The following is a 55,462-nucleotide window of genomic DNA, read 5'->3' as shown; positions in this document are numbered from 1 at the left end:
GGTGCTTTTGACTTCGCGCACCATCAGATTACCTTTCTCGATTACCAGAATCAGCTTTTGTTGCTTGTCCGGCAAGGCCCCGGAGGCGACCACCAGCAGTTGGCGGGAGCGCAGCAAAGGAATTTCGGGCAGGATGAGAACGCGCAAATGCTCGGTCCCCAGGGCGCCCGAAGGTTTCGCGAGAATGGCCGGCACAGCCGTCGGGGCAAGGATCTGGAGACCCAGTTCGAGATGCTCGGGGTTCTCCGACAGTGCCCAGCGGACCAGGCAGACTTGCCAGTTCTGCTCGCCGCCGGTTCGTACTGCCGCAATGTCGCCCACTGACAGTGTTCCTGTCTTGCCGGAAACGTGCATCACGGCGTAGCCGTCGGGACTTTCGTTGGTGATCATCCAGGTCGACAACTCGACGTTGGCCGCGTCCCCCTGCTGACACAGTTGCCAGAGGCCGTCAATGCCGGTACTCAGAACCGTTCGATGATTTTGTCGGCGGCGCTGAAAACGACGTTTACCCGAGTCGCTCCAACGACCAGCCAGTCGTCGCAGGACGCCAATTCCCGCCGGGGTGTCGGCAAAATCCGGCAGGTTGATGCTCCGTGCCGGAGTGCCGCCTTCGAGCTGGGCAATTTTTGTTTTGAGCAGCGAGGTCAGCAGGACGCAGGAAAAGCCCTCCTGCACGGTGGTCGGTGGCGCTAGCTTGCGTGAACAGGAAATGGCCGGCACGTCACGTTGCGGATCGATCCAGAAGGTACCGGGAGAGATTGCCGCCGCCGCGGCAATCGGCTCGATGCGGTCGGCGAAGCGTTCAAAGAGGGTGGCGAGGAAAATGACTTCGCGCGCCGTGAGCGACGCCGGTTGCGCGCAGCCGAGCAGAACCGCCGTGTGGTAGACGTGTTGCAGACTGCTTGCTACGCCATTCGGAATCACCGCCTCGAGTTTGCGGCTGCGCGCCAAGGCAAAGGTCTGGTGCAACTGCTGCCAAGCCCCGCTGCGGGCCGGTGCGGCGATCAGATGGCCGATCATCAGCTGTTGCGCCAAGGCATTCAGGCTGCGCCACAGTGCCACGTCGGGAGCCCGGCGCGGGTCGGCCGGGTCAGGTGTGTCAAGCAAGGCAAGTGTATCGTCAGCCAGCATTTGCAGCAGATCCAGAACGCTGCGCACAATGCGCCTGGTCTTGCTGGGAACCGGCAAGCTGAGGTCGTGAAGCAACGGCAACAGGCGGTCGACGACCGAGCAACTACGCAGATAGAGGCCTTCGAGCGCGCGCGCCCGTTGTGGCAACGTACCGCCAACGTCCTGCAAGGCTTTGAGGTTGGCGCGCAGCGACGGGAGTTCGTCGGCCGGCTGGGGGGCTGGCGGTTCAGCCAGCCACTGCAGTATGGTTCGTATGCCTGAGTGCCCGGTAGCGGTCCCGTCGGCGTCGTTGGCAGAGGAGGTGTACTTGGTCATCAGGCTACCTGGCAAGGAAGTCTCGCATCGTCAGGCGAAGAGGCCGCCGGCCGGAGCTTCCGGCGGCGCGATACGAATACGGCGCAGTTGAGGCAGAAGTCATAAAATCAACACCTTGGCCGGCGCTCACGGGTGGGCGGATTATACCGTTGAGGCGCCCCAGGGTGGGCGGCTTCCTGCCGCACAGATCACTTTTCCGCCGACGTCTTTTGGCAACCGACGGTTTCATACATCGGCTCGCGTGTTCGCCCATTCTTGTTATAATCCCACCCTTTTTCTGGATTCGGAAGAGATTATCATGGTTGTGATTCGCTTGGCCCGTGGCGGCGCGAAAAAGCGCCCCTTCTACAATATGGTCGTAGCCGATGCGCGCGCTCGGCGCGATGGTCGCTTCATCGAGCGCATCGGTTTCTACAACCCGCTGGCGGCTGGCCAAGAACAGGGCTTGTACGTCGCCGCCGATCGACTCAGCTACTGGCAACAACAGGGTGCGCAGCCGTCGTCGACCGTGGCGCGGCTGCTCAAGCAGTCGGCCAAGGCGGCCGCCTGAGCCTTGCCCGGCGGCTTCCGGCCTGAAAAGGCCGGGTCGGCAGTGACGGAAAACGAAGCGCCACCGGCCGACATTGTTGTTCTTGGCAAGATTGCCGCGCCCTATGGGCTACGTGGCGCGGTGCGCGTCTATCCGTTTGCCGACGATCCGGCAGCCTGGTCCAAGCTGTCCCACTGGTGGCTGGGTCGCGAGGCCGACGCGCCCGCGTTGTGGCATCGCACGCGTCTACTGAAGTGCAAGCAGCACAACGACCTGCTGATCGCCGACCTGGCTTGCCTGGCCGACCGGACGGCCGCGGAGGCACATACCGGAATGCTGGTGGGTACACCCCGCGCCGAGTTGCCGCCGACGGAACCCGACGAATACTACTGGGCCGACCTCGTTGGCTTGGCGGTGATCAATTCGCGCGACCTATCGCTGGGCCACATCCTCGGCCTGATCGAAACCCCGGCCAATACGGTGTTGCGGGTTGGCGATGGCCAGAGCGCGGAACGGTTGCTGCCCTTCGTCGCCGCGGTGGTACTCGACGTCGACCTGCCGCGCAGGCGTGTTCGCGTGGATTGGGAAATGGACTGGTGACGTCGGGACTGGTGATGTCGGCGGACGGCATGCGGTTGTCGGCACCGGCACTGATCGTCGATGTCGTCAGCCTGTTCCCCGAAATGTTCGCCGCACTGACCACGGCGGGAGTGACACGGCGGGCGCTGGAAGTCGGGCTGTGGCGCCTGAACCTGTGGAATCCACGCGATTTCACGCACGACAGGCATCGTACGGTAGATGACCGCCCCTACGGTGGCGGTCCGGGAATGGTGATGATGCCGCAACCGCTTGAAGCGGCAATCAAAGCGGCGCGCGAGCGGCAGTGCCTGACGAGCGGGAAGGCTGGTCGGGTGATCTGTCTTTCGCCCCAGGGCGTGTTGCTCACGCATGGTCGCGTAATGCAACTGGTGCGGGCAGGCGAGGCGCTGATTCTGGTCTGCGGTCGCTATGAAGGGATAGACGAGCGCGTGATCGAAGCCTGCGTGGACGAAGAGATTTCGATCGGCGATTATGTCCTTTCGGGCGGCGAGATTCCCGCGATGGTGTTGATCGATGCGCTCGTCAGGCAATTGCCGGGGGTGTTGAACGATACCGAATCGGCGCAACAGGATTCCTTTGTCGCGGGCTTGCTGGATTGCCCGCACTATACGCGGCCCGAGGAACACGGCGGGCGGCGGGTGCCGGATGTCTTGCTTTCCGGTCACCATGAGGAAATTCGGCGTTGGCGCTTGCAGCAGGCGCTGGGCCGGACGTGGCAACGGCGTCCCGAGTTGTTGGCGGGGCGCTCGCTTTCGAAATCGGAAACGCAACTCCTGGCGCAGTTTCAGGAGCAATGCGGTCAGGACAACAATACGTAATTCGCGTGCATGGAGTTTACAAAATGAATCTGATCGAGCAACTTGAACAAGAGGAGATCGCCCGCCTGGGCAAGGTCATCCCGGTATTCGGTCCTGGCGACACGGTCGTCGTCCAGGTCAAGGTGAAGGAAGGCGCTCGCGAGCGCCTGCAGGCCTACGAAGGCGTCGTAATTGCGAAGCGCAATCGGGGGCTCAACTCGAGCTTCATCGTGCGCAAGGTATCATCGGGCGAAGGGGTCGAGCGGACCTTCCAAACCTACTCGCCCCTGGTCGCTTCGATCGAAGTCAAGCGGCGTGGCGACGTTCGACGCGCCAAGCTGTACTACCTGCGCCAGCGCTCCGGCAAATCGGCCCGCATCAAGGAAAAGCTGACGCGCAAACAACGCTGAAACGCGCCGCTACCGTCTACGGGAAAAACCTGGCGGAGGTCGGCGGAACCGCCAGGTTTCCTGCGCCGGGAGTTCAGGCGGGAAGCGATTTATTGCGCTTGTCGTTCTCGATCAGCGCGTACGCCGAGTGGTTGTGGATCGATTCGTAGTTTTCCGACTCGACGACGTAGGAGTCGATTCGCGGCTCGAGATTGAGCCGCGCTGCTACGTCACGCACCATGTCCTCGACGAATTTTGGGTTGTCGTAGGCGCGCTCCGTCACGTACTTCTCGTCGGGCCGCTTGAGCAGACCATAAAGCTCGCACGACGCCTGGCTTTCGACCAGTTGAACCAGTTCTTCGATCCAAAGGTGTTCGTTGATGAGAACGGATACCGTCACCTGCGAACGCTGATTGTGCGCGCCACGCTCGGAGATTTCCTTCGAGCACGGACAAAGGCTGGTAACCGGGATAGCCACTTTGATCGTCGACTCGATGTGCCCTTGTGCGATCTCGCCAATCAGCGTGACGTCATAGTCCATTAGGCTCTGGACGCCGGATACCGGTGCCGCCTTGTTGATGAAGTAGGGAAAGCTCATTTCGATGTGACCCGTCTCGGCTTCCAACCGGGCCACCATCTCCCGCAGCATGGCGGGAAAGTTCTCGACCGAGATTTCACGCTCGTGGCCGTTGAGAATCTCCACGAAGCGTGACATGTGTGTTCCCTTGAAGTTGTGCGGCAGGCTCACGTACATGTTGAACATGGCGATCGTGTGCTGAATGCCGCCGGACTTGTCGAGAACCTTGACCGGATGACGGATCGCCTTGATCCCGACCTTGTTGATGGCCAGTTGCCGGGTATCGGCCGAGCCCTGGACATCGGCCATCACGGCTGAACTGCGTACGGTTTCGGGTGCGTTCATTGCTGCTCCTGAGAGGGTTATTATCCTGTAGGTGGATGCGTTCCCTGCGCCGCATCCACGGTCATATCTTGATGCGCACGGACGGCGCCGACGATGCCGTCCCGGTCGAGGCCGATTTCCGCCAGTAGCAAAGCTTGTTCACCGTGTTCGATGAAACGGTCCGGAATTCCGAGGCGCAACAAGCGGGCCGGGCTGACAGCTTCTTCGAGAACCCGCTCGACCTCCGAGCCGGCACCGCCGATCACGGCATTTTCTTCGACGCTGACCAGCAGCGAATGTTCCGCCGCCAAGGCAAGGATCAGTTCACGGTCTATCGGCTTCACGAAACGCATGTTGGCGACCGTAGCGTCGATCTCCTCAGCCGCGGCCAGTGCGGGGGCGAGCATGCTGCCGAAGGCGAGCAATGCCACCTCCTGCCCGCGGCGACGAATTTCACCTTTGCCCAGTGGGATACCGTCCAGCGCCTTGTCGACCGCGACGCCAGGGCCCGTGCCGCGTGGGTAGCGAACGGCGCTTGGACTGTCGAGATAGTAGGCCGTGGTCAGCATTTTGCGGCACTCGTTCTCATCGGTCGGCGCCATGACCACCATGTTCGGGATGCAGGTCAGAAATGAAATGTCGAAAGCTCCATGGTGCGTCGGCCCATCGGCACCGACCAGGCCACCGCGGTCGAGCGCGAAGACGACGGGCAGACTCTGCAGGGCGACGTCATGCACCAGCTGATCGTAAGCGCGTTGCAGGAAGGTCGAGTAAATGGCCAGCACCGGTCGCAGCCCTTCACAAGCGAGGCCGGCGGCAAAAGTCACGGCGTGTTGCTCGGCGATGCCGACATCGTAGTAGCGCTCCGGGTAGCGTTCGCTGAAACGCAGCAGGCCGGAGCCCTCGCGCATCGCCGGTGTAATACCGACCAGGCGCGAGTCGGCGGCCGCCATATCGCACAACCAATCGCCGAAAATCTGCGTGTAGGTCGGTTTGGCGCCACTCGGCCCGCCGGCGATGCCGACCTCGGGCTTGAACTTCGATACCCCGTGGTAAAGGATCGGATCGACTTCGGCCAGTTTGTATCCCTGGCCTTTCTTGGTAATCACGTGCAGGAACTGCGGTCCCTTGAGGTGCTTCAGGTTCTGCAGCGTCGGCACCAGCGATTCGAGGTCGTGGCCGTCGATCGGTCCGATATAGTTCAGCCCCAGTTCCTCGAACAGAGTGCCCGGCGTCAGCATCCCCTTGACGTGCTCTTCGGCGCGTTTGGCGAATTCGCGCAGTGAAGGCGAGAAATCGAGAATTTTCTCGCCCGCCTTGCGCGCTGCATTGAAGGTGCTGCCTGAGAAGAGGCGTGCCAGGTAGCGGTTGAGGGCGCCGACCGGCGGCGAGATTGACATGTCGTTGTCGTTGAGGATGACCAGCATGTCGGCGTCGGCCACACCGGCGTTGTTGAGCGCTTCGAAAGCTTGACCAGCAGACATCGCGCCATCGCCGATGATCGCCACCACCTTGCGCGATTCACCCTGGATCTTGGCGGCCAGCGCCATTCCCAGCGCGGCGGAGATCGAGGTCGAAGAATGGCCGACACCGAAAGTGTCGTAGCGACTCTCGCTGCGCTTCGGAAAACCGGAAACGCCGCCGTGCATGCGCAACTTGGCCATGCCGGCACGCCGCCCGGTGAGAACCTTGTGGGCGTAGGTCTGATGGCCCACGTCCCAGACCAGACGGTCGTGCGGCGTGTCGAAAACATGGTGCAGAGCAACCGTCAATTCGACCGTGCCGAGGTTGGACGACAGGTGCCCGCCGGTTCGGGAGACGGATTCGACCAAAAAGGCGCGCAATTCGTCGGCCAGTTGCGGCAACTGTCGACGATCGAGCTTGCGCACTTGCGACGGATCGCTGATGGTATCGAGCAGAGGGTAACGGGTCATGGTCTTTCTTGGGTCCAGCAGAAGGGCTCGGTGATGGCCAGGCGCAGGGGCCGGAGGCGGGAATCAGAACTTGCGCCGAGCGATGAATTCGGTCAGTTCGATCAGGCGCCGGCGACGCTCGCCAAACTGGGAAAGTGCTTCGAGGGCCTGGGTTTGCAGGTCGGCGGCCAGTTCACGGGCCCGTTCGAGCCCCAGCAGGCTGACGTAGGTCGGTTTTTCGGCGGCGGCGTCCTTGCCCGCCGTCTTGCCCAGCGTCGCGGTGCTCGCCGTGCAATCGAGGATGTCGTCCACCACCTGAAAAAGCAGGCCAGCGCGTTTGGCAAAGCGGTCGAGAGACGCGTTTTCCGGAATAGACAGCGCGTCGCCGCACAACGCGCCGAGCAACACCGCGGCGCGGATCAGAGCCCCGGTCTTGAGCGCGTGCATCAGTTCGAGTTCAGGCTGGTTGAGGCTCTTGCCGACCGACTCGAGGTCTATCGCCTGGCCACCGGCCATGCCGCAGGAGCCGCTGGCGCGAGCCAGCAGGCGCACCATTTCCAGTTGTCGGCCGTGATCGCCGATGTCGGCGCGCGCCAGGAGTTCGAAAGCGAGCGACTGCAAGCTGTCGCCGACCAGCAGGGCCGTGGCTTCGTCGTATTCGACATGACAGGTCGGCCGGCCACGTCGCAGGACGTCGTCATCCATGCACGGCAGGTCGTCATGCACCAGCGAGTAGCTATGAATAAGCTCGACCGCGCTGGCGACTACTTCCAAGCGTTCGCACGGTGCGTCGGTCAGCTCGCCGGCGGCAAAAACGAGCAGTGGACGCACACGCTTACCGCCGTCGAGACTGGCGTAGCGCATCGCCCGGTGCAGGCGGGCCGGAATGGCTTCGCCGGATGGAAGGCCGTGCGCTAGGGCCGCTTCGACCTGTGCCTGGACGCTGCGCATCCATTCCGGAAAGCTCGACTCCCGCGACACCGCGCGAAGAGGCCGCGTGCCGCTCATGGCGCCGCTTCGCCGTTCGGCTCGAAGTGGCGCAGCATTCCGTTGTCGAGGATCTGTATCCGTTGTTCGGCGTCGTTGAGCTGCTGCTGGCAATGCCTGAGCAACTGGCTGCCGCGCTGATAGGCGGCCAAGGCCTCGTCGAGCGGCAGACGGCCCTCCTCCATGTTCTGGACGATCCGCTCGAGTTCGCCAAGCGCTGCCTCGAACTTCAAATTGCCAATCGGGGTTCCTTCCTCCGCGGACGCGTCAACGTCCGCCCTACGCTCGGAGTCTGCTGGTGGCATTGAAAAGGCTCGAATCAAACTGGAGAAAATAGCCGATTAGTGGGCCTCCGGTCAAATGGAAAACATGCCGGGACGCGTGATCGGGCGCGCTTCGTCGACCCGTTGGCCGCCCGATTGACTCCCGGTCCGGACTCCAACAGCGGCACGGACGGTTGCGACTGGTGCTAAACTTGTGCAACATTAGGGGGTCCGCCATGATTGTCATCGAAGAACAGCCGAAACGAGTCGAAGTCACCGTTTACGCGGAATTTGCCCTGGCCGACTACCAGGAGTTCGAGAATGCGGTCAATTACGCGATCCAGTTCGAAGGGCCCGTGGACCTGTTTTTCGACCTGCGGGAGATGGCGGACTTCACGCTCGACGTGGCTTGGGAAGATATTGTCTTTGCCCGCGCACACGCCAACGATTTCCGGCGTATTGCCGTGCTGACACACAGCCAGTGGGTGGCCTGGAGCGCATGGCTGGCGCAGATTTTCGTACGCGCCGAAATGCAGATTTTCGACGACGAAGCCGAAGCACGTTCGTGGCTGGCAGCAGACGAGACAGGAACCGCCGAGTGAGCTTATCGACGCTCGTCAGTAGCAGCGTTCTGGCCGAGCACCTGAACGATTCCGGCTGGCGCGTATTCGACTGCCGCCATCAGTTGTCGGACGTGGACGCCGGTGCCCGCGCCTACGCCAGCGGGCACTTGCCGGGGGCGTTTTTCCTCCATCTCGAGCACGATCTATCAGGCCCTACGAACGGCCATAACGGTCGCCATCCCTTGCCTGCGCCACGCGTTCTGGCGGACAAGCTTGCCGCGGCTGGCGTCTGCGCCGCGACGCAGGTGGTCGCTTACGACGATGCGGGAGGAATGATCGCGGGGCGGCTGTGGTGGTTGTTGCGCTGGCTGGGTCATGACCGCGTTGCCGTGCTCGACGGCGGCATCGATCGCTGGCTGGCCGAAGGCCGACCCTTGTCCACCGACTCGCCAAAGTCCGCGGCGAGCATATTCGAGGTCGCGCCGCGCGACTGGGTGGTGAGCAGCGATCGCTTGTTGGCCGATCTGCACGACCATCGCGTCTGTCTGATCGATGCGCGCAGCCCGGACCGCTTTCGCGGTGAGAACGAGACCCTCGATCCGGTGGGAGGACATATCCCCGGCGCACGCAACCGTTTTTTCCGCGACAACCTGGACACCGATGGCTGCTTCCGGCCCGTCGCCGAACTCCGCCGGGATTTCCTCGCCCTGCTGGCCGACTGTTCGCCACAGCAAGTGGTGATGTCCTGTGGATCGGGCGTTACGGCGTGCCACAATCTGCTCGCCATGGAACTGGCCGGGCTGCCGGGTGCACGCCTCTATGCCGGCTCCTGGAGCGAATGGTGCAGCGATCCGGCACGCCCGGTCACACGTCAGGCCGATTGACGCCTCAGGCGAGCAGTAAGCTGGCCGCGGCGTCGGCGATCTCGTCGAGCGACAGTCCGCCGTCGGGCCGGTACCACTGAGTGGTCCAGTTCAACATTCCGAAAAGAAGGAGCCGCAGCGGTCCGGCCGAACTGCGCAAGCGGCCGGCGACGGCCAGTTCGTCCAGTGTGGTTTGCCACATCTGCTGGTAACGATCGCTTACGGCCGCAATCTCGGCCCGCGCTGGCGCGTCCAGCGAGCGCGTCTCGTAGAGTAGCATCGGTGCATGGCAACTGCCTTCGAGAAGGTTGCCGAGATGCGCCCGGATCATCGCGCGCAAGCGTTGCGCCGGATCGGCGAGTCCCGCGCTGGCCGCCTGGAGGCGGCGGTAGCCGGCTTCCAGCCCCTCGATCATGGCGGCCTTGAGTAGCTCCTGCTTGCTGCGGAAATGGTAGAAGGGGCTGCCCGAACGCATGCCGACCGCTTCGGCAATGTCACGCGTCGTCGTCGCACCAAACCCCTTTTCGACGAATAATCGTGCCGCTTCGCGCAGCAAGTCTTCGCGACGATTGGCGTCAGCCGCGAGGCCTTGGCGCGGTTTGCGATCGGCCGGCATGGCTTTCAGAGCGTCGCCGCGAGGCGCGTGCCCTGATCGATGGCGCGTTTGGCGTCGAGTTCGTTGGCCACATCGGCACCGCCGATCAGCGACAGCGGAACCTTGGCCACCAGTAACTCCGCCTCGAGTTCGCGGCGAGGTTCCTGTCCGGCACAAATGATCACGTGATCGACCGGCAGGCACTGCGGCTGGCCGTCGACGACGATGTGCAGGCCGCTATCGTCGATGCGTTCGTAAGTCACTCCGGATAGCATCTGCACGCCACGCGTCTTGAGCAGCGTGCGGCGTATCCAGCCGGTGGTCTTGGCCAGCCCATCGCCGACTTTGCTCGTCTTGCGCTGCAGCAGCCAGACCTGCCGTCGTGTCGGCTGGCGGATCGGCGCTCTTAGCCCGCCGCGCTCGGCGAATTCGGGGTCGATACCCCACTCGCTCTGAAAACGCTCGATCTCGTCGCGTTCGTCGTCGACATGCGTCAGAAATTCGGCGACATCGAAACCGATGCCGCCCGCACCGATGATCGCCACTCGTTTGCCGGCGACCCGATAGCCTTCGATCAGGTCAGCGTAGGAAATCACTTTCTCGTGCTCTATCCCCGGCAGGTCGGGCCGCCGAGGGACGATGCCGGTGGCCAGGACGACGTGATCGAAACCGGCTTCCACCAGTTCGGACGCTACGCAGCGTTTGCCGAGTTCGAGGTACACGCCCGCCTGCCGCAAGCGGCGATCGAAGTAGCGTAACGTTTCGCTGAACTCTTCCTTGCCGGGGATGCGGCGTGCCAGGTTGAACTGCCCGCCGATCTCGAGTGAGGCATCGAATAGCGTTACCTGGTGCCCGCGCTCGGCAGCGGTCAAGGCGCAGGCCATTCCCGCTGGTCCGGCGCCAACGACCGCGATCCTCGCCGATCGCGCGGCTTTTTCGATGACTAGTTCGGTTTCCCGGCAAGCGCGCGGATTGACCAAACAATAGGTCAGCCGACCTTCAAAGATCTCGTCGAGGCAGGCCTGATTGCAGGCGATGCAGGTATTGATCTCGTCCGCCCGACCGGCCGCCGCCTTGTTGACGAAAGCGGCGTCGGCGAGAAATGGACGGGCCATCGAAACCATGTCGGCGCAGCCGGATGCGATCACTTCTTCGGCGACTTCCGGAGCGTTGATGCGGTTGGTGGTGACCAACGGAATTCCAACCTGGCCCATCAGACGCTTCGTCACCCAGGTGAAAGCGGCGCGCGGCACCATTGTCGCGATCGTCGGGATGCGCGCTTCGTGCCAGCCGATGCCGGTGTTGATGATCGTCGCCCCGGCCGCCTCGATCGCCTTGGCAAGCGCAACGATTTCCTCCCAGCTACTGCCGCCTTCGACCAGATCAAGCATCGACAGCCGGAAAATGATGATGAAGTTCGGCCCGGTCGCCGCCCGTACACGACGCACGGTCTCCAAGGCAAATCGGCAGCGATTCTCGAAGCTGCCGCCCCAGCTATCGTCACGGGAATTGGTTCGCTGGGCAATGAACTGATTGATCAGGTAGCCTTCGGAGCCCATCACTTCGACGCCGTCGTAGCCGGCGAACTGCGCGAGGCTGGCACAACGGGTGTAGTCGTTGATCGTTCGTTCGATCTCTTCTTCGCTGAGTTCGCGCGGGCGTATAGGCGAGATCGGTGCCTGCAGCGCGGACGGAGCCACGGCGCCGCGATGGTAGGCATAACGGCCCGTATGCAGGATCTGCATGGCGATCTTGCCATCCGCCTGATGCACGGCATCGGTGATACGCCGGTGCTTTTCGGCCTGGGCCTCGTTTTCGAGTACCGCCGCGCCGGGCATGACCACGCCGTCCTGATTGGGAGCAATACCGCCAGTGACGATCAGGCCGACGCCACCTCGCGCGCGCTCGGCATAGAACACCGCGAGGCGGGCGAAACCCTGCGGCACTTCCTCGAGACCAGTATGCATCGAGCCCATCAGGACGCGGTTCTTCAGTTTCGTGAAGCCGAGGTCGATCGGAGCCAGCAGGTGAGGATAGGCAGTCTGAAGCATGATTCGTTTCTCCTGGGGCGAAAAGGCCATCAACGGATGTCTGATGAAAATATTAGCAAGCAAGCGCTTGTTGGATTATCGAGTATTGACGCTCGGCTGGCAACATCGTTCGGCTCCTGGTCTCGGCGCCAGGATCTGGCCAGCGAGCCGCGTCCGTCAGAGTCCGATGTCGGCACGCGATCAGCTCGGCCGGCGGTACTTGCTCCAGGCGCTGCCACTATAAAGCAGCAGGCCAAGCCAGATCAGACCGAAGCTGCCGAGGCGAGCGCTTGGCATCGCCTCACCAAACAACCAGACCGCGGTGACGAATTGGAGCGTCGGATTGATGTACATCAACATGCCGACGCTGGCCAGATCGAGCCGCTGGGTGGCGGCGGCAAAGGCCATCAATGGCAGCGCGGTGAGCGCACCGGCACAAACCAGCAGGCCGCTGGTTGCCAGATCATGGCCTGTGAACACCGAATGACCGTTCCGTGCCTGCCACCAGGCGTAGAGTGCACAAACGGGCAGCATCGCCAGCGTTTCCAGCCAAAGGCCGGAAACGGCGTCGACCGGAAGCTGCTTGCGCACCAAACCGTAGGTTCCGAAAGTGCCGGCGAGGACCATCGACACCCAGGGCAGACTGCCGCTGGCGACAATCTCGTTGAGCATGGCGGCCACGGCCAAGGCCACCGAGGCCCATTCGAGGCGGTTCAGGCGTTCCTTCAGTACCACCAGTCCGAGCAGAATATTGACCAGCGGGGTCAGAAAATAGCCGAGGCTGGACGCGACGACCTGTTGGCTGGCCACCGCCCACAGGAATACCAGCCAGTTGCTGCCGATCAGAAGTGCGGCGACGGCCAGCATCGCCAATTGGCGCAACCGCCCGAAAACAGCCGCGACATTGCGCCATTGACGGCGCAGCGTGAGCAGCAGTCCGACCAATAGGCAGGCCCAGACGGCGCGATTGCTCAGCACGTCCATCGGCGAAACGTGCGACAGCTGGCGGAAAAAAAGCGGGAAGAATCCCCAGACCCCGTAGGCGAACAGGCCGTAGCCAATGCCGCTCAATTGCCGTTTGGCGTTCATCGGACACCCACCTCCGGCCTGGGATACCGGGCGCTACCGAAAGCGGAGCGCGGCGCTGGTGAAAGGCTTGGGTGCATCGGACCATCTTGCCACAGAAACCCGGATGGCGGCTTCAGCATAGTGCGCCACTGTCGCGGCGGACGAGTCGCCCGAAGGTGCTACGTACTTGGGCGCCGAGATCAAACGTGCGGCCCGGCGGCAGCCCGTTCGACACCAATCATTGCTACACTAGCGCTCCCGCACTCGAGCGCGTGTGCGTGCTTCTCCTGATTCTTCCTGCCGATGCCGTTACCTCGCCATTTCCTTCCAAGCTGTCTGGCTTGCCTGCTTGCCCTTAGCGGTTGTGGTACGACAAACAATCCGCGGCCCGGAGATTCCGGTCAACTCGTGGCGACCAAGGAGCCGGTCTCGCGGCCGCCGGCGCTTGCCGTCCGTGCGGCCGCCGCCAAACCGACACCTTTTGTCGATGAAGAGGCGATGCGAGTCGTCTATTTCGCTTTCGGCGAAGCGATGATCGACAGCGAGAGCGCTGACATCCTGCGTCAAAATGCCCAGAAGCTGAAGGAAGATCCGCAACTGGTCGTCACCCTGGTCGGTCATACCGACAATCTCGGCAGCGCAGCCTACAATCTCGCCGTTGCCGACAAACGTATCGAAGCGGTAAGCGATCGCTTGCGCTCGCTCGGAGTACCGCGCAACCAGATTCGCCGCTTGCCGGTCGGCAGCGAGCAAAGCAGCAAACAGTCCTGTGACAGCGAGGCTTGCCGGCGCAAGATGCGGCGCGTCGAACTCGTCTACGAGCGGCGCTGAACGCCGCGTTTCAGGTGGCTGCCGGTTGCCAGATGTTTCGGCAACTGGTTTCCCGGATCCACCATGTCGCCAGTGCGCCGAGGCCGGCCGTGCCGGCCAGCAGGAGCAGGCCGGCATGAAAGTCGGCCGCCGTATACAGGCGCGCGCCATTTTCCGTCAGACCGCCCTGCCAGGTCCGGTCCATTACCCAGCCGACCAGAGGTTGCAGGATGGCCGCCGAGAGAAAGCCCCCCATGTTGGTGACGCTGGTAGACATTCCTGAGAGCAGGGGTGGATTGACCTCCTTGGCGCAGGCCCAGGTCAGGGTGAAACTAGCGGTGACCAGCCCCATGAGGGCGAACAGCAGATAGCTCAGCGTTAGCGGCAGCGCGGATCCGGATAGCCAGACCAGCCAGATCAGCGCGTACATATGACTGCCTGTGACCAGCACTGGCTTGCGCCGGCCCAGCCGGTCGGAGAGCGTGCCAATGAAGACGCAGCCCACGGCGAAACCGGCAAAGTAGAGGCTGACGTGGTTGGCCGCCAAGGCGCGAGTCATGCCATGTACACCAGTCAGAAAGGGGCTTGCCCAGAGGCCGGCGAAGGCAAAGAAACTACCGCAGATGCCGAAGTTGGCGCAAGCCACCGGCCAGGTGTCGCGGTTTCGGAGCACCGCCAGCAAGCCTGAAAGTACCATCGTCCGGTCGAAGCGCGGCTTGTGGCCGGCCGCCGACGAACGGTCGGCATCGTCCTGCGGCTCGCGCAGCAAGTACCAGCAGCCGATTCCCAAGAGCAGGGAAAGCAAGGCCAGGCCGACGAACACGCCTCGCCAGCCGGTAAGCTGCGCCAGCCACGAGAGGGGGGCACCGGCGAGTACGGATCCGAGGTTGCCAATCAGCATGCTGACTCCGACCAGGCTGGCAAAGCGGCGCTCATCGAAGGAAACGGCGATGATCTTGAGCATGGCGATGAAGGTCACCGACACGCCCAGACCGATCAAGGTACGTCCCAGCAAGGCGACGTCGAGACTGGGCGCGAGACCGAAGAGCAGACTGCCGACGCCGCCCACCAGACCACCGAGCAGGAGAATCAGGCGTGGCCCGAGCGTATCGACGAGGATGCCGGTCGGCACCTGCATGACCGTATAGACATAGAAATAGGTGGCCGCCAGAACTCCGAGTGAGGATGCCGTCGTGTTGAAGGCGCTGATCAGATCCTGGGCGATGCCGGCTGGCGCGAAACGCTGGAAGAACGACAGCACGTAGGCGGCGACGACAATCGACAGCGCCAGGCTGCGGTGACGACGCTGTTGACGCGAAAGATCAGTCATCGGCCTGGCGTCCGCCGCGCGTGACGCACAGCGACGGGACGCGCGCCGGACAGTGCCGCCCGATGCTTTCGCATGGCTCAGGAAACCCCGCGGCTGGCCAGGTCGCGGGCCAGCGCTCGGTCGACTTTGAGAATGTGGTTGACCAGCCAATCGCGCAGGAAACCCATCAACTCGATCGAAATCGAGCTGCCGCTGTCGTATTGACGCTTGAACTTCGAGACCTCTTCGATCAGCTTGCGATGCGCCGCAAGGTGCGCCTCACGATTGCCATAGCGGTGTTTTTCCATCAGTTTCTCTTCAAACGCGAAATGGTTGACCGTGTAGTTGACGAGTTCGTCGAGCAGCGAGCCGCAGGCCGGACGTCCGGCTCCGGAACGCATGGCTTGGTTGAGGCGGTTGGCGATGTCGATCAACACCTGGTGCTGACGGTCGATCTCGGCGTGGCCGACGGCCAACGCGGCCGTCCACTCGAGCAAGGGCTTGCCCGGCGAACGATCGCCCGCCGTCAGCGCTTCGTTGGCGCCAATCTCGCCGATCCGGAAGTGCTGGACCATCGAGAACATCTCGTTCGATGCCTGTTCGAGTGCGGCTGCCGATTTCAGCGACTGCGCGATGACATTCTCGGTTTGCCCGGAAGCGGTCATTACTTGGTCAACGTTGCGTACGATGTCTTCGATCCGTCGTGTTTGGTCGAGCGTTGCCTGCGACAGGGCCTGCATTTTATTGAGCGTGTCCTGGGCCTGTTGCTCAATCGCATGCAGGGTGTCGGCGGCCGAGCTGGCCTGCTCGACACCACTGGCGATGACCGGCGCTGCCGCGTCCATTCCTGCCACCGCGCTCTCGGTGTCGCTGCGGATGCCCTGCAGAATCGCGCCGATCTCACTCGTCGCCTTGCTGGTTCTTTCGGCCAGCTTGCGTACCTCGTCGGCCACCACGGCAAAGCCGCGCCCCTGCTCGCCGGCACGGGCGGCTTCGATCGCCGCGTTGAGGGCCAGCAGGTTGGTTTGATCGGCAATCTCCTTGATCACCTGGGCCATCTGGCCGATCTCGCCGGTGCTGGCGACCAGTCGTGAAACCTTGTCGGACGAGGCCGCCACGGTGTCGGCGATGGCGTGCATTTCCGCCGCTACCTTGGCCGCCACGTCGGCGCCATCGTGGGCTCGCCGCGCGACTTCGTGGGCTCGCTCTTCGGTCGCATGCACCAGTCCGTTGACGACGCCGACACTCGCCGAAACATCGTCGATCGCCGAGCGCGTCTGTCTGACCGCGCTGGCCTGTACCTGGGTGGCGAGGTTGATCTCGTTCGATTCGGCCGACAGGCGCTCGATGCTGGCCTGCACCTTGCTGGCGTTGCTGAAGATCGCCCGCAGCATGTCCTTGAGGTTGTTCTGCATTTTCGCCAGGACGAACAACACGCTATCCCTGTCGCCCGGTTGCAGTGGAACGACGTGCGTCAGATCACCTTGTGCGATGTGGCTGGTCACTCCCAGTGCAACGCGCGGCTCGCCGCCGAACTCGCTGACGATGCTCTTCCTGATCAACCAGCCGGCCAGCAATAGCAGCAGGGTGGCAAAAATGGCCAGCAGTACGCTGGGGACCGCTTGCTCCAGGAAAATCCTCTCCATATCGTCGATGTAGATGCCCGACCCGACGACCCAGCCCCAAGGTTCGAACTTCTTGACGTAGGAGAGCTTGGTGAAAAGTTCGTTGGTGACACCGCCACCGGCCAGCGGTTTCGGCCAGCGGTACTCGACGTAGCCCTCACCGGCCTGATCGACCACTTCGTTGAAGCTGACGAAGAGATTCTTTCCCTCGACGCGGACTCTTGGGCCATCGGCCCCGGCTTGCAGCGACGTCGCCTTGTCGAAGCGCGCCTCGTCGAGAACTTTGCCGTCGAGGGCCGGCACCGTCGGATGCATCACCATCCGTGGTACCGGCTTGCCGAGATCGTTGATCCAGAAGTACTCCGTTTTTTCGTAACGCAAGCGCTTGACGGCCGCCTTCGCCTGCTGCCTGGCCTCCTCCTCGGTCAGGGCGCCGGCCTTCTGCAAGCCGTGGTAATGCTCCAGAATGCCGGTCGCCACTTCGACCAGGTGGCGCGTCTTCACCTGCCGGTCACTGTACAGCAGGTCATGCTCCGACCACAGGCTTTCCCCGACGATGAGCAGCATGGCGAGCAGAGCCAGGACCGCCATCAGGGAAAGACGATTGATCAGACTGAGTCGACGCAGCGCCGCGATCATGCCAATTCCCTCCGTTCACCAACCACATGGGATGCTGTACCAATCGGGCCAAAGATGCAAGCGCGTACGCATAGGTCGCGCCAAGGCGGCACTGACGCTCGAGCGAAGGTCTGAGGTTCTGCCGGCGAAACACGGCCAAGAACACACAGCACGCTAACAGGGGAGTGAATGGCGGCCAGGCACGGTAACGCAGCAGCGCCCCAGATGGCTGGGAGTTCCCGAATTCTATTACGCCGGACCGTTAAAACAGGGAGATCGCTCAGAAACAAGGCCCCCATTCGCTGAAATCGCCGCGCGACTGGCTGCGTTCCCGGCTTCGCTCCGGCTGGAATTCTGGACTTGACTCCTCCCGTTTTGTGTATTGGGTAGACCTCTGCCAGCGATCAGAACAGTGTAGCCTATCCCCGATGACGCTTCTTCCAGGTTGAGAGGCCGCCTGAACTCATCTGGCCGACAAAGCCGGCTTCTGTCGCATGTAGGTCGGCGCTTCCGCCTGGCTAACCATGAACTCGGCAACCGACCGGCGGGGAATGCGGCCGACCTTCAATCCTTTATGGTACTTCACGTGAACCCTGAACGGCCCGGAGGGCCCGTTGGTCAGCAAGCCTGGGCGGATGAACATCCAGTTGAGGCGAGATTGTTCGATCATTTGTTCCAGCCGTGTCTTGTCTTCATAGACCTCCTTCAGGACAAAGCGGAACAGCAGCCCCATCAGCGGGCCATGGTAGATGCCACTTTCACTTGCTCCGAATCCGGTGAGAACCAACACCGGCGTATCCCCAATTTCCGGCTGGATTTCGAGCAGCGCGCGGCCAAAATCAGAGTAGAGGGTTGTCGGCTTGGTGCTCATCCCTGTACCCAGGCAAACCAATATCGCCTCGGCGCCGTCCACCGCGCGTTGCAAGTCGTCCGTTCGGGTGGCGCTACTGCGTATCCGGGTGATGGCTGCGCCCTTCGGCAGCGCGTCAGGGCCGCGCGACAGGGCGAGCACCTGGTGCCCCCCGCTCCAGTGCAACTTGAACACATTGCCGGCCCACACCAGCCGAAGCGCCGATAATGCTGAATCGCTTTCCCGTGATCCACGCCCCTAGCACACCCAGCATTGCGAAATTGCCGCAACGCGTGTTCCGAACTGTCGTTGCGCCATGCGCTGCGTGTGGCCGTCGCCGGAACGAGAACACACGAGGATTTTGCGCACGATGCGGTCGCCTGATCGTCAATGGGCAGCGCTTGCGTGGCTACCCAGGTCTACAGCATTCCGCGAGCGTTGGCGTGCGAAATGCCGAGCAACAGTTTTGCCCAGGCAAGTTCGGCACGGTCACGGGGGGCGAATACGAAGACGGCATCAAGCGCCTGCGGATTGACGATCGCGAAAGGGTGACGCAGAGCCCAAGCCTTGTCGATCGCTGCCGTGCGGAACGGCTCAGGAAGTGTCATGTGCATGCTGCCGATAGGCGGGTTGTGAACGTGAGCAAATTCCCGGTCAACCAGGAAGGCACGGCGATCCGCTGGCGATGGCATGGGTAGCGTAAGTGCGCGCGCACCTGCCGGAGCAATACGTGTTTCCTGCTCAATTACGCCCTCCAAAGAAAACGCAAACGCGATCAGTTCCTCGATCACGCTCCAATCGTCAGGGAATTGGTCCAATTGCTCCTGCGGGGTGGCTGGCGACATGCGCGGAGGCACTCCTCTGCGTGGCGGAAGCGTAAGCAGCTGATCCATGAAGTCCATCGATAGTTCTCGGCAGTTGTTGCGGTGTTTTCGCGGGTGTCGTTCCTGCAGTAGGCAACTTGGTCGGATAATAGGCCACCACGGCCAGCCTGGATATCGACCGTAGAACAACACAGAATTCCAATAGTGAAAGAGTCCGTACTCTCTCTGCCCGATATCCACCTGTTTGTCGAAGTGGCACGCACGGGCAGCTTCAGCCGCGCCGGCAGCCTTCTGGACGTCCCGCTGCCGACCGTGTCGCGCCGTATCGCCGCGATGGAACGTCGGCTGGAGGGGCAGCTTTTTCAGCGCACGACGCGTAAAGTTGCGCTTACTCCGAGCCCGACCGTTTTAGCGCTGTCTCGATGTGGTCGCAGCCACGGCGGCTGCGCAAGCGGCGATCGACAAGAGCCGTGCAATGCAGGAGCGCATTCGAATTGCCATGCCGGTCGATCTGGGAGTCGACATCGTCGGTCCCATCGTTGGCCGCTTCTTGGCCGAGCATCCTGGGCTGCACGTCGAGTTCAACCTGTGGTCCCATGTCGCGGACCCTTTTTGCGACCCGATCGATCTTGCCTTCCGTATCGGCAAGGTGGTCGATCAGCGCGTGGTGGCACGCCGAATTGCGACGATCACCAGCGGCTTATATGCCTCGCCAGTCTACTTGCAGCGCCATGGCACGATTGTCTCAACAGACCAGTTGGACAAGCGCTGTGCCGAACCTTCGCACATCAGCGGGCGACATGCCTTGGACAGTCGGCAACCGGCGTTGGGCAAGCGCTCCGGGTCGGTGCGCGATTTCCGCGAATAGTGTTTCGCTACTCAGATCTTTGGCCGAAGAAGGGCATGGCGTAGCCCTGCTCCCGCGTCATCTGGTACGCGAGAGTCTCCACGCCAACAAGCTGGCGGCCGTACTGGCGTCGGAAAAAACCCCCTAACTGCTCTCTCTTCGCGGTGACGGCATCGCGCCTTATCTCGAAAGGAATGCGTTTGATGATCGTGCATGTGGCAAACGAGCTGCATAGGTCTTACGCCAGGATTCTCTAGGAGACTGTCAGGCTTGAGCGATTTCCTGCGCCGGCGGAAAGGGTGGTCGCTATTTCCCGGCTCCTCGTGACATAAGCCCATCAGGTAGCCCGAAGCGCCCCCGTGCTCCTTAGCGCCGGGAGACGGCGAGACTGGCACTACGCTCGAACTGCACACCACCACCGAAGAAACTCACCTCAACCGAATAGATGCCGGCCGGAGCGCTGGGCGGGATGCCGATGAACGCGTCGACACGCCACCTGCCGGGCCGGAGTTCGAAGCGCCGCGAAACGTCCTCGAAAACGGTGTTGCCTTTGTAAGTGATGCGGCGCGAGAGGTCGCCGACTACTACCTCCCCGGTGCGTGCCGGGCACAAGGAATACGTCATGCGGTGATTGAACTCCTCCCCGGCGACAAGGCGCGGCGGCAGAATCTCGTTCAACTCGACCGCCACGTAGGGACGCGTCAGGCTGGCACAGCCACGCTCCTTCCAGACGGCATCGGGCAGGCTGACCAGAACTTCGCCGGGCTTGCGCATCCCTTTTTCCATCCGCCAGAGCCACGACTGAATGGTGTCGGCAGGCGCAAAGCCCTGCCCCCCGCCGGCACAGGCACTCAACAGCAGCACAGCGGTGGCGAGCAACAATACACGTGAAAACACTATTGTCTGGTATTTCTTCATTTTCGAATCGTCCATCCTCCTGTCGAACCGACTTCTTCGCGTCTAACGACTGGCGGAATCGGGTCACTGCGAACCGAAGCCTGTGGCGGCGGCTCGGCACGTGATCTCGCAACCACCTTCTGCTCGGCGGAACTACGCACAACCACCCGCTGGCCGGAGTCCGCTGCTCGGGCAGGGCTTGACGGTTTGGGCAACGCCGGGCCGGTGGCGGGAATGCCCGACTCTTGCGGTGCAAGTGCCTGCACCGGGCCGGAGGACGTAGGCAGAGTGGCCGGGCGTACGGAGTCGCTCGCCGGCAGCGCTGGTGCGCTGAATGAAGCCGTAGACGGTGAGTCGGCAGCCACTGGACCCGCCGGTGTGGACGAAACGGTTGCTGACCGGCTCGCCTCGGGTTTGTGCGCCAGCTCGCCAGAAGTCTGCGGTGCCGCTGTTTTGGCCCGGCCACTCCACCAAGCGAGTGCGCCTACTACCAGCAGGGCAAAAACCAGGGCAACAATTCCCGGGTAGCTTCGCCAGAACACTTGCTGCCTTGCCTCCCCTACCGCCCGTCCGACCCCGCTCGCCGCAACTCCTTCCTGCGCGGCCGTGCCGGTCGTCGCGGGAGGTGTCGCGGCCGGCGTGACGATCAAGCGTGTCGCCGGTGCCGCTTGCGGGACGCTGCTCAGTCCCTCGTTGCTCAGCAGCGCTTCGAGCGCGTTGCGAAAGGCAGCAGCGTCGGGGTAGCGCTGCGACGGATCCTTGGCCAGGGCGCGCGCCAGTACCTCCTCGAGCTTGGTCGGCAGGCCGGCCGCAAACCGGTGCAATGGTGGCGGCGGCTCTTCGATCTGCGCTTTCATGAGTTCGAAGTCGGTGCCTTTCGAGAAGGGCACACGGGCGGTCAGCAACTCGAAAAGTACGACAGCCAGCGAGTACAGATCGGAACGAGCGTCGACCTCTCGCCCCTGGACCTGCTCCGGCGACATGTACTCCAGCGTTCCGATCAAGTGACCGCTGCGCGTCAGACGCATCTTTTCGAGGATGCGCGCGATGCCGAAGTCCATCAGCTTGAGCGTTCCATCGGCCGCCACCATCATGTTGGCCGGTTTGATGTCGCGGTGTACCACGCCCGCGTGGTGCGCATGTTCCAGCCCGCACAGCGCTCCGGCGGCGTAACGCAGAGCTTCCTGCCAGGGCAGCGCGCCGCGCCGGGTGACCATTTGGTCGAGCGTTTCGCCGGCCACGAACTCCATAACCATGTAGTACTGGTCGGCGTGCCGAAAGAAGCGATAGACGCCGGCGATGTTCGGATGGTTGAGGCGAGCAAGCGCCACCGCCTCGGTCCGGAAACGTTCGAGGATGTCGGCGCGTGCGGCAAGTTCGGGACGCAGGGACTTGATCGCGACGTCGCGCTCGAGCATCGAGTCGCGGCCCTTGAAGACCTCGCCCATTCCGCCTTCGCCGATTTTGGCGACGAGCTCGAAATCACCGATCATCTGATTGCCCATCATTTGTTCTCCGTTTGGCCGACGACCATCTCACGCGTCACTGGCATCGACTTTTCTGCCGTATCGGGCGTGCGGACGGCAACGATGCCCACCGAAATGTTGTCGCTGCCGTCGCGCTCACGCGCCAGCTCGATGAGCTGTCGGCAGGCCGTCTCGGGATCGCCGGCCTCCACGATGCGGGCGATCTCCTCCGGCTTGATACTGTCGTACATGCCGTCGGAACACAGCACGAAACACTCACCGATCTTCGGCGGATCGCAGCGCCGAGTCGTGATGCGCACTTCCGGCCGCGTTCCCAACGAGCGTACCAGAACGTTGCGCTCCGGGTGATGGCGCGCTTCGGCGGCCGTGATCATGCCCTCCTTGACCATCTGTTCGACCAGCGTGTCGTCCTCGGTCAGTTGCCTGGCCTGGCCCTGGTGGCAGCGGTAGAGCCGGCTGTCGCCGACATGGGCGAACAGTACGTTGCCTCCGACGAGAACCAGGGCGGTGGCCGTCGTGCCCATGCCGGAAAGTGCTCGGTCGGCCTCGGCGGCGCGGTATACCGTCTCATTTGCCTCGGCCATGGCCAGTCCGATCGCCTGCAGCGGGTCGTCAACGGGCGCCGCAAAGTAGTCGCGGCAGACTGTCTGAACGGCCAGAGCGCTTGCCACCTCGCCTCCTTTGTGCCCCCCCATGCCGTCCGCCACGATGGCCAGTACGCCGCGGCGCCTGCGTTCCCCGGGATCGCCCGGGGAAACGAAGGCGATCGCATCCTGATTGGTTTCGCGTACGAGCCCAATGTCCTTGGCCATGCACGCCTGGACTACATAGTCGGGGAACGTTTCGTCAACCATTGGTCGCTCAGCGCTGGTCCTTGGGACGGAGTTGCCAATGAGATTCGTGACCGCTTTCGTGAACCTCGACTTCCAGTCGCAAGTCTTCATATCCCTCTCGCTTGAGCGTCAAGGCCACGTGGCTGCCCACCGGATATTCCCGCTCGAGCAGCTTGGCCGTGGTGCCAATCGGTCGGCCGTCTTCATAGACGTCTGCCGGCCCGTCGATCGTTCCGATGCGCACGAGTCCGAGCGGCACGTTCGGCGCGGCAGCGGGAGGCGTCTGAGCGACGCTGGGCGTGGCGGGCGGCGCCGGCAGTGGGGTTGGACTGCGATTCCAGAGAAAGCCGGCGCTCAGCACGGCGACCAGCAGCAATCCGGCGCCGAACAGCGGCCAATTGTTCCGTGCGGCCTGCCGCCAGTCGGCCGACAACGCGAATCTGGCGGTTTTCGCCGGCGTCAAAGAAGGCTGTTCGATGCGCCCGAGATCGCTCAGCAACTCGCCAGCGTCGCGATAGCGGTCCGTCGGTTCGCTACGCAGGCAACGCCCGATCACGCGCTTGAGTTCCGACGACAGGGGGGAGGTGAGGCTGGGAGTGCGGTAGTCGGCACGCGTGATACGTTCGCACAGCGCGCCGACCGAGTCGGCGGCAAACGGCAGGCTGGCGGTCAGCATCTCGTAAAACAGTACTCCCAGGGCCCACACGTCGCCCCGTGCATCGGCCGCCGTGCCCCGGATCTGTTCGGGCGCCAGGTAATCCATCGTTCCCACACAGCCGCCCGCCATCGTCAGTCGCTTGCTCGTCTGGTCCTTGGCAATCCCGAAATCGAGCAGCTTGACTTGCCCATTCGAAGCCAGTTTGATGTTGGAGGATTTGATGTCCCGGTGGACGATGCCGCGCTCGTGCAGGTAAGCAATTGCCCCGACCACGGAGCGAAAGATGCGTAGCGCGTCATCGACCGGCAAGCCGGCCGACGAGCCCTCTATCCGGTCACGCAGGGTAATACCGTCCACATACTCCATGATGATGCAGGGGCGGCCCTGGAGGTCAGCAAAGTCGTACAGCTCGGCAATGTGCGGATGGTGCAGGCCAGCCTGAATCCGCGCTTCGTTGACGAAGCGCTCGGTCAGCGCCTGCCCCTGCTCGCCACGCCGCAGAACCTTGACGGCAACGACGCGTCCGATCTTCGAGTGTACGGCACGGTACACCTCTCCCATGCCGCCCGACCCGATCAATTCGAGCAAGCGATAGTCGCCGACCGCCGCGTTGGCGAGAGAAGTCATGGGCCGTTTTCGAGGCCGTCAACTACTGGAGCATGGCCTTGACCTCCATCAGTTCGGTGGCGAACTTGATGGGAACGGCAAAGGTGATAGCCTGATTGCCGGCGTAAAAAATGCCTATGACTCGTCCGCGATCGTCGAACACCGGCCCACCGCTGTTGCCCGCTCCTGTCGCGTTGGCGGTTAGTTGATAGGAGTTCCTTTCGCTGTAGAACGCGTTACCGCCTTCTCCGGCCGAGGTCGGGGTGCTGCGGATCACCTTGCCGACGGCGCCGGGCGTAACGGTCGGAATCGGAATGTCGACGATCGTCATGCCGCCCGGGTCGAGCATGTCCTTCGATCGGGCAGCAAAGAGTGTCTTCGGCGAGATACCGGGGTAGCCGAGAACGGTAATCGCATTGCCGGGCTTGACTTCGTCGTAGCTCGAGGCCGGCAGCAGCGGCGTTGGTTTGACCGCCGCCGGCGTGTCCACCTTGATCAACGCGACGTCGTGCTCTTCCGAGACGCGGACGAGCTTGGCGGGGATGCGCAGCTTGTTGTTGGCGAAAGTGACGTCGAGACGGTCATGCCGTCCAGCGACGGGTTTCTGCTCGCCGCGCAGCGCCTGCGGCCACCAGACGCTCTTTTCGGCCGACCAGCGTTGTGCCGGAACATCTTCCACCTTGACCAGTTCTCCCTTCTGATTCAGTTCGATGCGGATTCCCGGGGGCAACTCGAAGGTTTCCTTCCACGGCGCCGCCACATGCCGATTGGTCAAAATGAAGCCGTTTGCGGTGACCGCGAAGCCCGAGCCCGACAGACTGCCGCCTATCGGCTTGCTGTTTTCCGCCTGCACCGTCAGCCATGGTTCCATCCCTCCGGCCGGTGACTTCAAGTAAGCCGCCTTGCCATTCACGTAGCGGTGATAGAGCTGCTGCCCGGAAGCGACGTCGATCAGCTTCCAGCTCACTTCGATGTAGACGGTAGACTCCGAATAGGCGGCGGCAATCTCCTGTGGTGTCTTGATATCCTGCATCGCCTTGACGGTTGACGCCGTCGCTTCGGATTGTGTTTTTGCGGCCTGAATCTGCGTTGTCGTGGCCTCGAGCTTCTTCTCCGTCTCGCGGCCCATGAAGACGAACACGCCGGCCACCACCGCGACGACGGCAACCAGAGCGGCGACGATGTTGACCATCGACTTGCGTGACTCGACCTTGGTTTCGGTGATCAGGCGCTCGACCGTCTCCTTGCCCACGCCACGCGGCGCGGCCGCCAGTGTGGGCGCCGCGCTCGCCGAGGTGCCGGCCGCCGTGGCGGCAACGGCAGGCGCTTCGCGGGTCATCGCCGGTGGCGCCTCCCGTCCTTCGAACTGGCGCGTTGCTCGAAGTGCGTTGGCGGGCGCCGGATCGAGCTGAAACGAGATCTCGGGGCCACCCGCCCCGAACTGGATAACGTCGCCGTGATGCAGGACCACGTTACCGTTAATGCGGGCACCATTGACATTGACGCCGTTCCGACTGTTGAGGTCGATGAGCGTGAAACTGTTTTGCTGTGGATCGCGCTTGATTGTTGCATGGTTGCGGCTCACCGTATCGTCGCGTTCGGCGTCGTAGGAGACGCTCGACGCCGGATCACGTCCGAAGCTGATCTCGCTCGTCTGCGCCACGGGGAAGGTGACTTCCTGGTTCGCTTTCGAGCCGCTGAGGTGCTTGAGCACGACGCGTTGCGGCCGGCTGTCGGCGCCAACGGAGATCTCCCGTGTCGGCGCCGCCTGCCGAAGATCGATCTGACGCGTCGCTTTGGGCGCCAGCGCAGGAGGTGGATCGATCTGGAAGCTGAACTCCGGGCCCCCGGTACCCAACTGGACGACATCTCCGTGGTGCAGCGCCGTGCTGCCGGCGATCTTCGCCTGGTTGACGAAGACGCCATTGCGGCTGCCCAGGTCGGTGAGTACGAACAGCGTGTCCTGCGCCGGATCGCGGGCGATCTTGGCATGATTGCGGCTGACCGCATCGTCCCGTTCGGCATCGTAGGCGACGTTTGACGCCGCGTCGCGGCCGAAGGAGATTTCCTTGATCTGATCGAGAGGAAAACTGGCCTCCTGGTTTGCCTTGGAACCGGAAAGGTGCTTGATGACGATGCGTCCCATCTTGTTCTCCCCCGTAGTTTGCGATTTGCCGATCCTTGCTAAGCCGCAGGAAAGTCTAACCCAAGGCTGCTTGACGTTCAAGGCGCGCGGCGGCGGCGCTCGCGTCTTCCCTGCCCGGGTTTGCGCCGGCCTGTGCGAGAGTCAGAAGGCGGCAATTCCGGTCTGCGCCCGGCCAAGGATCAGCGCATGCACGTCGTGCGTCCCCTCGTAGGTATTGACCACCTCGAGGTTGACCAGGTGACGAATGACGCCGAACTCGTCCGAAATTCCGTTGCCACCGAGCATGTCGCGCGCCGCGCGGGCGATGTCGAGCGCCTTGCCACAGGAATTGCGCTTCAGCATCGAAGTGATCTCCGGGCTCGCGCTGCCATCGTCCTTCATCCGCCCCAGGCGCAGGCAGGCCTGCAGGCCGAGAGTGATCTCGGTCTGCATGTCGGCCAGTTTTTTTTGCACCAGTTGGTTGGCTCCCAGCGCTCGTCCGAACTGTTGGCGGTCGAGAGTGTACTGGCGGGCAGTGTGCCAGCAGAACTCGGCCGCGCCGAGCGCGCCCCAGGCGATGCCGTAGCGCGCCGAATCGAGGCAGGTGAACGGCCCCTTGAGGCCGCGAACGTTGGGGAAGACGTTCTCTTCCGGAACGAATACGTCGTCCATCACGATCTCGCCGGTGATCGAGGTGCGCAATCCGACTTTGCCATGGATGGTCGGCGTGGATAGGCCAGGCATTCCCTTCTCGAGCACGAAGCCGCGAATCGCGGCGGCGTCGTCCTTCGCCCAGACGATGAAGACGTCGGCGATCGGTGAGTTGGTGATCCACATTTTGCGGCCGGATACGCTGTAGCCGCCGGACACCTGGCGCGCCCGGCTCTCCAATCCGCCGGGATCCGATCCATGGTTGGGTTCCGTCAGGCCGAAACAGCCGATGCATTCGCCGCTCGCCAAGCGTGGCAGGTATTTTCTGCGCTGCTGCTCGGTTCCGAAACGAAAAATTGGCCACATCACGAGTGACGATTGAACGCTCATCATCGACCGGTAGCCGGAATCCACACGTTCGATCTCGCGCGCCACGAGGCCGTAGCTCACGTAATTGAGGCCCGCCCCGCCATACTCGGCCGGAATTGTCGCGCCGAGCAGGCCCATTTCACCTAGTTCGGCGTAGATCGCCGGATCAGTCCGTTCGTGGCGAAACGACTCCAGGACGCGAGGCAGCAACTTGCCCTGACAATAATTGCGCGCTGCGTCGCGCAGCATGCGCTCGTCGTCACTGAGCTGCGCCTCGATGAGTAGCGGATCCTGCCAGCAGAATACGGCTTGCGATGCCTTTGCCATGCGCTTCTCCTTGCGTTTTGGTGGTCGATGATCGAGCACTGTACGCGACCCGCAGCCGGAATCGCCAACCCGGCACTACCGCCCCTGACGCCGCACTCCGCGGAGCGCGGCGTCAGGGGCGACGTCTGCGACGCTGCCAAGCCCTGATGAGGTAGACGCGCCAGGCAATCTGCGTTGCCAGGTAGCCGAGCAGGGCAAGGCCGCAGGCGAGGGCCAGCAGACCCACCCCGAGAGGCCGCGAGACGTCGAGCATCCAGCCTTCCAGCGCGGTGGTCCAGGTGGCAAAGCTGCCGAGGTCGACTTCCGGCGGCGCGACGAGACCGCTGCTGTCGTCGATCAGGCGGCGACCGATCTGGTAGGCCAAAAGGTACAGCGGAACAATAGTGAAGGGATTGGAGTAAAGCGTAACCAACAGCGCGAGAGGCAGGTTGACGCGCAACACAAGTGCGCAGAGCGCCGCGCCGAGCATTTGCAGCGGTCCCGGAATCAAGCCGCAGAACAGCCCGGTGGCCACGGCGCCGGCCGCCGAGTGGCGGTTCAGATGCCATAGTCGAGGATGCAGCAAGGAGGACTGAAACGGCCGCAACCACGGGTTGGAGCGAACGGCTTCGGGGTCGGGCAGGAACTTTTTCAGGTAGCGGCGCATGAGCTTGGCAGTGGGCGATTCAGGATTCCCGCTCGCTGGCGGACGAGCTGTCGGTCGCTCGACGATCGACCAAAGGAATAGCCGGACTCGCCGGTTTACGGCAAGGGCACAGCCCAGGCCGGCTGTGGTCTTCGCTATTTGCCCTTTTTCTTGGCCGCGGCCTTGTCGGGAGGCGAGGCCGTTTGTCCGGCCATCTTGTCCACGATCGCCTGGCTCGAGTGCATTCGGCCATTGTCGGTTTGTTTGCCGTCGCGAAACTCGCCTTCCCAGTAGTCCCCGGTCGTCCAGGTCAGGCGGCCCAAGCCATGTCGGTTCCCATTGACCCAGGCGCCGGTATAGAAATCGCCGTTACGCATCGTATAGGTTCCGGTGCCGTGCGGTTCTCCGTCCTTGAACGTTCCTTCGTAGCGGTCGCCGTTGGTGTAGTTGAGGATACCGCTGCCGTTGATCGAATCGTCCCTCCACTCGCCATCGTAGCGCTGCCCGTTACCCCAAGTGAAGATTCCTTTGCCGTGCTTCCGGCCGGCCACCATCGTCCCCTCATAGCGGTCGCCGTTTACCCACTGGATGACTCCTTCGCCGGTCATCGCCCCAGAGCCGTCAAGCGACAGTTTGCCGGTCGCCGTGAAGGCTTCGGTCTTGATCACTCGTTCCTTGGTTTCGAGCGCTGGTTCGGGTCGGGCAATGGCGGCCGCCGGCTCGGCAGGGGGTGGAGCGGTGGGGACGGACACCGCCGCCAGTGTGGCTGGTCTGGCGGAGGACGGCAACGGCGGCTCGGGCGCCGCCGTCGCGGCTTGCGACGGCATACCGACGGCAAGCGTCGGAGCACCGCCGTTCGGCGTCTGGCCGGCGTCGTTCTGCCTCGCGAGACCGATAGACGGGGCGACTTCCTGGACCTGTGCCGGTTTCGGCGCGGCAGCGACGGGCGCTTTGGTGGCCGGAACGACGGCTACCGGCTGGCTCAGCACCGGCGCCGGGCGGGAACCGGGCATGAAGTAGAAATCGCCGGTCATCGATGAGGACTCCCAGGGAATCTGTCCGTCACGTGTGGCCTTGGCGACCTCCCGACGTACGTTTTTGAACACCTGCTCTATGGTCAGACCCGGCTCCTGAACATACTTCAGGAGTGCCTGGGTGTATAGCCCGTTACGTCCTTCACCATCGGCCGCCGTCCTGCCCGGTGCCGTCGCGTAGGCGATCAAGCTGCCTTTCGGGGCTTCCATTTGGGCCAGACCGGCGGCACCGACACTGCGGTTGGCGCGGCGCTCGAAAGGGTTGTTGCGACAGGCGTCGAGGATGACGACGTTCAGGTCGCTGGTACTGAGCTGGTCGAGAACGCCGTCGACATCGACCGATTCGACGCGCACCGACGACTCGCTCTTGATCTCGGCATCAATGGGAATCAGGTAGTTCTTGCCGCGCACCTGCATGCCGTGCCCGGCGTAGTAAAAGAGAGCAACACTATCGGCCGTCAGGCGGTCGCCAAACCTGGCGATCGCCCGGTTCATTTCCTTCTGCGTCGCGTCGAGGGCAACGATGACTTCGAAACCCGTGCGCTGCAGGGCGGCCGCCATGTCGCGCGCGTCGTTGACCGGGTTGGTCAGTGGCGCCTCCTTGTACTTGGCGTTGCCAATGACCAGTGCGACTCGGCGCTCGGCAGCCGACGCCGGCGTCAGCCCGCCAAACGAGAACGCCGCCAGCATCATCACTAAACAGACAATTCGCCAGACCATTACCAGAGACCATCCATCAGCGGCGAGCCGGAGCTGGCTTCAAGGCCACCTGGACTCGCCGAATCAATCAGGAGACAAACTCGCCGCCCGAAACTAAGCCGCAGGCTTCGCGTGGCAACACAACAGCGCGCTCGCGTCCGTCTGTCGTCGATGACAGGGACAGCCGTACACTAGCAAGTGGACAAGGAAACATACGTGAGATTTCGCATCGTCGCCTGACTCGGTGCCCTGGAAACCGGTCGGTCGCCACGAACATGGGAACTCAAGGGCGAACAACAAGTATCGTCGGATGCGGCATTGCAAGTCAATCGCTATGCGGGCCTTCGCCCATCGCAAGGACCGCTCCGGGCCCGCCCAAGGCCGATCTGCTGTCGCAGCCAGCGCGTAGGGCGCGGCGGGCCTGGTCGCTGGTCGACTAGGGCTTGTTCACCCTGTCCTCGCGTATCGGCGGATAGCCACTCAGTTCCATGAAACCGACGCCGGCGTGTGAGCCACTGAGCTTCACCGCGCCTTCCCAATAGACGTTCAGCGTCGTCGTCCGGGCGTCGAACTGGCTCCAGCGAATTACTGGATCGACCGTGAGTCTGAGCCCCTGAGAAGGTACCGAGAGAGTCCACAAGACGGGATAGACAACCCCTGACGAGGGGCTCCTCCAGTTACCGTGCGCCGTCGCCTCGAAGTCCGCCGCGCCGAGGGCGCGGGTCACTCCGCCCTTGACGTAGGTGCCCATGCGCAACACTGGCCCACCCTGGCGATCGAAGAGTTCGAACAGCATCAGGTCGGCACCGTCGGACAACTGCAGGGCAAACCAGTTCCAGCGCAATTGGGCCGCTTCGAAGTCGCCCCATTGATGGTCGAACCACACTTCGCCGCGTACCGCCTTGACGTTCCCAGCGACGGTCAACGTGCCCTGCGCGCTCATCCGCGGACGCGAGGTGTAGTAGCTCTTGCCGGCCGCACCGAAATCGAGCAACCCGGCGACCGGCGTCCCCGGCGCCTGATGCAGGACTGGCGGCGCGCTGTCGCTCATCTGCAGCTCGAGCGCGAAGTCCTTGCCCGCCATCGCCGCCGTGTGCTGGCTGCCACTTCCCTGCAGCCGCCAGTTGCCGAACCGGAAGTCGAAGCCATCCCGCTGACCCTCCGACGGATTGCCGGCGGTACGGGCCTGTTCGGTGTAGAGTTTTTCTTTCTGATGATCGAGCAGCGAACCGTGGAAGACGGTGTGCGTAAGCGTTCCCTTGCGCAGAAATGACGCCATATGGAAGGAAAAGCGTTCGCCGGAATCGGTCTGCAGGTGCCCGCTGTAGTACCACCATTCGGTGAGCCTGTCGTGCGCCGCGTCGTCCGCCGGCAAGCTGACCGCTGGCAGCTTGTCGGCCGCTTTCGGCGCGGCCGCCGAACGCTCGGCGGAGGCGCCGACCGGTGTGGCAAGCGGCGCTCGGTCCGAACCGAAGAACAGCAGCCAGCCGACGATCAGCAACACCAGCAGCCAGCCGCCGCCGATCAGCCAGCGATAGCGCGCGAACCAGCGCGACGAGCCGGGACGTGCCGGCCCATGGCCGGTGCTCCGGCGCCGCTGTGCACCGTTTGTCGACGGAGTCATACGACTATTCCTTTCCTCACCGCCGCCGTAGTCGTGGCGACGCGCCTTCGGCCGCCCACGTCAGACCGCCGTCAGCCTGTCGAGCCACTCCAGGGTGGCGTCCTCGACCTGCGTGCGCCAGGCGGCACAGGAAAACGTATGGTCGGCGTCGGCCACGTCGACCCGGCGCACATTGGCCGCCTCGGTAAGGCCGGCCCAGTCAGGGTGACGGCTGACGAACTCGAGAAATTCCTTCGCCGTGTAATCCTGGCCGCTCAGGATGAGCAGCACGGGCCCGGTGAACTGCCGCCAGCCGGCGGCCATGCGGTCCTGGAAGGACAGCGACGGCGCATCGTTCGACGCACCGCGGCGTGCCGTGAGCGCCGTTCGCAGCAGCTCACGCAGCGATTTCAGGACGGTCAGGCGGCCGCTCAGCAGTTTCCGCCAGAACTGAGCTTCCAACAGGCGCTGTCCATAGTAGTGTTTGATATGTGTCTGCGCCAGGCTGGCTTCCGAACGTACCCAGGGGTTGAGCACCACCAATCCGGCAAGCCTCACGTCTGCCCTCGCGTGAACGTATAGCAAGGCCGCCGAAGCCGCATCGCAGAGTCCCCACAATACGATACGGCGTACCGATGGGCAGTGCTGCCGGAACGTGTCGATGGCCGCAGCAATGTCCTCGGACACCTCTTCGAAGCTACGCATCGCGCCGCCGGCGTCGCCCATGCCTCGGTAGTCGAAGCGCATCACCGGGTAGCCTTCGGCCGCCAAGCGACGAGCGAGCAACAGGAACTGCCGATGGCTGCCGACCCGATACTGCGGGCCGCCGACAACGAGCAGCACGCCGCAGGCGGCGCGGCAATCGGCCGCACCGTCGTGCGTGGCAGTCCACAATTCCTGCTTCCCTATTGCCGCGACCGTCGCCGCCGCCTGTTGAGGCGGATCATCCTCCCGGAGCAAATGGCGCGGCCAGGCCACGATGGCCGGTAGCAGTTCGCCGGCGCAGGGAATGAGTAGGGCTTGTTCGACGATGCTCATGTCGGAAGGCTTTCCCCCATGAGCCGGAGGCTGGCTTCGAGCAAGGCTGGACACTCGTTGATCTCAGCCGTTTGCCAGAATGCCGGACCGTTTACCGATCTGCCCCGGGCTCGATGGCCAGCGGCTTGCCACTGTCCTAGCCGCGCCAGCGCGACCGGTGACAGGCTGCCATCCGTCTTGCTGGAGATCTCCAGCCACTCGACGCGGCCAGAACGGTGTGGCAGCAGCAGTTCCGCCTTCTCCAAGCCCCCGGCCAGCGCCGCGGACAGCCGATAGCCCGCGATTTCGACCGACTCACCCCGCTGCAACTGCTGGCGCAGCCCTTCCATCGCGCCCTTGTTGTCGCCACCGAGCATTTGCGCAGCGACCTTCAGGCGCAGAAACTGGTGTAAAAACTGCTTGCCGGAAACGACAGGCTGCCAAAACAGCAGGTTAACCGGACGAGTCATCCGGTTCGCCACCTCGTTGGCCAGCAGGCAGCCGGTGCGCTGACCCCATAACCAGAGGGGTGCGCTGTTTCGCTCGAGCAGCCAGGCGCACGCCAGTTCGACGTCGGCCAGCCAGGCTTCCCAGGTGGCATCGCCGAAATCGCCCGAGCTGTCGCCACAGCCCAGCAGGTCGATCTGCAGAACCAGGTAGCCGGCAGCCGCCATCGCCCTCGCCTGCAAAGCAGCCATGCGGCGGGATTTGTTGAGTTCTTCGGCGAACGGGTGGACGTATACCACCGCCCCACGGACTTGTGCGGCGCCATCCGGAGCATGTAACAGGGCAAAACGCTGGCCTGGCGATGCCGGCAGAAAAAAGGCTTGCAGAACCATGTCGCCGTGGCGCTCAGGCGACCAGCTTGCCGTGTACGAAGTCGAGCAGGGAGCCCAGGGTCGCGAACACCGTGCCGTCGATTTCGTCGTCCTCGACGACGAAGCCGAAGCGTTCCTCCAGCGTGGTGATGAGGGCGACCACCGCCATCGAATCGAGCTCCGGGATCGCGCCCAGCAAAGGCGTGTCGAGCCTGAACTCGCTGGCGCGGCCCTTGAGACTCAAGACTTCGTCGAGAATCTCCACCACCTCGTCTCCAATTTCCATACAGCCTCCTGTTGCCGGAACCTCTCCGGAATGTCGCCTGGCGGCCAGGCGGGGTCGATCGAGCGGCGATTATACCGAGTCGCCGCGCGCGCCTCCGTGCGATCGGTCACAGCGCCGCCGCATGGATGGTCGCCTGGCGTGCTTGGCGGGAGCTTGCCGGCCGCTTCGCGGGATGAGAAACTCGAGCGCTTCGCCTGCCGATCAGCCTTTGTGATTTCACCGGCCTGGACGGAGGAGAACGCACGGAGTCCAAACGATGTCTGATCCAATCCGCCTGCCGCCGACCCCATCCATTGCTTTCGAGGACAAGATCGTCACCCCGCAGCGACTCGCCGAATGCTGTGCCGGCCTGCGGCGTCCGCTGGTATTCACCAACGGCTGCTTCGACATCGTTCACCGCGGTCACGTGACCCTTCTTGCCCAGGCCAGGGCGCTTGGCGCTGCGCTGGTCGTCGCCGTCAATTCGGACGACTCGGTGAAACGGCTCGGCAAGGGCGATGACCGTCCGGTCAACACCCTGGCCGACCGCCTGGCAGTGATCGCCGCTCAGGAATCGGTATCGCTCGTCACCTGGTTCGACGAGGACACGCCGCTGCAACGGATTCTTGACTGCCGGCCGGATATTCTGGTCAAGGGAGGCGACTGGCCAGTCGACAAGATCGTCGGCCACCGGGAAGTGGGCGACTGGGGTGGCCGCGTCGTCTCGCTGCCGTTCGTCCATCAGACGTCGACCACGGCGTTGCTCGAGAAGATTCGGCGGCTGTAGCACGGCGACCCGACCGCCCGGGCTGTGGGCGGGCACGGCCTAGTCGGGCGGCTTTGTGCGAAGCTCAGGTGCCGAGCGCGCTCTTCAGGGACGCGACGTCCTCAGCCGACTCGGAAAGCAGCGCGCCGAGCACTTCGGGGTCATACAAGTGGGCGAGAACCGTGGTGTCGACAGCGGCGCAATACTGGGGGTCCCGCCAGCCCTGCTGTACATTGGCCAGTTTGTTGGCGACGAAAAGAACGTCGCCTACACCGTCGAGTGTCGTGAGACGGCGATCCTGTTCGTGCTCGCGAACGACGATCAGCAAATCCTCTGGCAGCCCCATGGCGGCCAGCAGCGCGTGACCAATGTCCGCATGCCAATGGGCCAACAACTGATGCAGCTCGGCGGGGTCGGCGACCAGTTCCGGGAAGCTCGCCGCGCGCGACAGCAGGTAAAATACGCCGATGTCGTGGATCAGGCCGGCGAACATGGCTTCGTCCGGATTGATCGGCGTGCAGCGGCGGGCCAGTACTCGGCACAGCGCCGTAACATGCATCGTATGTTCCCACAGGCGTCGAGACAGCGCCTGGAACGGAGCCATCTTCTTCGAATTGAGCAGTTGCTCCATGGCTACGGCAAACGAAACGCTGCGCACGGCTTCCAGGCCGACGCGGGCAATCGCGCCACTGACGTCGACGATGCTTCGACCGGAACGGTTCATCGCCGCCGAATTGGCCAAACGAATGACCTTGGTGCTCATCAAGGGTTCGGCGCCGACCAGCTTGGCGAGCTGCTTGATCGTCAGATCGGGGTTTTTGAGCGCGCTGCGGACTTGAAAGGTAATGTCGAGGAAGGTCGGAAAGCACACCACCTCGCCGGAAAGGTCGCGCGCGATGTCTTCCAGGAGCTGGAAGCTGCACTGATTGGCCATTCTGTCTATCTTTTCTTGCACAGCGACGTGCCGCCTCAGTCGTTCTGGCGCGTCAGCAGATCCTTCAGATGGGCAAAGGGATTCGCCGTTGCCCGTTGGCTGCCCGGCGAAGCTGGCGCGCCCATCCCAGCCCGGCGCGCGGCTTCGGCGTCGAGTTGCCGGGCGTGTTCGTTGTCGTGGCAGTAGAGGCACAGCAGTTCCCAGTTGCTGCCGTCAGGAGGATTGTTCTCGTGATTGTGGTCGCGGTGATGGACCGTCAGCTCGCGCAAGTTCTGCTGAGTGAACTCCCGGGCGCAGCGACCACAGATCCAGGGATAGATTTTAAGCGCCCGCTCGCGATAGCCGGCCTCCCTGTTCTGACGATTGCGTATCGCCTCGGCGATCAGGAGATCGGTGCGGGCGGATTTCGCGCTGTCCTTGACCATCTTTCGACTCCTGCGAGATTGCTATCCGGCGCGGCGCCGCTAGACGTGCAGCGCGACCAGCGGAACGCGCATTTCGTTGGTGCTGATGCCGCCGTGTACGCCGAGCATCGTATAGCGCTTTTCACCGGGCAGCCAGTCCTTGATCGTCCAGTTGTCTTTCATCACCAGCGTGTAGTCGCCGACTCGCGAAGCGAGGCGCGGGTGGAAGGGTGGCGGGCCAAACCAGCCGGCGGCGATCAGACGCTCGCTGACGTAGAGGTGGGCGGCACGTGCCAGATGGCGGCGCACGTAGGCCTCGAAGGCCGCCCGATGTTCGGCGGCGACGTAGCAGTAAGCGGCGCGCCGCTCGCCGCACAACGGGCGCTGGAGCAGTGCGGCGAGTTGCGGATGGTCGTCGAGTTGGATGACTCGCCGGCCGGGTGAGTCGATGAAACCATGGTCGGCGGTCGCCAGCAGCCAGCAATTGCTGCCTCGCAGGCGACGCAGGAAGTCACCGAACAGGGTGTCGAAGTCGCTCAGGGCCTGTCGGGCTTGCCGGCTGTCGGTGCCGTAATGGTGCGACAGGCTATCGACCTCCGGATAGTAGGCGTAGATGTAGCGCGGCCTGGAGGTTTCGCGCAGCAGATCGGTCAGGCCGGCGAACATTTCGCCTAGCGTCGAATAGGCCAGGCGCTGCGCGCCGCGCGAGTGCCAGATGTTGAAGGCACTGCCGGCAATGCTCGTCGGCGCAACCACCCAGCACTCGCGATCCAGCGTCTGGCTGAGCGCCTGATGCTCGAAAAGGCGCGGCGGGAGTTCTGCGGGCAACAGCTTGGCCGTTCCGAGGCGGGGCGTCAGCGGCAGGATCGACAGGGTCTGGTCGACCTCGTCCAGGTGCATGTGCCAGCCGGTCAGACCGTGTTGCGCTGGCGCCAGACCAGTCATCAAGGCGGTGACGGCGCTGGCGGTGGTCGACGGGAAAACGGATGTCATGCTGCCGAGCAAGTGGCGGTGCAGGGTCGGGCTGGCCGAGTGCCGGGCCAGCGTGCGCAGGCCGAGGCCATCGATGACCAGCAGCACGACGTGACGCGCGCGGGCAAGCTGTGCGGCCGACAGCGCGGCCAGTTGGGGGTAAACAACGCGCGTGCTGCCGCAAGCCGTCGCGATGCTCTGCATCAGATTGACGATGCCGCCGCCAGTATAGTCGGGAAGCACGGTGGAACTCATGGTTGGGCCATTCTACGCCAAGCGGCGAAGGGCGGTGAGCGGCGGCCGGATGGCCCGCTCATGCCCGATTGCCCGGCGATCGGGCAGCGCCATCCTCTGCCGCCGGCGTTCTGACAAAGCGGAGCACGCCGCTCCCGTCGTCGACCCGACGCAAGCGGCCGGCGTGTTCGAGCCGGTTGAGATGCGCGATCGCCTCGCCCATCGCGAACATCGTCTGATGCGTGTCGAGGTCGCGGGGAAAGAGCGTCATCAGCAGTTCGGCCGCGCTGCGCGGCTTCCCGCAGTGCTCTTCGAGAGCCAGCAGGCGTTCGTCGTGGTGCGCTTGCAAGGCTTTCACCCGGCTCCCGATGCCGTAGAACGGCAAGCCGTGCGAAGGCAGCACCAGCGTCTCGGGCGGCAGTTCGCGGTAGCCGTCGATCGATCGCAGAAAGTCGGCCAGCGAATCGGCCGTCGGCGTCACGGCCAAGACGCTGATATTGGTCGAGATCTTCGGCAACAGCATGTCGCCCGAAATCAGCACGCCGAGATCGGGACTGTACAGCGCGGCGTGCTCTGGCGAATGGCCAAAACCGACACGGACTTGCCAGCAATGCGCGCCGATCGTCAACCAGTCGCCGGCCCGCAGGCGATGGTAATGCGTCGGAAGGCAGGGGACGCCGCGCTTGTAACCGCCGCTGCGGCCCTCGAGCGCGGTACAGCGTTCGGCGTCCAGCCCGTGCTCGCGGAACTGCCGCAGCATCGCCTGCGTGCCGTGGCCTCCGACCTCGTGCCAGACGGCGTGCGCGGTCAGGTATTCGCCGAGCGTCATCAACAAAGGGGCGCCGGTCAGTTCCTGCAGCCAGGCCGCGAGACCCAGGTGGTCAGGGTGGAAATGGGTAACGATGAGGCGCGAGATCCTTGCGCTGCCGGTCGAAAATGACCCGCTCGGTCCATCGGGTGCCGCCAGCCGGCCCAGGATCTGCCGCCAGCAATCCTTGACCGTATCGAGCGCGAAGCCGGTGTCGACGATCACCCAGTCGTCACCGTCTGCCAACAACCAGAGATTGATGTGGTTCAGGGCAAAAGGGAGCGGCATGCGCAACCAGTAAACGCCGGGAGAGACCTGCAAAGTTTCGCCGGCGGCAGGTGGCACGCCAAATGGGTAATCGGGAAGCATCGGGTGGCAAATGGTCGAAGAGCGGTTGCCGCGTTGGATTGTAAAAAAGCCAGGAAGCGATAAACTTGCCGGCCCGGAGGGATGGGTTTGCCCGCTGCCTCCGGAGCGCGCCATTGTACATGCGATCCAACCCGGAACCGTTCTGCGGTGGAACAGCCCAATACGACCTTCAGCATTTCCGATCTGGCGAAAGAGTTCAACATCACGCCGCGCACGATTCGCTTCTACGAGGATCGCGGACTGCTGTCGCCGCGCCGCGAAGGACGGACGCGAGTTTTCACACGTCGCGACCGAACGCGTTTGAAACTCGCCTTGCGCGGCAAGCGGCTGGGCTTCAGTCTGGCCGAAATCGCCTACCTGATCGGCATGTACGATACGGCACACGACAAGAACACGCAGTTGGCCGGTTTTCTCAGCGGCCTGCAGCAGCGCAAGGCGGCACTGCTGCAGCAGCGCGAGGACATCGAGGCCTTGTTGCAAGAAGTCTGTGCGTTCGAGGAGCAATGTCGGCAACTGCTGCTGGCACGCGCGGCAAACGGTGCCGCCGAGGCGGAAAGTGGACTGCGGGCGGGAAAAAACAGTTGACGTTTACGTCAACGTCAATTTAAATGTCGCCCATGCACAAAGCGCAAGACCCTCATTTCGCCGAACGCGTCCGCGCCAGCTTCTCTCGGCAGCAGGCGATGACGCTGATCGGCGCCCGCATGCCGGTGATCGAGGCTGGCTATACCGAAATCCATCTGCCGCACAAGGCCGAGATCACGCAGCAGCATGGTTTCATTCACGGTGGAGTGGTCGGCATGATCGCCGATTCGGCGGCCGGCTACGCCGCCAGTACGCTGACGGGGCACGAAACCGGGGTGCTGACCGTCGAATACAAGCTCAACCTGGTGGCACCCGCCGAAGGCCAGTTGCTGATTGCCGAAGGATCGGTGGTCCGTTACGGGCGAACGCTGATCGTCACGCGGGCCGAAGTGTTCGCCATCAATCATGGCAAGAAGAACCTGTGCGCGCTGATGCAGCAAACGATTATGGCGGTGCACGGCAAGAAGGAAAAAGCCCTGTAACTAGCCCAAGGAGCGACCGAGATGGAGTACCCGAGCCTCAACTTTGCCCATGGCGAGACGATCGACATGCTGCGCGCCAGCGTGCGCGCTTTTGCCGCCGACGAAATCGCGCCGCGCGCCGAAGCCATCGATCGCGACAACCTGTTTCCCGCCGATTTGTGGCGCAAGCTTGGTGCCATGGGCCTGCTCGGCATTACGATCGAGGAGGAGTATGGCGGCAGCGGACTGGGCTATCTGGCACACATTGTCGCCATGGAGGAAATTTCGCGTGCCTCGGCGAGCGTTGCGCTGTCGTATGGTGCCCACTCCAACCTCTGCGTCAATCAGATTCGTCGCAACGGTACGCCGGCGCAGAAGGCGAGATACCTGCCGAAGCTGATTTCCGGCGAGCACGTCGGCGCGCTTGCCATGTCGGAAGCGAATGCCGGTTCCGACGTCGTCGGCATGAAGCTCGCCGCCGAGCGCAAGGGAGATCGCTTCGTCCTCAACGGCGGAAAGATGTGGATCACCAACGGCGGCGACGCCGATACCCTGGTGGTCTATGCGAAGACCAACCTCGACGCCGGTCCCCAGGGAATCACCGCTTTCCTCATCGAAAAGGGAATGACGGGATTTTCCTGTGGTTCCAAGCTCGACAAGCTCGGCATGCGCGGTTCGAACACCTATCCGCTGTTCTTCGACGACTGCGAAGTGCCGGCCGACAACGTCCTCGGCCGGATCGACGGCGGCGTGCGCGTCCTGATGAGCGGCCTCGACTATGAGCGCGCGGTGCTGGCCGGTGGCCCGCTCGGCATCATGGCGGCGGCGATGGATCTGGTGCTGCCCTACGTCCATGACCGCCGGCAATTCGGACAGGCGATCGGCGAGTTCCAGTTGATGCAGGGCAAGCTGGCCGACATGTATACCACTTTCAACGTCTGTCGTGCCTATGTCTACGCCGTCGGCCAGGCGTGCGACCGCGGCGAGACGACGCGCAAGGACGCCGCCGGAGCGATCCTGTACGCGGCCGAGAAGGCGACCTGGATGGCGGGAGAAGCGATTCAGGCGCTTGGTGGCAACGGCTACGTCAACGAATACCCGGCGGGTCGCCTGTGGCGCGACGCCAAACTCTACGAGATCGGTGCCGGAACGTCCGAAATCCGCCGCATGCTGATCGGACGCGAACTGTTTGCCGAAACGCTGTAACCGGCCAGGAAGCGTCTGACCCAGCCATTTTCCGTGCCCTACGATCGTTCTTCCCAAGCTGCGATAGAGAATCATGACCACCATCACGCTACGAACGCTGACCGCCGACGATACTGAGCAGATCGCCAACGTCCGCCAGTTTTTCCGCAACTACGCCGCCTGGCTCGGCGTCGACCTGTGCTTTCAGGGTTTCGACGAAGAAATGGCGACCTTGCCGGGCGCCTATTCGCCACCGGGTGGCCGCCTCTTTTATGCCGAAATCAATGGCCGGCCGGCCGGTTGCGTCGGCATTCGTGCCTTCTCCACCGGCCTTTGCGAAATGAAACGGCTCTACGTCGAACCCGGTCAGCGCGGCTTCGGGATTGGCCGGGATCTCGTGCTGGCGGCGATTCGGGCGGCCAAGGCGATCGGCTACCGCAAGCTGCTGCTCGACACGCTGCCGGTGATGCGCTTTGCGGTGCGCCTGTACCGCGAAATGGGTTTCGTCGAAGCACCGGCCTATTACCAGACGCCACTCGAGGGAACGATGTTCCTCGCTCTCGATCTCGAAAACTGGTCGGAAGAGGAGGTCGCCAAAGAAAACCTCTTCCACCTGTTCGACTTCAACCGTGCCTGGTCGAGCCGCATGCAGGAGATCAATCCGGACTACTTTCTCAAGCTGTCGCGCCTGCAGGCACCACAGTACCTGTGGATTGGCTGCTCGGACTCGCGGGTGCCGGCCAACGAGATCGTCGGCCTGCTGCCGGGAGAGCTTTTCGTGCATCGCAATGTCGCCAACGTCGTGGTACACACCGACCTCAACTGCCTGTCGGTCATCCAGTTCGCGATCGACGCCCTCAAGGTCAGGCATGTCATGGTGGTCGGTCACTATGGCTGCGGAGGCGTCAAGGCGGCGCTCGATCGCGACCGCATCGGCCTGGTCGACATCTGGCTGCGCCACGTGCGCGACGTGCACGACAAGCACGTGGCACTGGTCGGCGCCTTGCCGCCGGAGAAGCGGCACGATCGTCTGTGCGAACTCAATGTCCTCGAACAGGTGGCCAATGTCTGCCAGACCTTCGTCGTTCAGGACGCCTGGGAGCGTGGCCAGGAAGTCACGGTGCATGGCTGGATCTACGGCCTGAAGGATGGCCTGATGCGCGACCTCGGGTTCACCGTGCATCGCCGGGAAGATCTGCTGCCACGCTATGTCGCGGCGCTCGAGGCGTTGCAGGGTTGAGCGCGCCCTATCCGCCAGGATCCGGACTGCCGGTGCTGCCGAAAGCCATGACCCATTCCGGCGGCATCAACGCGGCCGTTTTCCTATGAACGAAGGACCGGTGGCAGCCGCCTCTCCGGCAACCTACGGCAGGCTGTTGGCCACCGCGCTGGTCTGGGGCGCGACGTGGATCGCCGGCCGCGTCGCGGTCAGCCAGGCGTCGCCTCTGGCGGTCGCCAGTTGGCGCTTCCTGTTGGCGGCGCTGGTGCTCGGCGCGCTCGTCGTCATCCGTGAGGGCTGGCCGCGCTGGTCGCTCGACGAGTGGCTGACACTCGCCGCGATGGGGGCGAGCGGGATCTTTCTTTACAACCTGTGTTTCCTGTATGGCTTGACGATGATCGAAGCCGGGCGCGGCGCGCTGGTCGTCGCGCTGACGCCGGCCATCATCGCGGCCGGCGACTGGCTGTTCTTTGGCGCCCCGATGTCGTCGGCCAAAGCGACCGGTATCGGGCTGGCGATGGTCGGCTGCCTGCTGGTGGTGACCAACGGCGATCCACGTCAGTTGCTCGGTGGCCAGATCGGTCTCGGCGAATGGCTGGTCATCGGCTGCAGCCTGTTGTGGGCGGTCTACACCTTCGTCGGACGGCGCGGAACCCGCTCGCTGTCGCCGCTGGCAATGACTTTCGGCGCCAGTTTCACCGGCTGCTTGATGCTGACGCTGGCCGCCTGGCTGCAGGGATCGCTGTTCTCGATGGCGGAAACGACCTGGTACGGCTGGAGTGCGATCGTCTTCCTCGGGCTCTTCGGCACGGCGCTCGCGTTTACCTGGTACGCTGAAGCCGTGCAGCGAATCGGCGCCACACGTTCGGCGGCGTTCATCAACCTCGTTCCGCTGAGTGCCGTCGGACTCGGTGCGCTGCTGCTCGGCGAGCGCCTCGGCGCGGTGGTGCTCGCCGGCGGGGCACTGGTCATCGTCGGTGTCGTCATCACCAATCAAGCCGGTGCGCGACTTGTGGCCGGCCGGGAAAACAAGGAGAAAACCGCATGATTCTGACACAGGAACAGGAAATGATCCGCGACTCGCTGCGTGTTTTTGCGCAGGAACGCCTGGCACCTTTTGCGGCGGAATGGGATCGTCATCATACTTTTCCAGCCGAAGCGCTGCGCGAACTCGGCGAACTCGGTGCGCTCGGCATGGTCGTCCCCGAGCAGTGGGGCGGCGCCGGCATGGACTACCTGTCGCTCGTCCTGGTAATCGAAGAAATCGCGGCTGGCGACGGTGCGACGTCGACCATCGTCAGCGTACAGAATTCGCTCGCTTGCGGCATCACGATGAAGTACGGCAGCGACGAGCAGAAGGAAAAGTGGCTCAAGCCTCTGGCGCGCGGCGAAATGCTCGGCTGCTTCTGCCTGACCGAGCCGCATACCGGCTCCGATGCGGCGGCCATCAGCACGCGCGCCGAGCGCGACGGCGACGACTTCGTCCTCAATGGCGTCAAGCAGTTCATCACTACCGGCAAGTACGCGCAGGTGGCGATCGTCTTCGCCGTGACCGACAAGGCGGCGGGCAAGAAAGGCATTTCCTGTTTCCTGGTGCCAACCGATACTCCCGGCTACGTCGTCGCCCGCATCGAGGAGAAGATGGGCCAGCGCGCTTCGGATACCGCACAGATCCTGTTCGAGAACTGCCGTATTCCGGCTTCCTGCCTGCTCGGCCGCGAAGGCGACGGCTACCGCATCGCACTCTCGAACCTCGAAGCGGGCCGCATCGGTATCGCGGCCCAGTCGGTCGGCATGGCGCGCGCCGCTTTCGATGCGGCAGTGCAGTACGCCAAAGAGCGCGTTACTTTCGGCAAGCCGATCATCGAACATCAGGCGGTGAGCTTCCGCCTGGCCGATATGGCGACGCAGATCGACGCCGCTCGTCTCCTGGTCTGGCGCGCGGCGACCTTCAAGGATGCCGGCAAACCCTGCCTGAAGGAAGCGTCAATGGCCAAGATGTTCGCTTCGGAAATGGCGGAGAAGGTCTGTTCGGACGCGATTCAGATTCTCGGTGGCTATGGCTACGTGAGCGACTTTCCGGTCGAGCGGATTTATCGCGATGTGCGCGTCTGCCAGATCTACGAGGGAGCCAACGATATCCAGCGGCTGGTGATCGGCCGTGCTGTGGCCGGCGACTAGCATGAGTCGCCACCGTCTGCGTCCCGAAGTCAGCGTCGCCTCGCTGAACTCCCGAGCCCCCGGTTTCCTGCCCGGCTGGTTCGGGATAGAAATCACCGGCATGGCGCCCGGCCGGCTGTCGGCGCGCCTGCCGATCCGGCCCGAGATGCTGGCCCCGAACGGCTTCCTGCATGCGGCGTCGATCGTCGCCCTGGCCGACACGTCTGCCGGCTATGCGACGATCGCCCACTTGCCGGACGGTGCGGATAGCTTTACGACCATCGAGTTGAAAAGCAATTTCCTCGGTACCGTGACCGAAGGGCTGCTGCTGTGCACCGCGAGTGCGGTGCACAGCGGGCGGACGACGCAGGTTTGGGATGCCGAAGTCAGCAGCGAGGATGGCCGGCGACTGGCGCTCTTCCGGTGTACGCAGATGGTGCTGTGGCGCCAGGCGCCAGCCGCCTCCGAGGTCTGATCCAGCCTTGTTGCCGCCCGACAGACCAACGGCTACGGCGGACGCTTCGTCGCCCGCCGTGGCCGTAAGGAAACTCCGATGAAACCGGGACATCCATCGGCCTGGCGATTCGTCCCCCAACCCTCGATTGGAACTCCGCGACCATGCGTCTTCTAAATGACTTCACTCAGGCAGCTGCGGCGTCCGGCCGGTCGCTGGCCAGTCTCCTGCGCGAGGCGCTGACGCTTCGCCTGTCGCCGACGCGCCTCGGCCTTTCGGAGTACCTCGACTTCCAGCTGTATCGCGACGATCTCGACGCCGCCGCCAAGGCGCGCTTCGGCGGGCAACGGACGCAAGGCGTTCTCGAAGAGATTCTGATCGACGACTATTCGAAGTTCCTGAGTCTCGACAAGATCACGATGTATGCGGTGCTCAAGGGTCACGGCATCCCGATCCCCGAAGTGCGCGCGACCTATCGTGCGGCGCGACCGGATTCCGCGCCGTCGATCGCCAACGCCGACGAACTGGAAGCCTATCTGCGGCGCCCCGAGGCACTGCCGGTTTATATCAAGCGTGCGTTTGGCGCCTACGGGCGGGGCAACATGCTCGTTCAGCGATGCGACGGCAGCCATGTCGTCCTGGGCAATGCTTCGTCGGAACCGATCGCCGACTTCTGCCGGACGCTCGATGACGGACGGACGCTGGGCTGGATTCTGCAGCAGCCGCTCGTCCCGCACCCGGCGATTCGCACGCTGACGCAGTCGGAGAAAGTCTCGGGCCTGCGCATTCACTCCTTTCTGTCAGACCGCGACACCCGGGTCATCAAGGCCATTTTCAAGATCAACGTCGGCGTCAAGGATTCGGACAACTTCGAGCACGGAGCGAGTGGCAACATGCTCGCCGCGGTCGACATCGCGACGGGCCAAGTGGTGCGTGCCATTGCCGGCACCGGGCTCCGTCAGGTGGAGAATCCGCGACACCCGCGGACGGGCAGCGAGATCGTCGGCTTCCAGCTCCCGTACTGGGACGAAGTGCTGAAGCTCGTCCAGAATGCGCACAAGGCGTTTCCCGGATTCATCTGCCCAGGATGGGATATCGCACTCTGCGAGGATGGTCCGAAGATACTCGAGGTCAACGCTTTCGGCGATATCGACCTCTCGCAGCACGCCTATCGCGTCGGTTTTCTCGATGAGGAGTTCCTGTCCCTGATGCGACGGCGTCAACTGGACCACCTGCTCCGCGCCGCGCCTCGGCCGTCAGACAGATCGCCGATCAATCATCGCCTCGGCGTCAGGAAGCATCATTGGTCGTGGTAGTGCGCACAAAGACGGGACGCGATTGACGAGTGCGGACGATCCCTGGCCGGGAGGCGCCGAAGAAACATCGGGAGAATGACAGCATGTCACAGCCAATCGACTTCTATTTCGACTTCTCGTCGCCTTACGGCTATCTGGCCTCCGAGACGATAGACGACCTCGCGGCGCGCCATGGACGTCAGGTCAGCTGGCGACCGATCCTGCTCGGCGCCGTTTTTCGGCAGACCGGCGGTGTGCCATTGACCATGGTGCCGCTCAAGGGCGAGTATTCGCTGCGGGATTTCTCGCGTTCGGCGCGCTTCCTGAACCTCCCCTATATCCATCCGCCGACTTTCCCGCTCAACACCATCCAGGCGGCACGCAGCTTCTACTGCTTGCACGACCAGAGTGACGAAATGGCAAGAGCCTTCGCCCACAGCATCTACCGCGCCTTCTTCCGCGACGGGCGCGACGTTTCCGACATCGATATCGTGCTCGAACTCGCCGTCCGCCACGGTGCCGACCGCGCCGCGCTTGCCGCAGCGCTCGACGGGCCGGCGCTCAAGGAACGACTGAAGGCGGAGTGTGACGAGGCGATCGGCAAGGGCGTCTTCGGCTCACCTTACGTCATCGTCGACGGCGAGCCTTTCTTCGGTGTCGATCGCCTGCCACAGATCGAGCGTTGGCTGGCTTCCGGAGGTTTCTGATGCCCATCCTGCAGACCCAGCTCAACGCGCGCAGCGCCGAATTCCAGGCCAACGCCGCGGCCATGGCGAAGGTCGTCGCCGACTTGCGCGCGACGGTGGCGACGATCGCTCTCGGCGGTCCCGAGGGAGCACGGCAAAAACACCTCGCGCGCGGCAAGCTTCTGCCCCGCGAGCGAGTCGATGCGCTGATCGATCCGGGTTCGTCCTTCCTCGAGCTGTCGCAGCTTGCTGCCTACGGGATGTACGGTGAGGCGACGCCGTTCGAGGTGCCCGCCGCTTCGCTGATCACCGGCATCGGCCGCGGCGGTGGCGTCGAGTGCATGATCGTCGCCAACGACGCGACGGTGAAAGGCGGCACCTATTACCCGCTGACGGTCAAGAAACACTTGCGGGCACAGGAGATCGCCGGCGAAAACCGCTTGCCGTGCCTCTACCTGGTCGACTCGGGCGGTGCTTTTCTGCCGATGCAGGACGAGGTGTTTCCCGACAAGGAGCATTTCGGCCGCATTTTCTACAACCAGGCCAACCTTTCGGCCGCCGGCATCCCGCAGATCGCCGCCGTGATGGGCTCCTGCACCGCCGGCGGCGCCTACGTGCCGGCCATGTCCGACGAATCGATCATCGTCAAGGAGCAGGGGACGATCTTTCTCGGTGGGCCGCCGCTGGTCAAAGCGGCAACCGGCGAGGTGGTGAGCGCGGAAGACCTCGGCGGCGCCGACGTCCATACACGCATTTCGGGAGTCGCCGATCACTACGCCGAAAACGATGCGCATGCCCTGGCGATCGCGCGGCGCATCGTCGCCAACCTCAACTGGCGCAAGCGGCCACCGTTGAGCCTCGGCGAACCGCAGCCGCCGCTCTATCCGGCCGACGAGCTGTATGGCGTGATTCCGACCGATACGAAAAAACCTTTCGACGTACGCGAGATCATCGCACGCCTGGTCGACGGTTCTGAATTCGACGAGTTCAAGGCGCGCTACGGGACGACTATCGTCTGCGGCTTCGCCCGCCTCTGGGGTTATCCGCTCGGCATCGTCGCCAACAATGGCATACTCTTCTCGGAATCGTCGCTCAAGGCGGCGCATTTCGTCGAGCTGTGCGCACAACGCGGCATACCGCTGCTCTTTCTGCAGAACATCACCGGTTTCATGGTCGGCCGCAAATACGAGAACGGCGGCATCGCCCGCGACGGTGCGAAAATGGTCACCGCCGTCGCCTGCGCCAGGGTGCCCAAGTTCACAGTCGTCATCGGAGGCTCCTTCGGGGCTGGCAACTACGGCATGTGCGGCCGCGCCTATGCGCCGCGCTTCCTGTGGATGTGGCCGAACGCGCGAATCTCGGTGATGGGTGGCGAACAGGCCGCGAACGTGCTGGCGACGGTACGCCGCGACGGACTCGAAGCGGCCGGTAGGACGTGGAGCAGCGACGACGAAGAGGCGTTCAAGGCGCCGATACGCGAGCAGTACGAGAGGCAGGGCCACCCCTACTACGCCAGCGCCCGTCTCTGGGACGACGGGGTGATCGACCCCGCCGATACGCGCCGGGTGGTTGGCCTCGGCCTGTCAGCGGCGTTCAATGCCGATGCCGAGCCGACGAAGTTCGGCATCTTCCGGATGTAAGGGACAACGATGCGCGAATATCAATCGATCGTCACCGAAATCGACGGCAACGTCGGCATACTGACGCTCAACAAGGCCAAGCGCCACAACGCCTTCGACGAGCAGCTGATCGCCGAGATCACCGCCGGCCTGCGCGAGTTCGAAGCGGACCCGCGTGTCCGCGCGGTCGTTCTCTCGTCGACCGGTAAGAGCTTCTGCGCCGGTGCCGATGTCCACTGGATGCAACGTGCCGCCGACTACGGCGCGGAAGAGAACCTGCGTGACGCCCACCGCCTGGCGACGCTGCTGTCGACGCTCAACGACCTCGCCAAGCCGACGATTGCCCGCGTCCAGGGTGCCGCCTACGGCGGTGGCGTCGGGCTGGTCGCCGCCTGCGACATTGCGGTCGGAACCTACGACGCCGTGTTCACGCTCAGCGAAGTCAAACTCGGTATCGTGCCGGCGGTGATCAGCCCTTACGTGCTGGCCGCCATCGGCGAGCGCTACTGCCGGCGCTACATGCTCACCGCCGAGCGCTTCTCGGCAGCCGAGGCGTACCGGATCGGGCTGCTGCACGAACTCGTTCCCGGCGAGGAGCAACTCGACGAAGCCATCGCCGAAATTCTCGAGAGTCTGCTGGCCAACGGCCCGCAGGCACAAGCGGAGTGCAAGGAGCTGATTCGCGTCGTCACCGGTCAGCCGATCGACGCGCAGACGATCGAAGAAACGGTGCAACGCATCACTCGCGTCCGGGCCAGCCCCGAGGGCCGAGAAGGGCTGGCCGCTTTTCTCGAAAAGCGGTCGCCGAACTGGCTTCGCGAATGAGGGAAGATTTCGGCGCTTGGCCGATTGAAAGGTGGCGGAATGTTTAGCAAGATTCTGATTGCCAACCGCGGCGAGATCGCTTGCCGGGTCATTCGCACGGCGCGCCGCCTGGGGGTGCGCACCGTCGCCGTCTATTCGGAAGCCGACGACAATGCCCGCCACGTCCGATTGGCCGACGAAGCCGTGTGCATCGGCCCGGCCGCGGCCCGCGAATCCTATCTGCTTGGTGAGCGGATTCTCGATGCCGCGCGGCGGACCGGAGCGCAGGCCATCCATCCGGGCTATGGCTTTCTTTCCGAGAACGACCAGTTCGCCGACGCCTGCGCCATCTCTGGAATCGTCTTCATCGGTCCGCCGGCGGCGGCGATCCGTGCCATGGGTTCGAAGTCGGCGGCGAAAAGGCTGATGGCCGCGGCCGGCGTTCCCCTGACGCCGGGTTACCACGGCGACGACCAGGAGCCCGGCTTTCTGCACCGCCAGGCCGACGCGATCGGCTATCCCGTACTGATCAAGGCGGCCGCCGGCGGCGGCGGCAAAGGAATGCGCCTGGTCGAGCGGAGCGACGATTTCGCTGCCGCGCTCGCCTCGTGCCAGCGTGAAGCGGCGGCGTCCTTCGCTTCCGAGCAGGTACTGATCGAGAAGTATCTGCGCCGCTCGCGGCATATCGAGATACAGGTTTTTGCCGACACACTGGGCCATTGTGTCTACCTCTTCGAACGCGATTGCTCGGTACAGCGCCGGCACCAGAAAGTGCTCGAAGAGGCGCCGGCTCCCGGCATGACGCCGGCCCGGCGCGCGGCGATGGGTCAGGCGGCGGTCGATGCGGCGAGAGCGGTCGGTTACGTCGGCGCCGGCACGGTCGAATTTATTGCCGGCGACAGTTTTGCCGAGGACGGCAGCTTCTACTTCATGGAGATGAACACCCGTCTGCAGGTCGAGCATCCGGTGACCGAAATGATCACCGGCCAGGATCTCGTCGAATGGCAGTTGCGCGTCGCCGGTGGGGAGCCGCTGCCCTTGCGCCAGGAGCAACTCGACATTCGCGGCCATGCGCTCGAGGCGCGCATCTACGCCGAGAATCCCGACCAGGATTTCCTGCCGTCCACCGGCCGCCTGCTGCATCTCGCGCGACCGGCCGAAAGCCTCAACGTCCGGGTCGACACGGGGATCGAGCAGGGCGATGAGATCACTCCTTACTACGACCCGATGATCGCCAAGCTGATCGTCTGGGACGTGGACCGTAACGCGGCGCTGGCGCGCATGCGGCAGGCGCTGGCCGACTATCGAATCGTCGGTGTGACGACCAACATCGAATTTCTGTCGCGTCTCGTCGCCTGCCCGGCGTTCGTCAATGCCGAGCTCGACACCGGCCTGATCGAGCGCAGCCGCGGCTTCCTGTTTCCGGCGCGCAGCGCACCGCCAAACAGTGTCTTCTTCGTCGCGGCCGTTGCCGGCCTGCTGCGCGAGCAGGCCGCCGCCGTCGCGCGGGCCGGCCGTTCGGGCGACCCGTGGTCGCCTTGGAGCCTGCACGACGGCTGGCGCCTGAACATCCAGCCGCGGCGCACGCTCACTTATTGCAGCGGCGAAACGCGACACGAGGTCACCGTGGCCTACGAAGCCGACGGTTGGCGGCTGACGCTGGGCGGCGAATCGGTGCTGGCGCGTGGCCGGATTCTCGACAGTGGCCCGTTTTCCGGGCAGGTCGCGGTCGAGCTCGACGATCGCCGCCTGGTTGCCAGCGTCGTCGCGGTAACCGAAAAGCAGGAGCAGAAGCGGCACGTCTTCCTCAACGGCACCAACTACGTCATCCTGCGCGACGATCCGCTGCATCTGGTCGAAGCCGGTGGAGCGCAGGGCGGCGGTTTGACGGCGCCGATGCCGGGCAAGGTGGTCGCCTTGCTGGCGGCCGTCGGCCAGCAGGTCGACAAGGGGGCCCCACTCCTGATTCTCGAAGCGATGAAGATGGAACATACGATCACCGCGCCGAAGAACGGGCGCGTCAGAGCCTTTTGCTATGCGGCCGGCGATCAGGTCGCCGACGGAGCGCAACTCGTCGACTTCGAGATCGAGGGCGGGCGATGAGGCTGCCGAAACGGGTGAAGCTGGTCGAAGTCGGTCCGCGCGACGGCTTGCAGAACGAAAAGCAGATCGTGCCGGCAGCCGTCAAGATCGAACTCGTCGAGCGTCTGAGCGAAACCGGCCTGTCAGCCATCGAGACGACGTCCTTCGTCTCGCCGCACTGGGTACCGCAGATGAGCGACCACAGCGAAGTGCTGCGCGCCGTCCTGGCCAGCCCGAGACGGCGGCCGGGAGTTTCCTACCCGGTGTTGACGCCCAACCTCAAGGGTTTCGACGCGGCCGTCGAGGCCGGCGCGCAGGAGGTGGCGATTTTCGCCGCCGCTTCGGAGACGTTTTCGCAAAAAAACATCAACTGCCGTATCGACGAGAGCTTGAAGCGCTTCGCCGCCGTGCTCGATGCCGCCAGCGCGCTCGATCTGAAAGTGCGTGCTTATGTCTCCTGCGTCGTTGCCTGCCCGTACGAAGGTGCTGTCGACCCGGCGGCGGTCGCCCGGGTAGCGCGGCAACTGCACGACATGGGGTGCTACGAAGTCTCGCTCGGCGACACCATCGGCGCCGGCACGCCAGCCTCGGTGCAGAGGATGATCGAGGCTTGTGCCGCGGTGGTGCCGATCGAACGGCTGGCCGGTCACTACCATGACACCTATGGCATGGCGATTGCCAACATCTACGCCTCGCTCGAACTGGGCATGACGGTCTTCGACAGCTCGATCGCCGGGCTCGGCGGCTGTCCCTATGCGATTGGCGCCACCGGGAACGTGGCGAGCGAAGACGTTGTCTTTCTGCTGCAGGGCCTCGGCATCGAAACCGGCGTCGAGATGGACAAGCTGCTCGCCGCCGGAGAGTTCATCTCGCGCCACCTGGCCCGCGAACCGGCTTCGAAAGCGGCACGCGCGCTGCTCGCCGCGAAAATGATCCGTTAGGAAAACGATGACCGCCAGTGCAGGGAGTTCCTCATGATGCCAGCCGTCGCCTCACCGTGCATCAACATCTGCCGGATGGACGACGACACGGGTTTCTGCCGCGGCTGCTTTCGCACGATCGAAGAAATTGCCGCCTGGAGCGGCTCGTCGAACGATCGCCGGTGGCAGATCCTGCTTGCCGTCGAGCGCCGTCGCCGCGACCACGACCCGCTCGGCTGCGCCTCGGGCGGAGAGTTCCGGGGACAGTGCGGGCGTTGAACATGGCGACCAGCGACGACGACTATCTTTGCGTTGGCATCTGCATGGCCGACCCCGATTCCGGCTACTGCCTCGGCTGTGGCCGGCCGCCGCCGCCGGTAGCCGCGACGACGCCGGAGATGGTCGCCGAGAACGTCCGCCCGCGGCGCCTGCCCGACGCGGAAGACAACGACAATGCGCCGGGCCCGGGCTGATGCTGCCCGCCAATCTGCTGGTTCTAGAACGCGGCTGGCTGTCGTCCAACAACATCGTTTTCTTCGAAGCAGATCAAGCCGCGCTGATCGATAGTGGTTACGTGACGCACGCCGGCCAGACGGTCGCCCTGCTCGAACACGCGCTCGACGGCCGCCGGCTGACGAGACTCCTCAACACGCATTCGCATTCCGACCACATCGGCGGCAACGCCGCCGTGGCGGCGGCTTTCGGCTGCCGGGTGATCGTTCCCGTGGGTATCGACGCGACGATCGCCGAGTGGAACGAAGAAGCCCTCCTCCTCTCGCCGCTCGGTCAGTCGGCAACGCGCTTCCGGCATGATGCGACGATCGCCGCCGGCGACGAAATCGAGCTCGGCGGACTCCACTGGCGGACCATCGCCGTGCCGGGTCACGACATGGACGCGCTGGCCTTCTACAACTCCGAACGACGCCTGCTGATCTCGGGCGACGCGCTTTGGCGCAACGGTTTCGGTGTCATTTTCTCGGAACTGCTGGGCCATCCCGAGGATGCCGGCGGCCTGAAAGCGGCGCACGAAACGCTCGACCAGCTGGCCCGTCTGCCGGTCGACCTGGTGATCCCCGGCCACGGTGCGCCCTTCGTCGAGGTCGACGACGCCTTCGAACGCGCCTATCGGAAGCTTGCCGCTTTCGAGCAGGACGTCGAACTGCTCGCCCGCCACGCGCTGAAGGTCATCCTGGTCTTTGCCCTGCTGGAAAGGCGCCAGCTAGCGCGCGCCGAGCTGCCGGAATTCCTCGCCGGCCTCAGCTTCTGCCAGAGTGTCAACGCGCGCTACCTCCAGCACAGCAACGACTTCCTCGCCCACTGGCTGGTCAGAGACCTGATCCGCGGCGGTGCGCTCAAGGACCAGGGCGGCGTGTTGATTCCGGTATGAGGGAAAAGCTCTAATCCGGTTTGGTTTGGCAACTGAGACTCCCCGAATGCCGTCCGCCAGCGGCGGTTGAGCACCCCTCGGAAAATCGCGTTCCGTGCACCGTCAACTCCTCCTTAGAGACGGGTTGCGAGGCGCTCGGGCGGCGCGAGTGTGTAAACCGACGCGCCGGTTTCCGAAACCGGAGGCGGGGTGAAAACAAAGGTGGCGAAGGTGAGGAAGGGGAGGTCGGGCGGCCAGTTCGTTGGCAATGGCATTGGAAAGAGCGTTGTTTTCGGTTCCTGGCCGCAGGCAAGAGCCCGCACCTGACGCCGACGTTGCCCAAAACCAATTCGACCTGAAAATCCTCTGGCCGGCACCCCGCTACCGAGGAGGTGGTGGGGCTAAAATAAGGTTTGCAAACTTGCTTAAACCACCAGAGACCGGACAGGGAATACAGAGGAATTGACCGGCATTCAAGCGACAGCGTCGTGACGGTGACGGACGAAAGAGAGCGGGTGGTGACGGAGAAACGGTTGCCGAATGACCTATCGAAGACTGTCGCGTCCTTGCTGCCCTGGCGAGCGTGGTGGTGGAATTCACCTAAGATTGGTACTGGCTGGTCGATAGCTTGCAGGAAGCGCGCGCAAATCGAACGGCTGGAAAAGCGTCTGCAGGAAAAGTTCGGAGAACGATCCGACTGCGCTTGCTGGCCAGCGTTCCCGGCATCGGCCGCATTCTGGCCGCGATGCTGGAAACCGGACGATAGGACGCTTCAATGCCGAAGCCAAACGCTTTCACGAACGCAAGAAGGCCAGAACCAGCAACGTGGTGGCGACCAAGGCGCTGGCACACAAATTGGCACGAGCCCGCTTCCACATCGTGCAGGAAGGCGCATCCACCTCATCTTGCTCCTCCTTTGGAGCATCATAAGCCGGACAGATCTTTTGCTACAAAATCGGGCAGATGACTTGTTCCCTACAGGGGCACCCCCTCCTTGACACAGCCGACAAGACCGACTATAGCTTGTGTATGAAGCGCAAACGCGCCGCTTGGCGTGAAAACCTCCGGGCAAATGTCCTGGGGCCCACGCTGCGATCACCTCCGAGTAACGAGGCCCGGCAAGGGCATTCCCATACGCAACTCGGCACACCCAAGAAAGTCAATGGCTTACACGAAGACGCTTCAGCAGGCATGCGTGAATGCTCCCATGGAAAAAAGAAGCTTTGAGGGTGCCTGATACCTGGGAAGTGGTAAGGCTTGGACTTGTGTATCGGGGTATGCTGTATGGGCGGTTCACCCCCATCGTTGTGACGGGCCAATTTGGTTGCGTCGCGGCGACGCTCGGATTCGGATGCGTTCGTTTGCTGATATTGTTCAAAGGGACAGAACATGATCGAGGAAGGCGATGCCTATACCATTCTGAAACGCTTGGTGGAAATCACCGCGCCTTACCTGGGCGATGATTTTTTTACAAGAATGGTCGAGGCAGTGGGAAAACTATTTGATGCGGATATGGTTTTCGTGACTCGGGCACTCGACAATCCGCCCACCCGCGTGCGGGTGCTCGCCGCGTGGCAGGAAGGTCGTCATCTTGACAGCTTTGATTTCGATCTGGTCGGAACGCCGTGCGAAATGGTGTTCGCAGGGGCCCCCGTGGTGGTCGCGGGCGATGTCTGCTGTACCTTTCCGGCCGAGAAGGGAACAACGTTTGAAAGCTACATAGGTATTCCTCTGTGGAGCCGTTGCGGTGAGATGATCGGGCACTACGCGATCATTTCCTCGCGGCCGATTTCAACGCCGGCACAAGCGAAAGTGTTACAGGAAATCGCGCAAATCTGCGCTCACCGTTTCGAAGCGGAAACATGGCGGCTTTTGATCGAAGGGGAAAAGGAAGCGGCTTATCGGCAGTTGCAGGAGCTCAACGCAAGGCTCGAGCAGGAAGCGATCACCGATTTTCTGACCAAACTGTACAATCGCCGCCATTTCAGCCGTCGCTGTGACGAAGCTTTTGGACGAATGCAGCGCGGCGGGGCGCGTTTTGCTCTGATTCTATTCGACGTTGACCGTTTCAAAGCGGTCAACGATACGCATGGCCACGATGCGGGCGATGAGGTGCTTGTCGGTGTCGCCGAAACCTTCCGCCACAATACACGTGAAAACCTGGAAATCATCGTGAGGTTCCCTCGGTATTTCGTCTTCCAAAGGGTGGGGTTCATGCTACCTGTTTTTCCTGATCCTGGCTGCCGAGCCACTTCTCCATGAACTGAACAGGCGACAGGTAGCCCAGGCTCGAATGCT

At 63.4% G+C, this 55,462-nt stretch carries 54 protein-coding genes and 1 pseudogene (1 of these 55 cut by a window edge); 27 read left to right on the top strand and 28 right to left on the bottom strand.

Going from position 1 to position 55,462, the window contains the following annotated elements:
* On the bottom strand, positions 1–1,446 hold the 5' portion of the coding sequence (locus tag Q1M07_RS15495; protein WP_300454962.1) for a hypothetical protein. The gene continues 66 nt to the left of window position 1, outside the view; 1,446 of the gene's 1,512 nt are visible here — the first part of the coding sequence; its start codon is at positions 1,444–1,446; its stop codon lies beyond the left edge, outside the window.
* Positions 1,447–1,744: 298 nt separating this feature from the next.
* On the opposite strand from Q1M07_RS15495, the gene rpsP reads away from it, so the two are divergent.
* The 4 genes from rpsP to rplS are packed head-to-tail and all read left to right on the top strand — an operon-like array spanning position 1,745 to position 3,782.
* The gene (rpsP, locus tag Q1M07_RS15490; RefSeq protein WP_300454960.1) at positions 1,745–1,996 is read left to right on the top strand and encodes a 30S ribosomal protein S16; all 252 of its coding nucleotides are present in this window, start codon (positions 1,745–1,747) and stop codon (positions 1,994–1,996) included.
* A gap of 42 nt (positions 1,997–2,038) precedes the next feature.
* Complete coding sequence (gene rimM, locus Q1M07_RS15485; RefSeq protein ID WP_300454958.1) at positions 2,039–2,575, top strand: ribosome maturation factor RimM; 537 nt, start codon at positions 2,039–2,041, stop codon at positions 2,573–2,575.
* A 29-nt stretch (positions 2,576–2,604) separates the two neighbouring features.
* Positions 2,605–3,393 (top strand): tRNA (guanosine(37)-N1)-methyltransferase TrmD, encoded by a 789-nt coding sequence (gene trmD / locus Q1M07_RS15480; protein ID WP_300455377.1) that lies wholly within the window; start codon positions 2,605–2,607, stop codon positions 3,391–3,393.
* 23 nt (positions 3,394–3,416) lie between these two features.
* Complete coding sequence (gene rplS / locus Q1M07_RS15475) at positions 3,417–3,782, top strand: 50S ribosomal protein L19 (RefSeq protein WP_300454956.1); 366 nt, start codon at positions 3,417–3,419, stop codon at positions 3,780–3,782.
* Between the two features lie 73 nt (positions 3,783–3,855).
* Here the strand turns inward: rplS and folE2 are convergent, their stop codons facing one another.
* From folE2 to Q1M07_RS15455, 4 genes are all read right to left on the bottom strand, one after another.
* Entirely contained in the window at positions 3,856–4,683 is an 828-nt protein-coding gene (gene folE2 / locus Q1M07_RS15470) for a GTP cyclohydrolase FolE2 (protein WP_300454953.1), read from the bottom strand.
* A gap of 20 nt (positions 4,684–4,703) precedes the next feature.
* Complete coding sequence (gene dxs, locus Q1M07_RS15465; protein WP_300454951.1) at positions 4,704–6,596, bottom strand: 1-deoxy-D-xylulose-5-phosphate synthase; 1,893 nt, start codon at positions 6,594–6,596, stop codon at positions 4,704–4,706.
* Positions 6,597–6,659: 63 nt separating this feature from the next.
* Positions 6,660–7,583, bottom strand: a complete 924-nt coding sequence (locus Q1M07_RS15460; protein WP_300454948.1) for a farnesyl diphosphate synthase — start codon at positions 7,581–7,583, stop codon at positions 6,660–6,662.
* Complete coding sequence (locus Q1M07_RS15455) at positions 7,580–7,795, bottom strand: exodeoxyribonuclease VII small subunit (RefSeq protein WP_366984154.1); 216 nt, start codon at positions 7,793–7,795, stop codon at positions 7,580–7,582. The genes Q1M07_RS15460 and Q1M07_RS15455 overlap by 4 nt, the downstream gene beginning before the upstream one ends.
* Positions 7,796–8,061: 266 nt before the next feature.
* Between Q1M07_RS15455 and Q1M07_RS15450 the strand changes: the two genes are divergently transcribed.
* Together Q1M07_RS15450 and Q1M07_RS15445 are read left to right on the top strand one after the other, a co-directional pair.
* Positions 8,062–8,427 (top strand): STAS/SEC14 domain-containing protein, encoded by a 366-nt coding sequence (locus tag Q1M07_RS15450; RefSeq protein WP_300454942.1) that lies wholly within the window; start codon positions 8,062–8,064, stop codon positions 8,425–8,427.
* A complete protein-coding gene (locus Q1M07_RS15445) occupies positions 8,424–9,272 on the top strand; it encodes a sulfurtransferase (RefSeq protein ID WP_300454939.1) in 849 nt (282 codons plus the stop codon). The genes Q1M07_RS15450 and Q1M07_RS15445 overlap by 4 nt, the downstream gene beginning before the upstream one ends.
* A 4-nt stretch (positions 9,273–9,276) precedes the next feature.
* On the opposite strand, the gene Q1M07_RS15440 is transcribed toward Q1M07_RS15445, so the two are convergent.
* From Q1M07_RS15440 to rarD, 3 genes are all read right to left on the bottom strand, one after another.
* Complete coding sequence (locus Q1M07_RS15440; protein ID WP_300454936.1) at positions 9,277–9,867, bottom strand: TetR/AcrR family transcriptional regulator; 591 nt, start codon at positions 9,865–9,867, stop codon at positions 9,277–9,279.
* A 5-nt stretch (positions 9,868–9,872) separates the two neighbouring features.
* Positions 9,873–11,897, bottom strand: a complete 2,025-nt coding sequence (locus Q1M07_RS15435) for an NADPH-dependent 2,4-dienoyl-CoA reductase (protein ID WP_300454933.1) — start codon at positions 11,895–11,897, stop codon at positions 9,873–9,875.
* Positions 11,898–12,077: 180 nt separating this feature from the next.
* Complete coding sequence (gene rarD, locus Q1M07_RS15430; protein ID WP_300454930.1) at positions 12,078–12,965, bottom strand: EamA family transporter RarD; 888 nt, start codon at positions 12,963–12,965, stop codon at positions 12,078–12,080.
* 387 nt (positions 12,966–13,352) lie between these two features.
* Between rarD and Q1M07_RS15425 the strand changes: the two genes are divergently transcribed.
* Positions 13,353–13,775 carry an OmpA family protein gene (locus Q1M07_RS15425; RefSeq protein ID WP_300454926.1) on the top strand — a complete coding sequence of 141 codons (423 nt, stop codon included), beginning with the start codon at positions 13,353–13,355 and terminating at the stop codon, positions 13,773–13,775.
* 10 nt (positions 13,776–13,785) lie between these two features.
* Here the strand turns inward: Q1M07_RS15425 and Q1M07_RS15420 are convergent, their stop codons facing one another.
* The 4 genes from Q1M07_RS15420 to Q1M07_RS15405 form a co-directional block, all read right to left on the bottom strand.
* Positions 13,786–15,084 (bottom strand): MFS transporter, encoded by a 1,299-nt coding sequence (locus Q1M07_RS15420; protein ID WP_300454923.1) that lies wholly within the window; start codon positions 15,082–15,084, stop codon positions 13,786–13,788.
* 77 nt (positions 15,085–15,161) lie between these two features.
* Positions 15,162–17,327 carry a bacteriohemerythrin gene (locus Q1M07_RS15415; RefSeq protein WP_300454920.1) on the bottom strand — a complete coding sequence of 722 codons (2,166 nt, stop codon included), beginning with the start codon at positions 17,325–17,327 and terminating at the stop codon, positions 15,162–15,164.
* Between the two features lie 442 nt (positions 17,328–17,769).
* The gene (locus tag Q1M07_RS15410; protein WP_300454917.1) at positions 17,770–18,366 is read right to left on the bottom strand and encodes an NAD(P)-dependent oxidoreductase; all 597 of its coding nucleotides are present in this window, start codon (positions 18,364–18,366) and stop codon (positions 17,770–17,772) included.
* 209 nt (positions 18,367–18,575) lie between these two features.
* A complete protein-coding gene (locus tag Q1M07_RS15405) occupies positions 18,576–19,001 on the bottom strand; it encodes a luciferase family protein (protein WP_300454914.1) in 426 nt (141 codons plus the stop codon).
* Positions 19,002–19,184: 183 nt separating this feature from the next.
* Here Q1M07_RS15405 and Q1M07_RS18775 point away from each other — a divergent pair.
* Positions 19,185–19,364: pseudogene (locus Q1M07_RS18775) on the top strand (LysR family transcriptional regulator); the annotation flags it as partial.
* Positions 19,365–19,455: 91 nt separating this feature from the next.
* Positions 19,456–19,848 carry a LysR substrate-binding domain-containing protein gene (locus tag Q1M07_RS15400; protein WP_300454911.1) on the top strand — a complete coding sequence of 131 codons (393 nt, stop codon included), beginning with the start codon at positions 19,456–19,458 and terminating at the stop codon, positions 19,846–19,848.
* Positions 19,849–20,193: 345 nt separating this feature from the next.
* Here the strand turns inward: Q1M07_RS15400 and Q1M07_RS15395 are convergent, their stop codons facing one another.
* The 12 genes from Q1M07_RS15395 to Q1M07_RS15340 form a co-directional block, all read right to left on the bottom strand.
* On the bottom strand, positions 20,194–20,760 hold the full coding sequence (locus Q1M07_RS15395) for a hypothetical protein (protein WP_300454908.1): 567 nt from the start codon (positions 20,758–20,760) through the stop codon (positions 20,194–20,196).
* On the bottom strand, positions 20,742–22,232 hold the full coding sequence (locus Q1M07_RS15390) for a serine/threonine-protein kinase (protein WP_300454905.1): 1,491 nt from the start codon (positions 22,230–22,232) through the stop codon (positions 20,742–20,744). Before Q1M07_RS15390 ends, Q1M07_RS15395 begins: the two co-directional genes overlap by 19 nt.
* Complete coding sequence (locus Q1M07_RS15385) at positions 22,229–23,065, bottom strand: Stp1/IreP family PP2C-type Ser/Thr phosphatase (RefSeq protein ID WP_300454902.1); 837 nt, start codon at positions 23,063–23,065, stop codon at positions 22,229–22,231. The genes Q1M07_RS15390 and Q1M07_RS15385 overlap by 4 nt, the downstream gene beginning before the upstream one ends.
* A 7-nt stretch (positions 23,066–23,072) precedes the next feature.
* Complete coding sequence (locus Q1M07_RS15380; RefSeq protein ID WP_300454899.1) at positions 23,073–24,329, bottom strand: serine/threonine-protein kinase; 1,257 nt, start codon at positions 24,327–24,329, stop codon at positions 23,073–23,075.
* Between the two features lie 22 nt (positions 24,330–24,351).
* Positions 24,352–26,454, bottom strand: a complete 2,103-nt coding sequence (locus tag Q1M07_RS15375) for an FHA domain-containing protein (protein WP_300454896.1) — start codon at positions 26,452–26,454, stop codon at positions 24,352–24,354.
* A 141-nt stretch (positions 26,455–26,595) separates the two neighbouring features.
* Positions 26,596–27,780: an acyl-CoA dehydrogenase gene (locus tag Q1M07_RS15370; RefSeq protein ID WP_300454894.1), complete on the bottom strand. Its 1,185-nt coding sequence runs from the start codon at positions 27,778–27,780 to the stop codon at positions 26,596–26,598.
* Between the two features lie 112 nt (positions 27,781–27,892).
* On the bottom strand, positions 27,893–28,426 hold the full coding sequence (locus tag Q1M07_RS15365; protein WP_300454890.1) for a DUF2062 domain-containing protein: 534 nt from the start codon (positions 28,424–28,426) through the stop codon (positions 27,893–27,895).
* A gap of 134 nt (positions 28,427–28,560) precedes the next feature.
* Complete coding sequence (locus tag Q1M07_RS15360) at positions 28,561–30,159, bottom strand: caspase family protein (RefSeq protein WP_300454887.1); 1,599 nt, start codon at positions 30,157–30,159, stop codon at positions 28,561–28,563.
* Positions 30,160–30,574: 415 nt separating this feature from the next.
* Positions 30,575–31,762: a lipocalin family protein gene (locus tag Q1M07_RS15355; RefSeq protein WP_300454884.1), complete on the bottom strand. Its 1,188-nt coding sequence runs from the start codon at positions 31,760–31,762 to the stop codon at positions 30,575–30,577.
* Between the two features lie 60 nt (positions 31,763–31,822).
* The gene (locus Q1M07_RS15350) at positions 31,823–32,779 is read right to left on the bottom strand and encodes a hydrolase 1, exosortase A system-associated (protein ID WP_300454881.1); all 957 of its coding nucleotides are present in this window, start codon (positions 32,777–32,779) and stop codon (positions 31,823–31,825) included.
* Positions 32,776–33,597 (bottom strand): hydrolase 2, exosortase A system-associated, encoded by an 822-nt coding sequence (locus tag Q1M07_RS15345; protein WP_300454878.1) that lies wholly within the window; start codon positions 33,595–33,597, stop codon positions 32,776–32,778. Before Q1M07_RS15345 ends, Q1M07_RS15350 begins: the two co-directional genes overlap by 4 nt.
* A 13-nt stretch (positions 33,598–33,610) precedes the next feature.
* Entirely contained in the window at positions 33,611–33,862 is a 252-nt protein-coding gene (locus Q1M07_RS15340; RefSeq protein ID WP_300454876.1) for an acyl carrier protein, read from the bottom strand.
* 256 nt (positions 33,863–34,118) lie between these two features.
* Here Q1M07_RS15340 and Q1M07_RS15335 point away from each other — a divergent pair, with 256 nt between their 5' ends.
* Positions 34,119–34,628 carry an adenylyltransferase/cytidyltransferase family protein gene (locus Q1M07_RS15335; protein ID WP_300454873.1) on the top strand — a complete coding sequence of 170 codons (510 nt, stop codon included), beginning with the start codon at positions 34,119–34,121 and terminating at the stop codon, positions 34,626–34,628.
* Between the two features lie 64 nt (positions 34,629–34,692).
* Here Q1M07_RS15335 and Q1M07_RS15330 read toward each other — a convergent pair whose 3' ends face one another.
* Genes Q1M07_RS15330 through Q1M07_RS15315 form a run of 4 tightly spaced genes read right to left on the bottom strand, consistent with a single transcriptional unit; the run spans position 34,693 to position 38,328 of the window.
* Positions 34,693–35,541, bottom strand: coding sequence for an HDOD domain-containing protein (locus Q1M07_RS15330; protein ID WP_300454870.1), 849 nt, complete (start codon positions 35,539–35,541; stop codon positions 34,693–34,695).
* A 35-nt stretch (positions 35,542–35,576) separates the two neighbouring features.
* Positions 35,577–35,966 carry a YajD family HNH nuclease gene (locus Q1M07_RS15325; RefSeq protein ID WP_300454867.1) on the bottom strand — a complete coding sequence of 130 codons (390 nt, stop codon included), beginning with the start codon at positions 35,964–35,966 and terminating at the stop codon, positions 35,577–35,579.
* 39 nt (positions 35,967–36,005) lie between these two features.
* Positions 36,006–37,172 carry an alkaline phosphatase family protein gene (locus tag Q1M07_RS15320; protein WP_300454864.1) on the bottom strand — a complete coding sequence of 389 codons (1,167 nt, stop codon included), beginning with the start codon at positions 37,170–37,172 and terminating at the stop codon, positions 36,006–36,008.
* A 58-nt stretch (positions 37,173–37,230) separates the two neighbouring features.
* Positions 37,231–38,328 (bottom strand): MBL fold metallo-hydrolase, encoded by a 1,098-nt coding sequence (locus Q1M07_RS15315; RefSeq protein WP_300454861.1) that lies wholly within the window; start codon positions 38,326–38,328, stop codon positions 37,231–37,233.
* Between the two features lie 147 nt (positions 38,329–38,475).
* Between Q1M07_RS15315 and Q1M07_RS15310 the strand changes: the two genes are divergently transcribed.
* The 17 genes from Q1M07_RS15310 to Q1M07_RS15230 all read left to right on the top strand — a co-directional run bounded on the left by Q1M07_RS15310 (position 38,476) and on the right by Q1M07_RS15230 (position 55,426).
* Entirely contained in the window at positions 38,476–38,913 is a 438-nt protein-coding gene (locus tag Q1M07_RS15310) for a MerR family DNA-binding transcriptional regulator (RefSeq protein WP_300454858.1), read from the top strand.
* Between the two features lie 23 nt (positions 38,914–38,936).
* Complete coding sequence (locus Q1M07_RS15305; RefSeq protein ID WP_300454855.1) at positions 38,937–39,395, top strand: PaaI family thioesterase; 459 nt, start codon at positions 38,937–38,939, stop codon at positions 39,393–39,395.
* A 21-nt stretch (positions 39,396–39,416) separates the two neighbouring features.
* Positions 39,417–40,580, top strand: a complete 1,164-nt coding sequence (locus tag Q1M07_RS15300; RefSeq protein ID WP_300454852.1) for an isovaleryl-CoA dehydrogenase — start codon at positions 39,417–39,419, stop codon at positions 40,578–40,580.
* A gap of 73 nt (positions 40,581–40,653) precedes the next feature.
* Positions 40,654–41,799 carry a carbonate dehydratase gene (gene can / locus Q1M07_RS15295; RefSeq protein ID WP_300454849.1) on the top strand — a complete coding sequence of 382 codons (1,146 nt, stop codon included), beginning with the start codon at positions 40,654–40,656 and terminating at the stop codon, positions 41,797–41,799.
* A gap of 100 nt (positions 41,800–41,899) precedes the next feature.
* The gene (locus tag Q1M07_RS15290) at positions 41,900–42,826 is read left to right on the top strand and encodes a DMT family transporter (RefSeq protein ID WP_300454847.1); all 927 of its coding nucleotides are present in this window, start codon (positions 41,900–41,902) and stop codon (positions 42,824–42,826) included.
* Entirely contained in the window at positions 42,823–43,959 is a 1,137-nt protein-coding gene (locus tag Q1M07_RS15285) for an acyl-CoA dehydrogenase (protein WP_300454844.1), read from the top strand. The genes Q1M07_RS15290 and Q1M07_RS15285 overlap by 4 nt, the downstream gene beginning before the upstream one ends.
* A gap of 1 nt (position 43,960) precedes the next feature.
* A complete protein-coding gene (locus Q1M07_RS15280) occupies positions 43,961–44,413 on the top strand; it encodes a PaaI family thioesterase (protein ID WP_300454841.1) in 453 nt (150 codons plus the stop codon).
* Between the two features lie 143 nt (positions 44,414–44,556).
* Positions 44,557–45,708: a sugar-transfer associated ATP-grasp domain-containing protein gene (locus tag Q1M07_RS15275; protein ID WP_300454838.1), complete on the top strand. Its 1,152-nt coding sequence runs from the start codon at positions 44,557–44,559 to the stop codon at positions 45,706–45,708.
* An 83-nt stretch (positions 45,709–45,791) separates the two neighbouring features.
* Positions 45,792–46,394, top strand: a complete 603-nt coding sequence (locus Q1M07_RS15270) for a 2-hydroxychromene-2-carboxylate isomerase (RefSeq protein WP_300454836.1) — start codon at positions 45,792–45,794, stop codon at positions 46,392–46,394.
* Positions 46,394–48,013: a carboxyl transferase domain-containing protein gene (locus tag Q1M07_RS15265; RefSeq protein ID WP_300454834.1), complete on the top strand. Its 1,620-nt coding sequence runs from the start codon at positions 46,394–46,396 to the stop codon at positions 48,011–48,013. Before Q1M07_RS15270 ends, Q1M07_RS15265 begins: the two co-directional genes overlap by 1 nt.
* A 9-nt stretch (positions 48,014–48,022) precedes the next feature.
* The gene (locus tag Q1M07_RS15260; protein WP_300454832.1) at positions 48,023–48,817 is read left to right on the top strand and encodes an enoyl-CoA hydratase/isomerase family protein; all 795 of its coding nucleotides are present in this window, start codon (positions 48,023–48,025) and stop codon (positions 48,815–48,817) included.
* Between the two features lie 39 nt (positions 48,818–48,856).
* Positions 48,857–50,899, top strand: a complete 2,043-nt coding sequence (locus Q1M07_RS15255; protein ID WP_300454830.1) for an acetyl/propionyl/methylcrotonyl-CoA carboxylase subunit alpha — start codon at positions 48,857–48,859, stop codon at positions 50,897–50,899.
* Entirely contained in the window at positions 50,896–51,819 is a 924-nt protein-coding gene (locus Q1M07_RS15250; RefSeq protein WP_300454828.1) for a hydroxymethylglutaryl-CoA lyase, read from the top strand. Before Q1M07_RS15255 ends, Q1M07_RS15250 begins: the two co-directional genes overlap by 4 nt.
* Before the next feature lie 33 nt (positions 51,820–51,852).
* The gene (locus Q1M07_RS15245) at positions 51,853–52,077 is read left to right on the top strand and encodes a DUF1289 domain-containing protein (RefSeq protein WP_300454826.1); all 225 of its coding nucleotides are present in this window, start codon (positions 51,853–51,855) and stop codon (positions 52,075–52,077) included.
* Positions 52,078–52,079: 2 nt separating this feature from the next.
* Positions 52,080–52,271 carry a DUF1289 domain-containing protein gene (locus Q1M07_RS15240; protein ID WP_300454824.1) on the top strand — a complete coding sequence of 64 codons (192 nt, stop codon included), beginning with the start codon at positions 52,080–52,082 and terminating at the stop codon, positions 52,269–52,271.
* Positions 52,271–53,185 (top strand): MBL fold metallo-hydrolase, encoded by a 915-nt coding sequence (locus tag Q1M07_RS15235; RefSeq protein WP_300454822.1) that lies wholly within the window; start codon positions 52,271–52,273, stop codon positions 53,183–53,185. The genes Q1M07_RS15240 and Q1M07_RS15235 overlap by 1 nt, the downstream gene beginning before the upstream one ends.
* Before the next feature lie 1,368 nt (positions 53,186–54,553).
* On the top strand, positions 54,554–55,426 hold the full coding sequence (locus tag Q1M07_RS15230; RefSeq protein ID WP_300454820.1) for a diguanylate cyclase: 873 nt from the start codon (positions 54,554–54,556) through the stop codon (positions 55,424–55,426).
* Positions 55,427–55,462: the final 36 nt, after the last annotated feature.

This window comes from Accumulibacter sp., assembly GCF_029255285.1.
In the GTDB taxonomy this organism is placed as follows: domain Bacteria; phylum Pseudomonadota; class Gammaproteobacteria; order Burkholderiales; family Rhodocyclaceae; genus Accumulibacter.
This window is presented reverse-complemented; position numbering and strand designations above follow the sequence as displayed.

Excerpts from the sequence above, each read along its gene's own strand:
- Q1M07_RS15405 (WP_300454914.1), bottom strand. The coding sequence starts at position 19,001 with ATGTCGCCAGCCACCCCGCAGGAGCAATTGGACCAATTCCCTGACGAT.
- Q1M07_RS15285 (WP_300454844.1), top strand. The coding sequence starts at position 42,823 with ATGATTCTGACACAGGAACAGGAAATGATCCGCGACTCGCTGCGTGTT.
- Q1M07_RS15300 (WP_300454852.1), top strand. The coding sequence starts at position 39,417 with ATGGAGTACCCGAGCCTCAACTTTGCCCATGGCGAGACGATCGACATG.
- Q1M07_RS15365 (WP_300454890.1), bottom strand. The coding sequence starts at position 28,426 with ATGCGCCGCTACCTGAAAAAGTTCCTGCCCGACCCCGAAGCCGTTCGC.
- Q1M07_RS15345 (WP_300454878.1), bottom strand. The coding sequence starts at position 33,597 with ATGGTTCTGCAAGCCTTTTTTCTGCCGGCATCGCCAGGCCAGCGTTTT.
- Q1M07_RS15275 (WP_300454838.1), top strand. The coding sequence starts at position 44,557 with ATGCGTCTTCTAAATGACTTCACTCAGGCAGCTGCGGCGTCCGGCCGG.
- Q1M07_RS15335 (WP_300454873.1), top strand. The coding sequence starts at position 34,119 with ATGTCTGATCCAATCCGCCTGCCGCCGACCCCATCCATTGCTTTCGAG.
- Q1M07_RS15265 (WP_300454834.1), top strand. The coding sequence starts at position 46,394 with ATGCCCATCCTGCAGACCCAGCTCAACGCGCGCAGCGCCGAATTCCAG.
- Q1M07_RS15415 (WP_300454920.1), bottom strand. The coding sequence starts at position 17,327 with ATGATCGCGGCGCTGCGTCGACTCAGTCTGATCAATCGTCTTTCCCTG.
- Q1M07_RS15395 (WP_300454908.1), bottom strand. The coding sequence starts at position 20,760 with ATGGACGATTCGAAAATGAAGAAATACCAGACAATAGTGTTTTCACGT.
- Q1M07_RS15385 (WP_300454902.1), bottom strand. The coding sequence starts at position 23,065 with ATGGTTGACGAAACGTTCCCCGACTATGTAGTCCAGGCGTGCATGGCC.
- Q1M07_RS15270 (WP_300454836.1), top strand. The coding sequence starts at position 45,792 with ATGTCACAGCCAATCGACTTCTATTTCGACTTCTCGTCGCCTTACGGC.
- Q1M07_RS15435 (WP_300454933.1), bottom strand. The coding sequence starts at position 11,897 with ATGCTTCAGACTGCCTATCCTCACCTGCTGGCTCCGATCGACCTCGGC.
- Q1M07_RS15325 (WP_300454867.1), bottom strand. The coding sequence starts at position 35,966 with ATGGTCAAGGACAGCGCGAAATCCGCCCGCACCGATCTCCTGATCGCC.
- trmD (WP_300455377.1), top strand. The coding sequence starts at position 2,605 with ATGCGGTTGTCGGCACCGGCACTGATCGTCGATGTCGTCAGCCTGTTC.
- Q1M07_RS15360 (WP_300454887.1), bottom strand. The coding sequence starts at position 30,159 with ATGGTCTGGCGAATTGTCTGTTTAGTGATGATGCTGGCGGCGTTCTCG.
- Q1M07_RS15400 (WP_300454911.1), top strand. The coding sequence starts at position 19,456 with ATGCAGGAGCGCATTCGAATTGCCATGCCGGTCGATCTGGGAGTCGAC.
- Q1M07_RS15355 (WP_300454884.1), bottom strand. The coding sequence starts at position 31,762 with ATGACTCCGTCGACAAACGGTGCACAGCGGCGCCGGAGCACCGGCCAT.
- folE2 (WP_300454953.1), bottom strand. The coding sequence starts at position 4,683 with ATGAACGCACCCGAAACCGTACGCAGTTCAGCCGTGATGGCCGATGTC.
- Q1M07_RS15450 (WP_300454942.1), top strand. The coding sequence starts at position 8,062 with ATGATTGTCATCGAAGAACAGCCGAAACGAGTCGAAGTCACCGTTTAC.
- Q1M07_RS15375 (WP_300454896.1), bottom strand. The coding sequence starts at position 26,454 with ATGGGACGCATCGTCATCAAGCACCTTTCCGGTTCCAAGGCAAACCAG.
- Q1M07_RS15250 (WP_300454828.1), top strand. The coding sequence starts at position 50,896 with ATGAGGCTGCCGAAACGGGTGAAGCTGGTCGAAGTCGGTCCGCGCGAC.
- rplS (WP_300454956.1), top strand. The coding sequence starts at position 3,417 with ATGAATCTGATCGAGCAACTTGAACAAGAGGAGATCGCCCGCCTGGGC.
- Q1M07_RS15460 (WP_300454948.1), bottom strand. The coding sequence starts at position 7,583 with ATGAGCGGCACGCGGCCTCTTCGCGCGGTGTCGCGGGAGTCGAGCTTT.
- Q1M07_RS15370 (WP_300454894.1), bottom strand. The coding sequence starts at position 27,780 with ATGGCAAAGGCATCGCAAGCCGTATTCTGCTGGCAGGATCCGCTACTC.
- Q1M07_RS15390 (WP_300454905.1), bottom strand. The coding sequence starts at position 22,232 with ATGATGGGCAATCAGATGATCGGTGATTTCGAGCTCGTCGCCAAAATC.
- Q1M07_RS15320 (WP_300454864.1), bottom strand. The coding sequence starts at position 37,172 with ATGAGTTCCACCGTGCTTCCCGACTATACTGGCGGCGGCATCGTCAAT.
- Q1M07_RS15315 (WP_300454861.1), bottom strand. The coding sequence starts at position 38,328 with ATGCTTCCCGATTACCCATTTGGCGTGCCACCTGCCGCCGGCGAAACT.
- Q1M07_RS15230 (WP_300454820.1), top strand. The coding sequence starts at position 54,554 with ATGATCGAGGAAGGCGATGCCTATACCATTCTGAAACGCTTGGTGGAA.
- rarD (WP_300454930.1), bottom strand. The coding sequence starts at position 12,965 with ATGAACGCCAAACGGCAATTGAGCGGCATTGGCTACGGCCTGTTCGCC.
- Q1M07_RS15260 (WP_300454832.1), top strand. The coding sequence starts at position 48,023 with ATGCGCGAATATCAATCGATCGTCACCGAAATCGACGGCAACGTCGGC.
- Q1M07_RS15305 (WP_300454855.1), top strand. The coding sequence starts at position 38,937 with ATGTCGCCCATGCACAAAGCGCAAGACCCTCATTTCGCCGAACGCGTC.
- Q1M07_RS15280 (WP_300454841.1), top strand. The coding sequence starts at position 43,961 with ATGAGTCGCCACCGTCTGCGTCCCGAAGTCAGCGTCGCCTCGCTGAAC.
- Q1M07_RS15240 (WP_300454824.1), top strand. The coding sequence starts at position 52,080 with ATGGCGACCAGCGACGACGACTATCTTTGCGTTGGCATCTGCATGGCC.
- Q1M07_RS15235 (WP_300454822.1), top strand. The coding sequence starts at position 52,271 with ATGCTGCCCGCCAATCTGCTGGTTCTAGAACGCGGCTGGCTGTCGTCC.
- Q1M07_RS15420 (WP_300454923.1), bottom strand. The coding sequence starts at position 15,084 with ATGACTGATCTTTCGCGTCAACAGCGTCGTCACCGCAGCCTGGCGCTG.
- Q1M07_RS15330 (WP_300454870.1), bottom strand. The coding sequence starts at position 35,541 with ATGGCCAATCAGTGCAGCTTCCAGCTCCTGGAAGACATCGCGCGCGAC.
- Q1M07_RS15380 (WP_300454899.1), bottom strand. The coding sequence starts at position 24,329 with ATGACTTCTCTCGCCAACGCGGCGGTCGGCGACTATCGCTTGCTCGAA.
- Q1M07_RS15350 (WP_300454881.1), bottom strand. The coding sequence starts at position 32,779 with ATGAGCATCGTCGAACAAGCCCTACTCATTCCCTGCGCCGGCGAACTG.
- Q1M07_RS15245 (WP_300454826.1), top strand. The coding sequence starts at position 51,853 with ATGATGCCAGCCGTCGCCTCACCGTGCATCAACATCTGCCGGATGGAC.
- rpsP (WP_300454960.1), top strand. The coding sequence starts at position 1,745 with ATGGTTGTGATTCGCTTGGCCCGTGGCGGCGCGAAAAAGCGCCCCTTC.
- Q1M07_RS15340 (WP_300454876.1), bottom strand. The coding sequence starts at position 33,862 with ATGGAAATTGGAGACGAGGTGGTGGAGATTCTCGACGAAGTCTTGAGT.
- dxs (WP_300454951.1), bottom strand. The coding sequence starts at position 6,596 with ATGACCCGTTACCCTCTGCTCGATACCATCAGCGATCCGTCGCAAGTG.
- Q1M07_RS15255 (WP_300454830.1), top strand. The coding sequence starts at position 48,857 with ATGTTTAGCAAGATTCTGATTGCCAACCGCGGCGAGATCGCTTGCCGG.
- can (WP_300454849.1), top strand. The coding sequence starts at position 40,654 with ATGACCACCATCACGCTACGAACGCTGACCGCCGACGATACTGAGCAG.
- Q1M07_RS15440 (WP_300454936.1), bottom strand. The coding sequence starts at position 9,867 with ATGCCGGCCGATCGCAAACCGCGCCAAGGCCTCGCGGCTGACGCCAAT.